The sequence below is a fragment of the Agrobacterium sp. MCAB5 genome (genome assembly GCF_052114365.1).
GTDB lineage: Bacteria > Pseudomonadota > Alphaproteobacteria > Rhizobiales > Rhizobiaceae > Agrobacterium > Agrobacterium tumefaciens.
Genome location: NZ_JBFREP010000012.1, coordinates 1 through 57,671, shown reverse-complemented (window position 1 = coordinate 57,671; position 57,671 = coordinate 1). Strand labels below are relative to the sequence as shown.

52 protein-coding genes (1 of these 52 running past the window's edge) are annotated in these 57,671 nt (G+C 57.4%); 16 read left to right on the top strand and 36 right to left on the bottom strand.

What is annotated here, in order from left to right; all coding sequences use genetic code 11:
• The 5 genes in view from AB4Z23_RS22785 to AB4Z23_RS22765 are tightly spaced (at most 35 nt apart) and all read right to left on the bottom strand, a layout consistent with a single transcriptional unit that may run on beyond the window.
• Nucleotides 1–884, bottom strand: partial view of a phosphotriesterase family protein gene (locus tag AB4Z23_RS22785; RefSeq protein ID WP_013762214.1) — the 5' portion only. Its footprint begins 184 nt before the window's first position; 884 of the gene's 1,068 nt are visible here — the first part of the coding sequence; the start codon lies at nt 882–884; the stop codon falls past the left edge of the window.
• Between the two features lie 4 nt (nt 885–888).
• The gene (locus AB4Z23_RS22780; RefSeq protein ID WP_003518264.1) at nt 889–1,893 is read right to left on the bottom strand and encodes an ABC transporter permease; all 1,005 of its coding nucleotides are present in this window, start codon (nt 1,891–1,893) and stop codon (nt 889–891) included.
• On the bottom strand, nt 1,890–2,699 hold the full coding sequence (locus AB4Z23_RS22775; RefSeq protein ID WP_013762213.1) for an ATP-binding cassette domain-containing protein: 810 nt from the start codon (nt 2,697–2,699) through the stop codon (nt 1,890–1,892). The genes AB4Z23_RS22780 and AB4Z23_RS22775 overlap by 4 nt, the downstream gene beginning before the upstream one ends.
• Nucleotides 2,696–3,649, bottom strand: a complete 954-nt coding sequence (locus tag AB4Z23_RS22770; protein WP_025595134.1) for an ABC transporter substrate-binding protein — start codon at nt 3,647–3,649, stop codon at nt 2,696–2,698. Before AB4Z23_RS22770 ends, AB4Z23_RS22775 begins: the two co-directional genes overlap by 4 nt.
• Before the next feature lie 35 nt (nt 3,650–3,684).
• Nucleotides 3,685–4,710, bottom strand: a complete 1,026-nt coding sequence (locus AB4Z23_RS22765) for a LacI family DNA-binding transcriptional regulator (protein WP_013762211.1) — start codon at nt 4,708–4,710, stop codon at nt 3,685–3,687.
• Between the two features lie 528 nt (nt 4,711–5,238).
• On the opposite strand from AB4Z23_RS22765, the gene AB4Z23_RS22760 reads away from it, so the two are divergent.
• Nucleotides 5,239–5,526, top strand: a complete 288-nt coding sequence (locus AB4Z23_RS22760; RefSeq protein ID WP_013762209.1) for a hypothetical protein — start codon at nt 5,239–5,241, stop codon at nt 5,524–5,526.
• Nucleotides 5,527–5,637: 111 nt separating this feature from the next.
• Here the strand turns inward: AB4Z23_RS22760 and AB4Z23_RS22755 are convergent, their stop codons facing one another.
• From AB4Z23_RS22755 to AB4Z23_RS22705, 11 genes are all read right to left on the bottom strand, one after another.
• Nucleotides 5,638–5,907, bottom strand: coding sequence for a DUF1488 domain-containing protein (locus AB4Z23_RS22755; protein WP_013762208.1), 270 nt, complete (start codon nt 5,905–5,907; stop codon nt 5,638–5,640).
• The gene (locus AB4Z23_RS22750) at nt 5,904–6,197 is read right to left on the bottom strand and encodes a hypothetical protein (RefSeq protein WP_025595135.1); all 294 of its coding nucleotides are present in this window, start codon (nt 6,195–6,197) and stop codon (nt 5,904–5,906) included. The genes AB4Z23_RS22755 and AB4Z23_RS22750 overlap by 4 nt, the downstream gene beginning before the upstream one ends.
• A gap of 607 nt (nt 6,198–6,804) precedes the next feature.
• Nucleotides 6,805–8,757: a putative bifunctional diguanylate cyclase/phosphodiesterase gene (locus AB4Z23_RS22745; protein WP_013762205.1), complete on the bottom strand. Its 1,953-nt coding sequence runs from the start codon at nt 8,755–8,757 to the stop codon at nt 6,805–6,807.
• Between the two features lie 74 nt (nt 8,758–8,831).
• Nucleotides 8,832–10,529 (bottom strand): acyltransferase, encoded by a 1,698-nt coding sequence (locus tag AB4Z23_RS22740; RefSeq protein ID WP_441360804.1) that lies wholly within the window; start codon nt 10,527–10,529, stop codon nt 8,832–8,834.
• Nucleotides 10,526–12,400, bottom strand: coding sequence for a DUF2264 domain-containing protein (locus AB4Z23_RS22735; RefSeq protein WP_441360803.1), 1,875 nt, complete (start codon nt 12,398–12,400; stop codon nt 10,526–10,528). The genes AB4Z23_RS22740 and AB4Z23_RS22735 overlap by 4 nt, the downstream gene beginning before the upstream one ends.
• Nucleotides 12,401–12,469: 69 nt before the next feature.
• Entirely contained in the window at nt 12,470–13,750 is a 1,281-nt protein-coding gene (locus AB4Z23_RS22730) for an ABC transporter substrate-binding protein (protein ID WP_013762202.1), read from the bottom strand.
• A 47-nt stretch (nt 13,751–13,797) separates the two neighbouring features.
• Entirely contained in the window at nt 13,798–14,502 is a 705-nt protein-coding gene (locus AB4Z23_RS22725) for a DUF624 domain-containing protein (protein WP_003518282.1), read from the bottom strand.
• A 19-nt stretch (nt 14,503–14,521) separates the two neighbouring features.
• A complete protein-coding gene (locus tag AB4Z23_RS22720; protein ID WP_013762201.1) occupies nt 14,522–15,631 on the bottom strand; it encodes an ABC transporter ATP-binding protein in 1,110 nt (369 codons plus the stop codon).
• A 13-nt stretch (nt 15,632–15,644) separates the two neighbouring features.
• Nucleotides 15,645–16,817, bottom strand: coding sequence for a glycoside hydrolase family 88 protein (locus tag AB4Z23_RS22715; RefSeq protein WP_003518286.1), 1,173 nt, complete (start codon nt 16,815–16,817; stop codon nt 15,645–15,647).
• 4 nt (nt 16,818–16,821) lie between these two features.
• Nucleotides 16,822–17,658: a carbohydrate ABC transporter permease gene (locus tag AB4Z23_RS22710; RefSeq protein ID WP_003518288.1), complete on the bottom strand. Its 837-nt coding sequence runs from the start codon at nt 17,656–17,658 to the stop codon at nt 16,822–16,824.
• 3 nt (nt 17,659–17,661) lie between these two features.
• Nucleotides 17,662–18,591, bottom strand: coding sequence for a carbohydrate ABC transporter permease (locus AB4Z23_RS22705; RefSeq protein WP_236775905.1), 930 nt, complete (start codon nt 18,589–18,591; stop codon nt 17,662–17,664).
• Between the two features lie 246 nt (nt 18,592–18,837).
• On the opposite strand from AB4Z23_RS22705, the gene AB4Z23_RS22700 reads away from it, so the two are divergent.
• Nucleotides 18,838–20,625 (top strand): heparinase II/III domain-containing protein, encoded by a 1,788-nt coding sequence (locus AB4Z23_RS22700; protein ID WP_080850188.1) that lies wholly within the window; start codon nt 18,838–18,840, stop codon nt 20,623–20,625.
• Between the two features lie 10 nt (nt 20,626–20,635).
• Entirely contained in the window at nt 20,636–21,433 is a 798-nt protein-coding gene (locus tag AB4Z23_RS22695) for a DUF7402 domain-containing protein (RefSeq protein ID WP_080849816.1), read from the top strand.
• On the opposite strand, the gene AB4Z23_RS22690 is transcribed toward AB4Z23_RS22695, so the two are convergent.
• Nucleotides 21,430–22,182: a FadR/GntR family transcriptional regulator gene (locus AB4Z23_RS22690; RefSeq protein WP_025595140.1), complete on the bottom strand. Its 753-nt coding sequence runs from the start codon at nt 22,180–22,182 to the stop codon at nt 21,430–21,432. The two genes, AB4Z23_RS22695 and AB4Z23_RS22690, sit on opposite strands and share 4 nt — an antisense overlap.
• Nucleotides 22,183–22,684: 502 nt before the next feature.
• On the opposite strand from AB4Z23_RS22690, the gene AB4Z23_RS22685 reads away from it, so the two are divergent.
• The 6 genes from AB4Z23_RS22685 to AB4Z23_RS22660 all read left to right on the top strand — a co-directional run bounded on the left by AB4Z23_RS22685 (nt 22,685) and on the right by AB4Z23_RS22660 (nt 28,801).
• Entirely contained in the window at nt 22,685–23,518 is an 834-nt protein-coding gene (locus AB4Z23_RS22685) for a DUF3100 domain-containing protein (RefSeq protein ID WP_013762197.1), read from the top strand.
• A complete protein-coding gene (locus tag AB4Z23_RS22680; protein ID WP_003518302.1) occupies nt 23,515–24,033 on the top strand; it encodes a hypothetical protein in 519 nt (172 codons plus the stop codon). Before AB4Z23_RS22685 ends, AB4Z23_RS22680 begins: the two co-directional genes overlap by 4 nt.
• Before the next feature lie 61 nt (nt 24,034–24,094).
• On the top strand, nt 24,095–25,252 hold the full coding sequence (locus tag AB4Z23_RS22675; protein ID WP_013762196.1) for a M20 aminoacylase family protein: 1,158 nt from the start codon (nt 24,095–24,097) through the stop codon (nt 25,250–25,252).
• 62 nt (nt 25,253–25,314) lie between these two features.
• Nucleotides 25,315–26,226, top strand: a complete 912-nt coding sequence (locus tag AB4Z23_RS22670; protein WP_003518306.1) for a LysR family transcriptional regulator — start codon at nt 25,315–25,317, stop codon at nt 26,224–26,226.
• A 134-nt stretch (nt 26,227–26,360) separates the two neighbouring features.
• Nucleotides 26,361–27,248, top strand: coding sequence for an NAD(P)-dependent oxidoreductase (locus AB4Z23_RS22665; protein ID WP_013762195.1), 888 nt, complete (start codon nt 26,361–26,363; stop codon nt 27,246–27,248).
• 11 nt (nt 27,249–27,259) lie between these two features.
• Nucleotides 27,260–28,801, top strand: a complete 1,542-nt coding sequence (locus tag AB4Z23_RS22660; protein ID WP_025595141.1) for an aldehyde dehydrogenase family protein — start codon at nt 27,260–27,262, stop codon at nt 28,799–28,801.
• Nucleotides 28,802–28,981: 180 nt separating this feature from the next.
• Here the strand turns inward: AB4Z23_RS22660 and AB4Z23_RS22655 are convergent, their stop codons facing one another.
• Together AB4Z23_RS22655 and AB4Z23_RS22650 are read right to left on the bottom strand one after the other, a co-directional pair.
• Nucleotides 28,982–29,680 (bottom strand): DUF2161 domain-containing phosphodiesterase, encoded by a 699-nt coding sequence (locus AB4Z23_RS22655; protein WP_441360828.1) that lies wholly within the window; start codon nt 29,678–29,680, stop codon nt 28,982–28,984.
• Between the two features lie 314 nt (nt 29,681–29,994).
• Nucleotides 29,995–31,938, bottom strand: coding sequence for a methyl-accepting chemotaxis protein (locus AB4Z23_RS22650; protein WP_025595143.1), 1,944 nt, complete (start codon nt 31,936–31,938; stop codon nt 29,995–29,997).
• 598 nt (nt 31,939–32,536) lie between these two features.
• Here AB4Z23_RS22650 and AB4Z23_RS22645 point away from each other — a divergent pair.
• Genes AB4Z23_RS22645 through AB4Z23_RS22630 form a run of 4 tightly spaced genes read left to right on the top strand, consistent with a single transcriptional unit; the run spans nt 32,537 to nt 37,844 of the window.
• On the top strand, nt 32,537–34,132 hold the full coding sequence (locus AB4Z23_RS22645; protein WP_441360802.1) for a peptide ABC transporter substrate-binding protein: 1,596 nt from the start codon (nt 32,537–32,539) through the stop codon (nt 34,130–34,132).
• A gap of 53 nt (nt 34,133–34,185) precedes the next feature.
• The gene (gene oppB, locus AB4Z23_RS22640) at nt 34,186–35,109 is read left to right on the top strand and encodes an oligopeptide ABC transporter permease OppB (RefSeq protein ID WP_013762192.1); all 924 of its coding nucleotides are present in this window, start codon (nt 34,186–34,188) and stop codon (nt 35,107–35,109) included.
• On the top strand, nt 35,102–36,232 hold the full coding sequence (locus AB4Z23_RS22635) for an ABC transporter permease (protein ID WP_003518322.1): 1,131 nt from the start codon (nt 35,102–35,104) through the stop codon (nt 36,230–36,232). Before oppB ends, AB4Z23_RS22635 begins: the two co-directional genes overlap by 8 nt.
• Before the next feature lies 1 nt (nt 36,233).
• Nucleotides 36,234–37,844 carry an ABC transporter ATP-binding protein gene (locus AB4Z23_RS22630; RefSeq protein ID WP_025595145.1) on the top strand — a complete coding sequence of 537 codons (1,611 nt, stop codon included), beginning with the start codon at nt 36,234–36,236 and terminating at the stop codon, nt 37,842–37,844.
• A gap of 172 nt (nt 37,845–38,016) precedes the next feature.
• Here AB4Z23_RS22630 and AB4Z23_RS22625 read toward each other — a convergent pair whose 3' ends face one another.
• Nucleotides 38,017–38,853, bottom strand: coding sequence for a helix-turn-helix domain-containing protein (locus AB4Z23_RS22625; RefSeq protein WP_025595146.1), 837 nt, complete (start codon nt 38,851–38,853; stop codon nt 38,017–38,019).
• Nucleotides 38,854–39,000: 147 nt separating this feature from the next.
• On the opposite strand from AB4Z23_RS22625, the gene AB4Z23_RS22620 reads away from it, so the two are divergent.
• Nucleotides 39,001–40,032: a fatty acid desaturase gene (locus AB4Z23_RS22620; RefSeq protein WP_333711309.1), complete on the top strand. Its 1,032-nt coding sequence runs from the start codon at nt 39,001–39,003 to the stop codon at nt 40,030–40,032.
• Nucleotides 40,033–40,052: 20 nt separating this feature from the next.
• Complete coding sequence (locus AB4Z23_RS22615; protein ID WP_029658842.1) at nt 40,053–40,799, top strand: phosphate/phosphite/phosphonate ABC transporter substrate-binding protein; 747 nt, start codon at nt 40,053–40,055, stop codon at nt 40,797–40,799.
• A 23-nt stretch (nt 40,800–40,822) separates the two neighbouring features.
• Here AB4Z23_RS22615 and AB4Z23_RS22610 read toward each other — a convergent pair whose 3' ends face one another.
• The 6 genes from AB4Z23_RS22610 to AB4Z23_RS22585 all read right to left on the bottom strand — a co-directional run bounded on the left by AB4Z23_RS22610 (nt 40,823) and on the right by AB4Z23_RS22585 (nt 46,650).
• Nucleotides 40,823–42,313, bottom strand: coding sequence for an HAL/PAL/TAL family ammonia-lyase (locus AB4Z23_RS22610; RefSeq protein WP_025595149.1), 1,491 nt, complete (start codon nt 42,311–42,313; stop codon nt 40,823–40,825).
• A gap of 79 nt (nt 42,314–42,392) precedes the next feature.
• Complete coding sequence (gene hutC / locus AB4Z23_RS22605) at nt 42,393–43,136, bottom strand: histidine utilization repressor (protein ID WP_025595150.1); 744 nt, start codon at nt 43,134–43,136, stop codon at nt 42,393–42,395.
• 104 nt (nt 43,137–43,240) lie between these two features.
• Nucleotides 43,241–44,155, bottom strand: a complete 915-nt coding sequence (locus tag AB4Z23_RS22600; RefSeq protein WP_003518329.1) for an ABC transporter substrate-binding protein — start codon at nt 44,153–44,155, stop codon at nt 43,241–43,243.
• 61 nt (nt 44,156–44,216) lie between these two features.
• Nucleotides 44,217–44,894 (bottom strand): ABC transporter permease, encoded by a 678-nt coding sequence (locus AB4Z23_RS22595; protein ID WP_003518330.1) that lies wholly within the window; start codon nt 44,892–44,894, stop codon nt 44,217–44,219.
• Nucleotides 44,891–45,541 carry an ABC transporter permease gene (locus AB4Z23_RS22590; protein ID WP_019566836.1) on the bottom strand — a complete coding sequence of 217 codons (651 nt, stop codon included), beginning with the start codon at nt 45,539–45,541 and terminating at the stop codon, nt 44,891–44,893. The genes AB4Z23_RS22595 and AB4Z23_RS22590 overlap by 4 nt, the downstream gene beginning before the upstream one ends.
• Nucleotides 45,538–46,650, bottom strand: a complete 1,113-nt coding sequence (locus AB4Z23_RS22585) for an ABC transporter ATP-binding protein (protein ID WP_019566835.1) — start codon at nt 46,648–46,650, stop codon at nt 45,538–45,540. The genes AB4Z23_RS22590 and AB4Z23_RS22585 overlap by 4 nt, the downstream gene beginning before the upstream one ends.
• 503 nt (nt 46,651–47,153) lie before the next feature.
• On the opposite strand from AB4Z23_RS22585, the gene AB4Z23_RS22580 reads away from it, so the two are divergent.
• Nucleotides 47,154–47,357, top strand: coding sequence for a cold-shock protein (locus AB4Z23_RS22580; RefSeq protein ID WP_003518333.1), 204 nt, complete (start codon nt 47,154–47,156; stop codon nt 47,355–47,357).
• 61 nt (nt 47,358–47,418) lie between these two features.
• Here the strand turns inward: AB4Z23_RS22580 and AB4Z23_RS22575 are convergent, their stop codons facing one another.
• The 10 genes from AB4Z23_RS22575 to AB4Z23_RS22530 all read right to left on the bottom strand — a co-directional run.
• Nucleotides 47,419–49,176 (bottom strand): putative bifunctional diguanylate cyclase/phosphodiesterase, encoded by a 1,758-nt coding sequence (locus AB4Z23_RS22575; protein ID WP_441360801.1) that lies wholly within the window; start codon nt 49,174–49,176, stop codon nt 47,419–47,421.
• A 66-nt stretch (nt 49,177–49,242) separates the two neighbouring features.
• Complete coding sequence (locus AB4Z23_RS22570; RefSeq protein ID WP_441360800.1) at nt 49,243–50,229, bottom strand: GlxA family transcriptional regulator; 987 nt, start codon at nt 50,227–50,229, stop codon at nt 49,243–49,245.
• A 299-nt stretch (nt 50,230–50,528) separates the two neighbouring features.
• Nucleotides 50,529–50,834 (bottom strand): putative quinol monooxygenase, encoded by a 306-nt coding sequence (locus tag AB4Z23_RS22565; RefSeq protein ID WP_441360799.1) that lies wholly within the window; start codon nt 50,832–50,834, stop codon nt 50,529–50,531.
• A gap of 139 nt (nt 50,835–50,973) precedes the next feature.
• Nucleotides 50,974–51,567, bottom strand: a complete 594-nt coding sequence (locus AB4Z23_RS22560) for a nucleotidyltransferase family protein (protein ID WP_441360827.1) — start codon at nt 51,565–51,567, stop codon at nt 50,974–50,976.
• Between the two features lie 44 nt (nt 51,568–51,611).
• The gene (locus AB4Z23_RS22555; RefSeq protein ID WP_025595155.1) at nt 51,612–52,571 is read right to left on the bottom strand and encodes an XdhC family protein; all 960 of its coding nucleotides are present in this window, start codon (nt 52,569–52,571) and stop codon (nt 51,612–51,614) included.
• Nucleotides 52,561–54,759, bottom strand: coding sequence for an aldehyde oxidoreductase molybdenum-binding subunit PaoC (gene paoC, locus AB4Z23_RS22550; RefSeq protein WP_025595156.1), 2,199 nt, complete (start codon nt 54,757–54,759; stop codon nt 52,561–52,563). Before paoC ends, AB4Z23_RS22555 begins: the two co-directional genes overlap by 11 nt.
• A 5-nt stretch (nt 54,760–54,764) precedes the next feature.
• A complete protein-coding gene (locus AB4Z23_RS22545; RefSeq protein WP_013762176.1) occupies nt 54,765–55,715 on the bottom strand; it encodes an FAD binding domain-containing protein in 951 nt (316 codons plus the stop codon).
• The gene (paoA, locus tag AB4Z23_RS22540) at nt 55,712–56,350 is read right to left on the bottom strand and encodes an aldehyde dehydrogenase iron-sulfur subunit PaoA (RefSeq protein ID WP_003518348.1); all 639 of its coding nucleotides are present in this window, start codon (nt 56,348–56,350) and stop codon (nt 55,712–55,714) included. Before paoA ends, AB4Z23_RS22545 begins: the two co-directional genes overlap by 4 nt.
• 590 nt (nt 56,351–56,940) lie before the next feature.
• Nucleotides 56,941–57,249: a hypothetical protein gene (locus AB4Z23_RS22535; RefSeq protein WP_162632985.1), complete on the bottom strand. Its 309-nt coding sequence runs from the start codon at nt 57,247–57,249 to the stop codon at nt 56,941–56,943.
• 110 nt (nt 57,250–57,359) lie between these two features.
• Nucleotides 57,360–57,671: MFS transporter (locus tag AB4Z23_RS22530; protein WP_441360798.1), on the bottom strand; the 312-nt coding region annotated here is incomplete at its 5' end.

Here is a 57,671-nt window from a genome sequence, read left to right as displayed (position 1 = left end):
AGATATCCCCGCTCCACCAGCTGGACGATGGCTTTGGCCGCTTCGTCGTCACTCGGGCATTGGACCTGCTGATCGGCATAGAAGAAATCCATGCCGATCATGTCGTATTCGATGAAGGCACCGCGGCCGGCAAGTTCTCCCTGATAGCCAAGGTCATCATGCGACGGGTTCATGTGACACAGAACGGTGTGACTGACATCCGCGCCTTCCTGCTCGACTACATCGAGAACCCTGTGACCCAGCCTTAACCAGCCCGGAAGATGCACCATGAGGGGCAAACCTGTACGGGCCTGCGCCCTCGCCGCACCCCGCAGCGATTTTTGCTCCTCGGGGGTGAAGTCCGAGGACACACCGATCTCTCCGATCAGACCGATTTTCACGCCGGTTCCGTCGACGCCCTGAAGCGCCTCGTGAACGATTTCATTGGCGATGTCGTCGATGCTGAGCGCTGCCACTTTCTCAGGATGGGAGGAGGCCAGATAATAACCCGCCCCCATCACGATGTTGAGCCCGGTCGCCTCGGATATCCGCCTGAGGGCAAGCGGATTTCTGCCGATACCCTGGCAGGTCGGCTCCACCACTGTATGGCCGCCCTGAGCGGCGAATTCATGCAGTTCTTTAATCGCAAGCGGCTCATCATCCAGCGTGATGTTGTGCTTGTTGACGAAGGGATCCTGGCGAAGTTCGCCGAGGATTTCCTGGCAGACCAAGCCCTCTGCCAGATATTGCCGCTCCGGCGTTTTCGGTGCGTGCCACCAGCAGCGGCAATCGTTGAGAATATGCTCGTGCATCAGCGTCACGCCGAGCTTTTCCACCGGGACGGGACCGGCAACCGTCATGAAATTGCCGGAGCGAATATGGCCTTTCGAGAGTTCATCCACCATGGCCTCAACCCTTTTTTCTGGAACCCAAGCGGAAGTTGGTGGTGAAGATGCGCGTGTTCAGCCAGATGGCGGCAAGAATGATCGCGCCCGTGACGATCTGTGTGAAAAAGGGCGAAATATGCATCAGGATCAGCCCGTTGCCGATCACGGCAATGGTCATGGTGCCAAGCACGGAGCCGAGAATGGTTCCGCGTCCGCCCATCAAAGATGTGCCGCCAAGCACAACCGCTGCCACGACCTGCAGCTCAAAGCCGACAGCAGCATTGGAGGAACCCGAGCCAAGGCGTGACGCGATCAGCAGCCCAGCGATTGCGGATGCCACGCCTGCGACCAGATAGACCGATGCAAGGATCCATTTTGCCGGCATACCCACACGACGGGCAGCCTCCAGATTGGAGCCTACCGCCACGACCCGGCGTCCGTAGCGGGTGGACGAAATGACCACATAGGCCACGACAGTGATGAGGATACCGATCAGCGCCGGCACCGGGAAACCGAACAGGTCTCCGCGACCGAGAAAAAAGAAGCCGGGCGCATCCGGAATCGGCACCGAATACCCTTGGGTGATATAGAGTGCGACCCCTCGAAGGATGGACAAGCCTGCGAGCGTAACGATGAAGGCCGGAATGCCCTGATAGGCAATGAACCAGCCCTGCAAGAGACCAAGCACGGCTCCGAGCATGAGCATGGCGACCAGCACCAGAGGCCACGGATAGCCCGCCGCCATGAGGATGGCACCGACGGCGTTGATCAGCGCAACCATGGAGCCGACCGACAGGTCGATGCCGCCGGTGATGATGACAAGCGTCATGGCGACGGAAACGATGAGGATGGGAGCGGCCTGACGCACGACGTTCAGCAGGTTGCCTGCCGTCAGGAACGTATCCGTGCTTACGGCAAAGAACAGCATGCAGGCGATGAAAAAGGCCGTTATGGACAAGACCTGCGCGTTTTCGGCGATGAAATCGGCGACGGGTGAGCCCTTGGCGCGTTCAGTGTAGACGGTCAATGGCGACCTCCCACGATCAGTTTGACGAGGTCTTCGAGGCTGGTTTCGTTGATCTGCCGTTCGGCGACCTTCGTTCCCTCGTACATGACGGCGATGCGATCACACACGCGGAACAGATCCTGAAGACGATGAGTGATGAGGATGACGGACACGCCCTTGGCCTTGACCCGGTTGATCAACGCCAGAACGGCCTCCACCTCTGCTACGGCAAGCGCCGAAGTGGGTTCGTCCATGATCAGGACCTTGGGATTGAAGGACGCCGCACGGGCGATTGCGATTGCCTGCCGCTGTCCGCCGGAGAGTTTTTCCACCTTGGCCGTCAACCTTGGAATACGGATTTCCAGCGCGTCGAGCATCTTGCGGGCCTCGGCCAACATCGTCTGCCGGTCGAGGAACGGACCCTTGGTGATCTCGCGCCCAAGAAACAGGTTGCCGATCACGTCTATATGGTCACAGAGGCTCAAATCCTGAAAGACCATCTCGATATTGCGATTGCGCGCATCGGCGGGACCGGAGAAACGGACCTCTTCCCCTTCGAGCGTAATGGATCCTTCATCCGGAATGTAGGTTCCGGAAATAACCTTCGTCAGCGTCGATTTTCCAGCCGCGTTGTCACCGACAAGGCCCAGGCATTCACCGGGATAGATGTCGAGATCGACGCCGCGCAGCGCCTGATGTGAACCGAAGGTTTTTACGATACCGCGAAGCGAGACGCGCGGTTCTTGCGCCGCACCGGAGAGATGCTGGGGGAGAATATCTCCCCCAGCGCCGGTGACAGCGGTTGGGTGCTGTCCGCCGGCGATCATTTGAAGACCGCCCGGTAGGGCTCGACATTGGCCTTGGTGACGATGGTCACGGGCACGGCAATCGTCTTTTCGACACTGCCACCATCAGAAACAGTCTTCAGCGCCTTGACGGCCGCAGCACCCATGGCCGCCGGGTCCTGCTGAATGACACCCGCGACATAACCAGCGTCGATGCCAGCGATCGCCTGCTTGGTCAGATCCCAGCCGAAGACCTTGATGTCCTTCTGCTTGCTCTGGCTTTCGACGGCAGCGACGGCGCCGAGAAGGGCCGGTTCACCCGTTGCGTAGATTGCGGTCATATCCGGATTGCCGGTTATGAGGTTTTCCGCTGCGGAAAGAGCCGTATCCTGCACGTTCTGTCCGTCAACGACGCCAGCCGCCGTGATGCCGGGCTGATCCTTGAGCGTGTCCTCAAAGCCCTTCTGGCGGATATTCTGTATGAATGAGTTGAGGGCCCCGACGACGCCGATCTTGGCCTTGCCGCCCATGTCTGACTTCACATAGTCGACGAAGAACTTGCCCATGTCGGCACCAGCCTTGGCATTGTCGACGCCAATCTGTGCCTTCTGAGGCCCTTCCGGCAATATTGCGTCGATAGCGACCACTGGGATGTTCGCTTCGGCGGCCTGCTTTACCGCAGGCATGATGCCGTTGACATCAATGGCAACGACCGCGATCCCATCGACCTTCTGCTGGATATAGGTCTCGATGGCGCTGTTTTGCGCTGCCGGATCGTTATTGGCATTGAAGATGACGAGCTTGACGCCCGCTTCCTTCGCCGCCTTTTCCGCACCCTTGTTCATGTCGTTGAAAAAGATGGCCTGCTGGTTGATCTGCACCAGGGCTATCGTCTTTTCCGCGGCACCGGCAATGCCGGCGGAAAGCGTCGCCCCGGCCAGAAAGGTGGCGGCAAGGGCTGCGGAGAAATATCTGCGTTTGATTATTGTCATTTGCGTTCTTCCTCTGTTGGTTTTGTCCGTCGCAATTATTGTTTCGACGGCGGCGCAACGGAGCTCCGCACGACGATTTCTACGGGAAGCAGCTCTTCCGGATGGGCCGGAGTTTCCTGTTCCCAATTGGTTTCGGCGAGCAACGACAGGGCGCGCTGGCCAATGGCCCTGACCGGCTGGCGAATGGCGGTAAGCGGCGGATCGAACAGATGCAGCGGGCCGACATCGTCGAAGCCGATCATCGATACGTCCTGCGGAATGCGCACACCCTGCGCCCGCAAGACTTCAATCATCCCGATGGCGATTTCGTCGGAGCTGGCGAAAATTGCCGTGGCGGGACGGCCTTCGGAAAGAAAACGCAAGGCCGCCTCGCGACCGAACTCCGCGGTATAGTCGCCGCAATAGCGCATGATCGACGGCTCGGAGCCGCAATGTGTCCGCAACGCCGCCTCCAACCCAAGGAAACGCCGCTGCGTGCTGAGCATCTCTGCCGGGCCGCCGACATAAAGTACGCGTTCGTGGCCATATCCGGCAAGGTGTTCACCAGCCAAGCGGCCGCCCTGTTCATTGTCACAGAACAGCTTCGGCACGGATGCCCCACTGACGTCTTCATCGACCACAACGACTTTGCCGGTGGCGCTGATAAGCTCGGCAAGCTCGTCCGTATCGGGGTGGTTGGTAACGAAGACCAGCCCGTCGACATGGTTGCGGGCAAGAAGCCGCAGATAGGACAGTTCGCGTCCCGGCCGGTTCAACGTTGCGAAAAGCGATACGGCAAGACCGCGCCTGTCTGCCTCCTCTTCCACTGCTGCAACCAGCATGCCGAAGAACGGGTTGCCGATATCGGGAACGACGAGACCGATCGTATCGGAGCGCCCACGGCTCAGACGCCGGGCATGCGGGTTAGGAACATAGTTGAGCTGGCGAATGGCGTCTTCGATGCGGGCCTTCGTGTCCGCAGGCAATTCCAGTGAGCCGTTGAGCAGCCGCGACACCGTAGCGACGGAAACACCCGCCGTGCGGGCAACATCCTTCAGACTGGTCGCGCGATTTGGCGCCATCATTCTTCCCGTTCCTGTTCCCGTGGGCCTTTGGCCTCTTGATAGAGCTTGTAAAGCGATTTACTAAACCGGTTTACAAGGAAATCCAAAACTTGCCCCCTGTCAAGATCATTTGGTGAGGCATTCGAATTTTGGCATATCGGAGACTTTTGCGGCCTTCCGACGGAGAAGGGCAATCGCGAGACGAGTGACGGCGCTCCTCGCCTTCACATAGAGGTGTCTTCGATCAGCACCTCGGATTATCAGGATTGTTTCATTGCTAAACGAATGAAACGGGTCCACTGTGTTTGTTCCAGCAGCTATAGTACGGGCGCTGCTGTTTAAGGGTTGAATACCCTGGCCCCGACAAAGGAGGACGCCATGTCTTCCATATTCCACCAACCGACAAAACAGAATCTCGCAACGCTGGCTGGCTACGTCTTGTCTGCGGCAAGTGTGGCGTTGATCGTTTACATCCTGATCGGCGCATAGTTGCGATAACCGGCTGTAACTGTGCGGGTTTTAACGCAACCGAAAGCGGTGTTGGACATGATCGAAAGAACCACAGAGACCGAAATCACATTCACGCATCCGTTCCGTCTGGAGGCCCTTTCGGAACCCTTGGGAGCGGGCACTTATCGCCTGGTCATAGACGAGGAATTGATAGAGGGCCTCAGCTTCACGGCGTATCGCCGCGTGGGAACCCATCTAGAGATTCCCGCGGTCGCTGTCGCCATGAACCGCCGCCAGTTCCTTCAGGTGTCACCAACTGAAATCGATGATGCATTGGCTCGCGACGTCGCAACCGTAGCCGCCGGCCCGCGCGCCATTCCATGATCCCGCAATGGTCGCGCATTTCCTAAAGTGCGTAGCAGTTTTACGCCCGGAAAATGCGTAAAAACAAATAGCTAGAGCACGTCAGAAAATTTTGTTTAAACAGGATGTGCTCTAGCCGAAGTCGGAAGTCGTCAGGACGTTCAAATTGCGCCGGTACTTGGCATACACCTTCTTGGCAGCCTCGTAGATCGGCGTGCGCATTGCGTCAAAAGACGAAAGGCATTGGGCTTCCGACATGCCTGTTGCATGCACGCCGCCCTTAGCGAGTGCAGCGGCTTCGACAAAAAACCGGATTTCGAACATGCCGTCATGGCCGAAAAACCGCACAGCTTTACGCACATCGTCAAAACTGCGGGCCGAGTTGGGGAAAGCCAGTGTCATGCTTCACACCTGCTGCGTTCTTCCCTTCGCAAAACGTTACGACGATTGAGTGAAAGCATGCCATCGGTTGCTTCCGATATGCTGAGTTCAGTCAGCCTGCGGCCACCCACCCGTACCGGCACACCGGTGAATACATGATATATGGTCCAGGTTTGGTCCCTCTCGATCCTTCTTCCATATTGGGAGTCAACCGTATCGGCGACGGAAGTCCCGCCTTCGTTCTCCCAAACTTCGATCCTGAGCGCCTGGCGTCTTTGGTCGTTATAACTATTCATGGTCTTGCCTTTCATCCGAGGCTTCAGCGCGGCTTTGATCCGCGTGGAGCCGGTTTTATTCTACATTGCGACTGCTGCGTTCCTGTCTCTCGGTCGAAAGTCCCTATCGATCGGAGTGGTGCTTGAGCCAGACATCCCTAAGGACTAAATGCGGTGTCGTGTCCGGGTGGTACCAAGAAAATCCAGGAGCGAAACGACCAGATGCCATGAAATGGCACTGGAGAAATGCAGATGGTCTGCGTTGTGCAACTGGTGGCAGCGTAATCGCCCGTCAACCAGCATGCTCGTGCCGCAATAGGTGACATCTCGGTGATTACCGCAAAGAAATACGGCACCGTCAGCGCAAACATTCACTAAAGGACAACGAAGAAGAGGCGGTGCCTCTCTGACACCGGGGAGCCGTGCTGCCAGCACAACGAAGCCTATACTGCGCCTGGATTGCGCGGAAAACAAGGCGGACGCTAAAAACCTGCCGGGCAGAAAAAGCAAACATGTCTATTCAAAGCAGACATTTCTACGCCATGATAGAAGTAGCCGAGCCCTGTTTCCTGTCCTTCCCCGGATCAACATCAGCAGGCAGGCATCGCAGCCGGAAAATCGGGGCCGAAAAACCCAGGCCACTTCAGGCTGACAGGATCATGTGCTTTTTTGCCTGTCCGGAAAGAAACTCACGGACATCCTGTTCTCGTAGTGGTGCCGCATAGATATAACCCTGCACCAGCGTAGCACCGAGACCTTCAAGGGCCGCGAGTTCCTCCAGTGTTTCGACCCCTTCCACCACGCATTCCAACCCCATGTCGCGGCTGAGCGTGAGCAGCGATTTAACGATTTTGTAGCTGGCTGGCTTTTCGTGCAGATCCGTGACGAAGCTGCGGTCAATCTTGATCTTGGTGAGGGGGAGAGCGTGCAGCCGTGTCAGGCTGGAATAACCGGTGCCGAAATCGTCCAGCGAAATGCCGCAACCGAGCCGCCGCAGCATTTCGACCGACTGCCTGACCTGTTCGAAATCATGCGCAAAGGCCGTTTCGGTAATTTCAAGGTCAATACGTGTTGCGTCGAAGCCGCTGTTTTCGATGATGCCGATCAATGACAGCACGCCTTCGCAGGAATTGAGGTCATGGGCCGAGAGGTTGAAGGACAGTCTAAGGGATGGCTCCCATACCGATGCGGAAGCGAGAGCGGTTCGAAGAAGAGGCCGCGTCAGCGAGCTGACGATACCGGCCCGCTCGGCAATGGCGAAGAACTGGGCAGGCGGGACATGCCCAAGGACCGGGCTGTGCCAGCGCGCCAGTGCTTCAAAGCCCGCAGCTCTTCCATCGCGTATGTCGACGATCGGTTGGAACACGACTGAAAGCTCGTTTTCTATCTCTTTCTGCTTGAGCAGATGTTCGATACGAGCTTCGATATTGATCTGCTTTTCGTGCTCCGCATCGAAGAGGACGGCATCGCCGCGCCGGGTTTTCTTGGCGTGATACAACGCATAGTCCGCACGGTCGAAAAGTTGCTCAAGCGTCAGAGCAAGGCACGGAAATACGGCGATGCCCATGGAAGCAGCGACATGCACAGTCCCCTCGGGAAGATGATAGGCCTCCCTCAACCGTTCCGAGATCACGTTCGCATTTGCAACGAGTTGTGCATCGTCAGGTATGATGGGGGCAACGATCGCAAATTCGTCTCCGCCAAGTCTAAATGCCCTGCTGGTCGTCAGAGTATCTGTGAGACGTTTGCTGACGCTGACGAGCAACCTGTCGCCCACGGAATGGCCGTAAAGGTCGTTAACCGGCTTGAACCCATCGAGATCGATAACGCCCAGCGCCAGCCGCGTTCCCGCCACCCTTGCTTTCTCGATCTCGGCTTCCAGATGGGCGAAAAAGGCGCGGCGGTTAGGCAGTTCCGTCAGGCTGTCAATATTGGCAAGCAGCAGGTTCTCATTGTTCAGCGCTTCCGTGCGCTGCTGCGAAACAATCATGCGCTCGAAATTGCGGTAGTTGGTCAACAGGATGGACATCATGCCCGCACAGACCAACAGAACATTGATGGCAATGGCGATGAATGTCGGTTGCTGTGAGGCCAAAAAAAAGATGACGAAGGCGCCGTTGACGATGGCCGTGACCATGAACGCCGCCGAACGCACATACATCAGACAGAAGATGCAGGATATGACGGTAATCGCCATGTAGAAGGCGACGTGGGATTGCGTATAGGCGTCCCCATACGGCACCAGCAGAAAAGACCAGAGCGTAAATACCACGGCAATGCCGGCCGCCAGGCGATTTGTGCGCTGAAGCGCTGCATGAGCCACCTTCGGCGCGGGATCGATACCGCGGGTCCTCCACCAGAACGCGATCCTGACGGTGCAGCCGAGTGTAAAAAAAGCCGGAATTCCAATGGTGAGCCAAAACGGCGCCAGTTGCAGATGTGTAGTCGCCAGCGCCCATGTACTTGAAATCAGTATGAAATACATCATCGGCATCTGCCGGGTGAAGGCGCGATATTGCGCTTTCACCAAGTCCGGATTGTCGGACCGGACAGACATAAAATCAAGCAATTTCTGTTTGGCGTTTGTTATGTTCATTTGCACGACTCATCGAGTACAGAGTCGGTTGTTTAGCAAGTCCGTCTTACATCATCGGAAATACACAAGGTAAATCAAGAGGAAATGAAATCAACTCCAAGATGTGCATTCATATTTGTACATAATCTGCGGCAGCCGCCGAGGATTTCCACTGGTTCAAAGCGATGAATGCCTCTCGGTTGGAATGGCAGAAGCTGTTGTTCACCGAGGAGCCTCGCCGAAAGCCAGAGAACAGACATCCACATTTCTGTGCCCTGTAGTCCGGCAGGATGCCCTTCCGCGAAGGCAAATCCGCTGCCTTTCTGCCAGCGCCCCCTATTGCGTCTCAGAACTTCACGGGCGATCTCTTTTGCCTCGTCCCGCCTGTGATCCGTCTGTTCCAGGCAGAGAAGCAGGGGATGGACCGTATCGAGCAGGTTGCAGGCGTTAAACTCCGTACCCTGAAAACCGCCATAGGCGCGATAATTGGCGATGACCGAGTCGACTGCCGCTTCCGGATAGGGAACGGGCAGGCCGAACTGGGCGTAAGAGCCGCGGGTGAGGCGGTAAAAGCCGTTGACCGGTTGCAGCAGGCCCTGCTCGGTCGTCGCGTCACCCCAGAGACCGGTAGTTCTGTCCGCATTCACCATCAGCCAGCCAAATAGTACGGCGAGATTGTCGCCGGATACGAAGTAGCGCCGGTTGAAATAAAGCGCGGTGGAGATGGCGTCGATAGTAGCGCCGCAATGCCATGCCCGGTTTTGCCAGGGGAGTTCTTCCAGAAGAAGAATGAGGGCGTCGGCACGCATCTCCTCCACGAAAGCAATCTGCTGTTTCGGGCCGGCGCCAAGACATTCGAGCGCATATCCGACAGCCAGAATATTGTAGAGGACCGTTGGGTCCTGTTGCGGCGGCGATGAAGGGCGGCGGTTGGCAGAGAAAAACAGTCCTGTTTGGGTATCCTGCATAGCATGAAGGCCAGCCACGGTTCTTTCGACGTCGAAGGCGGTCTCTTGCTGCCCGAAGGCTGCGGCGATCTCGATAGCATCACACAGATGCCTGGCGTTTTCGACCTCATGTCCGGATGCATCGGCTGAACGATAGGAGCCCCCCTCCTCATAGGAGCGAATGGCGGCAAGCCAGTCGCCGGCAATTTCCTCGCCGAGTTCTCGCAACAGGCGATCGGTTTCAGGCACCTTGGGCGTATCTGCCTTTTCCCCGCGATATTTCAGAACCCGGGCGGGAACACCACCGGCAACAGCCAAGGCGGGAACGTCTTTCGCCACCACCGCGCCCGCGGCAATAATCGCTCCGCGCCCTATCTTCACGCCGTCCAGCACGACTGCGTTGGCGCCGATCCAGACATCGTCGCCGATATCTATGCCGAGCGAGGTCAACGGCTGGCGATAGATGGGGGTGTCGGTATCGTCAAAACCGTGATTGAAGCCGACGATGCTGACATGCGAGGCGATGCGCGCACCATTACCGATCTTCACCCTGCCGGAAAGGCAGGCATAGGGGTTGATCGAGACGTTTTCTCCAAGTTCGATATCACCGCGCACGATTGCGTAACCGGCAATCCAGGACTGCGCGCCCATCACCAGCCTGTCCGTATGCAACTCGGCTTTTGCGGCGATGTAGACGCCCTGCCCGAAACTGGCATTGGCCGAGCGCTCAAGACCGCGCAACAGCGCCTGATGGTCGGGACGGTCGATATCTTCCTGTTTTCGTTCCCAGGTCAGGATATTCAGCCGATCCAGCCGTTGGAAAACAGTCTGGGTTTCGTCTGTCATAATGGCAAGCCTGCACGGCTTTCATCGAGTGCAAAGGCGGAAACGCGACGTCCCTCAAGCCTGAACATCTCTTCCAGCGCGGTGAGATCGGGAGCATCCGGTAAGGTCACCAATGCCGCTTCTGCCGCCTTGCCGGCGGGTAGCGCCATGCAGGCCGTAACAAGCAGCGTTTCGCCTGATGGAACGGTGCCACGCAATTGCGGCACGAGGGTTCTGGCGTGGATGAGATTGGTGTTGGCAATGGCCTGATGGCACAGTCCTTCACGACGAGCCCCGAGCGAAAGATCGACAATGACGCTTGTGTCGCTTTGGCCGTAGCATACAGCGCGGCATTCTCCCGCTTCTGTTCGGTCACGGTTGAAATCGGCGCGCTCTATGGCAAATCCGCCTTCCGATGTTTGCAGCGCGCGTGGGGTCCGGATGCGGTGCAGCCTAATATGCCACGGATTATGCGGCACGAGCCAGGTCTCTATCTCCACACCCGCCCATGGCCTCCAGCGGGAATAGAGGCAGTCTCCGGCAATCAATGCCTCTTCCATCGTCTCGCGCGTACGGAAGTGTACACCATCGTCGGAAAGACCGAGCATGCCGTCAAAAGCTGCGGCGGCAAAATGCCGGTCATCCGCCTCGACATTGAAGGCATAACGGGTGGAATAGACGAATTTCGAATATTTTTCCTGCGCGCCGCGCATCCTGTCGTGCTGCTGCCCCGAGGATAGAACAACGACGTTGCCGGGCGTATGGAAAGCAACCATGCCCGGTTCCGGCAATGAAACGGGTTCGGCGAATTCTTCTGATCTGGTCTCTTCCGCCGTCCAGAAGGGATGATCGGCGGGCAGCGCCAGCGGCAGGAAGAATTTGAGCGCCCAGTAGGGCGAGCAGGGAGAATTGTAGCTCTCGCTCATTAAAAGGTTCGGATAGCCGTATCCCACGGAAAGTACGCCATCGCGATCCGCGATCGGCCGCTTCGACCACCAGCGGATATGCCGCATGTAATAACCTTTGATCTCTGGCCATGGCAGCGCCTGCAAGCCGGAAAAGGCGAGTGCACCCCAGAAACCACCCGCCGCAAACCGGTATGTCTGGCTGCGCCCGAAGGCGAGCGAGGCCCCGTCCGGCCCGAACCAATGGCGCATGTCGCGGGCGAAAACTCTCGAGCGTTCGATGAGCCGTTTTTTTCTCGCCTCATCGTCTTTCGCAAGCACGGTATAGATCAGCCCATAAAAATGCATGGCGAAGGGAATATAGTGGTCGACACGCCGTGCCGGCCCGTCACGATACCAGCCATTGCCGATATCAAATGCCTCTATTTCGTCGAGATATGCATGGGTCTTGGCCGTGTCGAATTCGACACCCACCCGCTCCAGCCCGAGATCGATCAGAACGCGGAAAAACTTCCAGTTATTATCGACGAATTCCCGCTCGCGCGCCGCCAGAAGGTAGACCGTGACGGTCTTTCTATCCGTTTCCGCAAGCGGCTCCCAGATGTGTTCGGGAACCATGGCGAGTGCAAAGCCTATTGCCGCCAGCTCCACCAATCGTTGGTGCCGGTCTGCGGTGTCACCCCAATATTCGGGGTGGGCCGGGTTGGTGCCATTGGCCAATCCGCGCCGGTAGAGATCCCAGTGCGGAAAGTCATAGCCGCCGGCGGCAAGGGGTACGATGCCCCATAACGGTCGGGCAAAGCCTTCCAGTTCGGCAGCCGGGTAATCAAATATCGCGCCTGTCGCGCCCAACTGCACGCGCGCGCCGCCCGCCGAAAAACAGGCAAGCAGCGGATTGAAGAGATCAATCACAGCCTTTGCGAGATCGTCCCTGCTTGAAAGCGGATTGTGAAAGAGCGGATTGGCTGCGGCGGTTTCATGGGGCACGGTGACGAATGTCCGGAATTCTTGGGTCAGGAAAAAGGCCGCAGGCTTTCCGCCTGCGGCCCATGGCAATTATTTGATGGCCTTGACGCCGTCATTCATGTCCTTGATGCCGTCATCGATTGAAATATTGTCGGTCATCAGTGCGTCATGGACACGGTTCAGAACGACTTCGATCTTGGCTGCATTCGGGTTGACCGCCATTTCCAGATAGGCCTTGCCCGCCTGCAACGCGTCCTTGCTGCCCTGATCCTGCGGGAAGCCCGGCAGCGATGCGATCTTCTCAGCCACATCGTCGGTTCGGAGTGCAGGGAAAGTGCCGGTGGAGGCAATGATGGCCGCTCCCTCAGGCCCGGTCACGAACTGAATGAAATCCAGCGCCGCTTCCTTATGGCCGGAATTAGTGTTGACCGACAGTCCGGCAATCTGCGCGGCCGTCGCACCTGCCGCCACGCCATCGGGATGGGGGAATTTCACGATACCCCAGTTGGCGCTTTTCGACTCGCCCGATTTCACCTTGGCGATCTGGGTTCCGACGAACCAGGTGCCCATCGGCAGCATGCCGATCGTTCCGTTGAAGAACAGCGCGGAGTAATGGGTATTGGATGTCTTCAGCGAGGCGTAGGACGGTATCGCGCCGGTCTTTTGCAGGGCAAGCGCACGCTCATACCAGGGTTTCAGGAACTCATAGTTTCCATCAACCATCGTGTGTTTTCCATCCTGAATGCCGGGCAGTTGCACCGTCGAACGCCAAGTGTGCAACAGAGCGCCGTAAATGCGGTTCGCGCCCATGCCGCCCTTCAGCTTGCCGGCTGTTTCATCGAACTGCGCCCAGGTCATGTCATTGGTTGGATAAGGCACGCCTGCCTTGTCGAAAATATCCTTGTTGTAATAGACCACCCAGAAATCGGAGCGGAACGGCAGGGCGTATACCTTGCCGTCAATGGTCAGTTCCTCGATCAGGCCGCCATAGGGTGCCGTCTCGATCTTCTGATCCTTGATGAAGTCGCTGAGATCGGTGATGTTGCCGGCGCGGACCAGATTGGCGTATCCGGGAACGTCCTTGATGGTAACGACGTCAATGTCCTTCGAGCCGCCAGTCAACTGCGTGGATATCATCTGCGTATAGTCCTGCGAGCCGAGGTCCACCACCTCGAACGTGACATTCGGATGCTTCTGCTTATAGGCCTCCATCAAGGGCTTGAAGTAAGCGCCCTTATCCAGATCCCATAGGGCCCATTTCAAGGTGACGGGGGCATCGCCCGCGGCGAATGCTGTTCCTCCCATACCCATGGCAATGCCGAGACCGGCGGTTGCCAGAGCAAATGCACGTCTGGTTGTTTTAAACTCCATAGCCCGTTTCTCCTTCCCTGACTGATGTCGTTTGATTTTGGTATGTCTTAAACGCCGCTCCCCGCCCGTTCTGATATCCGCAGGCGCGTTTGCGCGGCGACGTTTCTCGCCGCGAAACACAGGGCGAACATGCCGAGCGAAAAATTGATGGTTGCCGGCATAAACACGGACACCGGATAGAAGAGGATATGCGCGATCCAGAGCGCCGCGACGAAGCTGAGCGCCGCCAGCATCGGCCATGGTCTGGTGAGCGCCAGAAACGCCGCACGCCGCAGGGTCTGTAAAAGCGGCAAATCCTCCTTCGCCAGGACAACGGTGGCATAGGCGCAGAGAAGGGTGAGGAACAGTGTGACTGCGAGGCTGATCGCAAAAGGCACACTGTAGGCGAGTTGCGACCGGGCAGCATCGGCATAGCTGACAGTTGCGTAACCACCGCCACCGACCACCAGCGCTGCGAGAAGCACAAGCGCGGTGCCGCGCAGGGCGAATGTCCGCAAGGCTTCAAGGAAATCGCGCAGCAGATAGGTATTTTCGTCGTTCGAGAAAGAAACGCAGACGCGGCCCATGGCCAACATTGCTGCGGGCATCGTTACGACCGGCAGGCTGGCGATGATAAAGAGGAGGTTTAGCTTCACCATCTCCCACCATTCGCGTCTGATAATATCGAGGAACAGGGCGAGACCGGTAGGCGGCGGGGCGTTCTTGTCGATCCCGGCTCCTTCCTTCGTCCATAATCCTTCCAGCCATTGCATCGCTTTTCTCCCGGCCCGTTCAATAAAGGATCGATCGCTCGGTGGCGGGATCAAAGAGCTGCGCATTCGTCAGATCGGCCACCAGCTCAACGGGATCGCCGATCTTCGCCCGGAAGCGCGGTGAAACACGTGCGACGAGGTTTTGACCGCCCGAGATGAGATTGAGATGCACTTCCGATCCCATCGGCTCCGCCAATTCCACTGTCGCCTTGAAGGGAGAGACATTGGCGGCATCGATATCCGCCGGAGCAAATTCGTGGAAATTTTCAGGGCGAATGCCCAGAACGAGCTGTTTTCCTTCGTAGGGAAGTACACGCCCAGGATCGATACCTGCCGGCAGCGGCAATGGGTTGCCGTCGAATATGGCGATAAAGCCGTCGCCCTGGCGGTGCAGCGTCACCGGAAGCATGTTCATCTGCGGTGCGCCGATGAAACCTGCAACGAACATGTTAATCGGCCGGTCATATAGATTTTGGGGCGTATCCACCTGCTGGATATGGCCATCCTTCATCACCACGATGCGATCCGCCATGGTCATGGCCTCAACCTGATCGTGGGTCACATAAATGAAGGTGGCGTCCAGCCGCTTGTGAAGCTTGGAAATTTCCGACCGCATGGTGCCGCGCAGCTTGGCATCCAGATTGGAAAGCGGCTCATCGAGAAGAAAAACTTCCGGATTGCGCACCATCGCCCGGCCGAGCGCGACACGCTGGCGCTGGCCACCGGATAGCGCCTTGGGTTTGCGGTTCAGCAGGTGGGTGATGTCTAGAATTTTCGCCGCGTCCTTCACCTTCGTATCGATGAGGTCGCGCGGCGCTTTTCTAAGCTCGAGACCGAAGGCCATGTTCTTGTAGACGGTCATGTGCGGATAAAGCGCATAGTTCTGGAACACCATGGCGATGTCGCGGTCCTTGGAGGGCACATCGTTCATCACGTCTTCGCCGATGCGCAATTCGCCGCCGGAAATTTCCTCCAGCCCGGCAATCATCCGCAGGGTGGTGGATTTGCCGCATCCGGAAGGGCCAACCAGAATGATGAATTCCTTGTCGGCAATATCCAGATCGATATCGTGAACGACCTTGAGCGCGCCGTAGCTTTTATTGAGTTTTTTCAGGGAAATGCTTGCCATCTGTTCCTCGCGCTCACCAATAGGAAGACCAGTTGCGCGAAAGCCGGATCAGCGCTTCCAGATAATAATAATCACCCCAGGAGACGCACTCATCGACCCCTTCGCCCCGGCAGGTATTGTGGGCGGTTTTCTTGGAATAGGTGCCGTGCAGAAGCTGGCCGTTGGAGATCGCCGGGTCGCGGACCGAATAGTTGTCCATCAGGCTCTTCACCATGCGTCTCGCCAGCTCGCGATACTCCTTGGCCTTTTCCCGCGTTTCCAGCTCCGCCATTTCCAGCAGACCGCAGGCGACGATGGCCGCTGCCGAACTGTCGCGCGGCTCGTCATCGCCATCCGCAAAGACCAGGTCCCAATAGGGCACGAGATCATCAGGCAGGCGCTTCAGATAGAAGGCAAGAAGCCGCTCGAACGTTTCGCGATAGGCGGGAAGTCGCTCGTAGCGGTACGAAATGGCCATGCCGGCAATGCCCCAGGCCTGTCCGCGCGCCCAGTAGCTCTCGTCGCTGTAGCCTTGCTTCGTCACGCCGCGCACCGGTGCGCCGGTCTCGGGGTCCATATAGAATGTATGATAGGTGGAATCGTCCGGCCGCACAGAGTGAGCGAGCGTGGTGCGGGCATGGGCAAGGGCGACGGTGCGATAATCTTCCCGGCCCGTTTCCCGGCTTGCCCAATAAAGCAGCGGCAGGTTCAGCAGGCAGTCGATGATGTAACGAAATTCGTTGGGATTATCCCGGCGACCCCAGGCCTGAATGAATTGACCAATCGGCTGGAACCGCTCCATCAGCTGATCGGCGGCCATCAGCGCCGCTCGTCTGCCATCCTCGTCACCCACCAGTTTCCATGCGGCGATGCAGGAGGGCGAATAGAGGAAACCCATATCATGATGGTCGGTCTCTATGCGGTTTTCGATCCGATGAAGAAAGCTCTGCACCTGAATTTGCGCCGCGTGCTGAAAGGTCCTGTCGCCGGTATGTTCGAAGGCGAGCCACATCTGTCCCGGCCAGAAACCGGCGGTCCATTGATCGTTGGCGACTGCGGGGTAAAAATTCTTCACGCTCGAGTGGTTCTGCGCCGCGTAGGTGAACTGCGGCAGATTGCGCCGGACCTGTGCGACGGCGGCTACGAGCGCGGCGTCGATTTCCGCAGCGGTGATCGGGTTCGGAACGGTCGTGGTCAAGTCGAACATGAAATCAACCCTTGAGGCCAGTGGAAGCGACGCCTTCGACGAAGAAGCGCTGCAATGCTAGGAAAACGATGAGAACCGGGATAAGCGCCACAACCGAGGCGGCCATGATCAACCCGTATTCCGCCGAATATTGCGAAATGAACATGCGCAGGCCGATCTGGATGGTCTTCAGCTCGGTCTTGGTGAGATAGATCATCGGCCCGAGGAAGTCGTTCCACGTCGTGACGAAGGTGAAGATCGTCAATGTGGAGAGCGCCGGCTTCGAGAGCGGCAGCATGATCTTTGCCCAGATCTGGTATTCGTTCATGCCATCGATACGGGCCGCTTCGCAAAGCTCGTTCGGAACCGACATGTAGAACTGCCGCATCAGGAAAACGCCGAAGGCGGTGAAGGCCTGCAGGAAAATCAGCGCGAGATGGGTGTTGTTGAGCCCGAATTCGCGCATCAGCAGAAACTGCGGCACCATATAGACCTGCCAGGGCATGGCGATGGTGGCGATATAGCCTAGAAACAGCGTGTTCTTGTAGGGAAAGTGCAGCTTGGCGAAGGCATAGGCGGCAAAGCTGGATGTCAGCAATTGCAGCAGCGTGACGATGATTGTCAGCTTCGATGTATTGTAGATGAACAGCGCCAGTGGGATTTTCGTCCAGATATCGACATAGTTCTCCCAGCGCGGCTGAGAAGGGATCCATTCGATCGGGAAGGCGAAGACATCGCGGCTGAGCTTCAGCGACGCCGACAGCATCCATGCGAACGGCAGGAGCATGACGATGGTGACGATAATCACCGTGAAATAGATGCCGATCGTGGTGGCGGGGATTTTCCGGCCCATGATACGCATGGCTCAATCCTCCCGCTGCCGTTTGAACTGGACGATAGTGACGATGAGAACGAGGAAGAACAGGACGAGGGCGATCATGCTGGAGTAACCGAGGTCCCAAGAAATGAAGGCTTCGTTGTAGATGTGATAGACCAGAACCAGCGTCGAGGTTCCCGGTCCGCCCTGCGTGATCATGTAGACCTGATCGAAAACCTTGAAGGACTGGATCGTCAGCATGACGGTGACGAAAAAAGTCGTCGGTGCGAGCTGCGGCAGGGTGACGTGGATGAATTTCTGCCAGGAATTGGCGCCATCAAGACCGGCCGCTTCATAAAGCTCGGAATTGATGCCCTGTAGCCCGGCGAGATAGATGACCATGTAGTAGCCCATGCTCTTCCACACGCCAAAGAGGATGACGGTAACCATTGCCCAATGCCGGTCCGCCGCCCATCCCGGCATATCGGCGGGATCGAGACCGAGCGTATAGAGCAACATGTTGACCGGACCCATCTCCGGATTGAAAATCATGTTCCAGACGACGGCCACGGCAACCAGTGACGCCACATAGGGAAAGAACATCGCCGTGCGGAAGAAGTTGCGACCTAAGATTTTCTGGTTGAGCAGTATCGCGAGCCCCAGGGCGCAGGCAAGCGTGGCCGGCACCGATGCGACAGTGTAAATGACCGTGTTCCATAAGGCCGCGATGAAGGCCTTGTCCTCGAACAGCCGCCAGAAATTATCCAGGCCTGCAAAACGCATTGGATTGGAGCCGTCCCAATGCATGAAGGCGAGCACGAAGGCAAAAAGGATCGGTCCGAGCGTGAAAATCGCGAAACCGAGAAAATTGGGCGCAATAAAAGAATAGGCCACCAGCGCATTCTCGATCCGGCGTCGCCGGCTGGAGACGATGCGGACTTTTTTCCTGCGATACGGGGCCGCCTGCTTGTCGGACATGGTCGCGGTTGCGATTGCCACAGCCTACCTCCCATTGCTGCCGTTTCACCGCATCTCAGGTGTCGGCTGCTGCGTTTTCCATAACGGCGCGGGATCCTCACCCTGCCGCCTCCCGCGCTCTGGATAACACAATATCGATATTGGTCAAACAACTTTACATTAAGTCAGACAAATTTTCTAGTTTTTCAAAAATACGTATGATAGGAGCCAATCATCGGATTGCGGAACGCGCGGGAGGTTCAGGGCGTGTTTGTCGAAATGATGCGGCTTATGCCCGATCGGTTCGCCGATTTCGGGGCAGAACTCACAGCGAAAAAAATTCACTCCTCAGCGTCGGCTGCGGTTCGCGGCAGCCTTATCGAGGCGGCGGTGCAGGCTCTTGGCGAGTCCTGGTCCACCATTCTGGCGGGCGACTACCGGGAATATAGCGGGAGTGGCAATCGTGATCGTTTCGAGTGGCTTTATTTTTCCCGCCGGCTGAAGCTGAACGCACTGGTTCTTGGTGAATGCGCGGAGGGGCAAGGCCGTTTTCTCGATGCCACCATCGATGGCCTGTGGCTGATATGCGAGGAAAGCGGCTGGCAATTGCCCGCTCATAATTCCCATATTCGCGGCGGCCCGCGTGACCCTCTGCCTGACCCGGAAAACCCAGTGATTGACCTGTTCGCTGCGGAAACGGGTGCCAATCTGGCGTTGTGCCTGCATCTGCTTGGACCGGAGCTGGAGCGGGCAAATACGAATCTCGTTTCGAGAATTCACGCAGAGATAGACCGGCGTATAACGACACCATATCTGAACAGACATTTCTGGTGGATGGGGAACGGCGCAGAACGGATGAACAATTGGACGGCCTGGATCACCCAGAATGTCCTGCTCTCGACGCTGCTCTTGCCGACAGACCAGCCGACGCGACGTTCGGTGGTTGAAAAGGCACTTGAGAGTCTCGACGCGTTTCAGAAGGATTATGCCGAAGACGGGGCCTGCGAAGAGGGCGTTCTTTATTACGGCCATGCAGCACTTTGCATGTTCGGGGCGATGACTATTGTCGAAAGCTGCGCGCCCGGCTCGATTGCCCCGCTCTTCAATGCGCCGAAGCTGCGAAACATGGCCGAATTCGTCCTCAATATGCATGTGGCAGAAGACCGTTTTTTCAACTTCGCCGATGCGCCGGCGAAGGTCGAGACATCAGGGGTGCGGGAATATCTCTTGGGCAAAGCCGTTTCCTCGCCCCCGCTTCAGGCCTTCGCTGCCGCCTGCTGGAACCGCTCACCGGACCGGCTTATGTCGAAGGAATGGAACCTTTGGTATCGCGTTCAGGCGGTTCTCACCACACCGGAATTGTCAGCGCTTACGCCCGTGGCACCCACAAAGACCGACATAGTTTATTCAGGCATCGGACTGGTGATTGCCCGTGACAGTGTTTTCGATCTTGCCGTCAAGGCAGGCAATAACGGCGAAAGCCATAACCATAACGATGTCGGCAGTTTCACGCTTTACAAACACGGCCGGCCATTCATCATCGATGTGGGGGTGGAAGCCTACACCGCCAAAACCTTTTCCCCGCAGCGCTATGACATCTGGACGATGCAATCGGCCTTTCACAACCTGCCGACCTTCGGCGGCGTCATGCAATCCGCCGGACCTGAGTTTGCAGCACGCGATTTTGTGGCCGAATTCTCGGAGGGAAAGGCGGAAATTTCCTTTGATATAGCCGGTGCATATCCAGCCGCAGCAACTGTCGCGCATTATCGTCGCCGTGTCCGGTTGCTGCGCGGCAGCCATGTGGAAATCATCGATGACCATCGGGGCGAAATTGACGCGGTCCTGTCGCTGATGGTTGCAGAAAAACCGCAAATCACACCGGGTGGCTTTAATTTTGCAGACCTAGGAAAGGTGGACTGCGACGGCGAGGGCGACCCGGCCATTGAGACGATATCGATCGACGATACCCGCCTTCGCCAGTCCTGGCCGCCGGTGATCTATCGCATTCTCATCCCTGTTAAAGCCAACCGTCTTTGCCTGAAAATCACTTAAGGAAGTGCCGATGAAGCTTACACTCAAGGTCGTTAATGCGGCTGGCGCGATTTTGGCGCAGACCGGTGCGGAAGACGAGGTTTTTCTCGTCTACAGGGCCGAGTATTGCGAGGGTGATCGGCTTGTCGTCGAGGTTTCACAGCCCGGACACATCTGGCTTGCCCTGGATGCCGGAATGCCGGCGACACTGGTTTTTTTACGAACGACAGAATTCGTCCTGCCCGTTCCTTCCGCCTCAAGGCGAAAATCCTATCCGCCGCAGGCGTTCAGCGGCGCCATTCACCGGATCGCGGCGCGCCGTGCGCTCGCCGGGGATGTTGGGGTCCGTAGAAACCTGGCCTTGAACCCGTTTGATGACCATGAAAACACCGCCCTGTTTCCACACGTCTATGCGAGTACCGAGACGCGCGGAGAGGCCGCCTTTGCGGCACGCAATGTGATTGATGGTGAAAAAGCCAGCGCAGGTCACGGTTTTTGGCCCTATACCAGCTGGGGCATCAATCGCGATCCTGACGCTTCATTGACGCTTGTTTTTGGCCGTGCGGTGATGATCGACCAACTGACATTCTATCTGCGGGCGGATTTCCCCCACGATGCATGGTGGAAACAAGCGAGTGTCACCTTTTCCGACGGTGAGTGCGTAAGCTTCGCCTTGCAAAAAACCGGAGCCGCCCAGACTTTTTCAGTCTCGCCGCGCCAGGTGGAATGGATTCGTCTGCACGATCTTAAAAAAGCGGATGACCCATCGCCATTTCCCGCACTGACGCAAATCGAGGTCTGGGGCGCCGATCTTCCGGAAAGTCTTTAGCTGTGCGCGATGCCCCGCAGGTCGCGCATCATGTCACGGTAGCGGTTCTGGCTGCCGCGTAGATGCGCCTGCATCGCCAGTTTGGCATCCTGTTCATTTCTGTCCGATATGGCGATGACGATCGCCTCATGTTCCTTGTGGATCAGCCGTCTGTAGGCCGTCTGGTCGTTTTCCGCGGCTTCGGAAACCACGCGGGATTGCGGGATGACGGCCTGGCCGTGCAACTCGAGAAATTGTGTGAAGAGCGGATTGTTGGTCGCGGTCGCCACGGCGATGTGAAGAGCCAGATCCGCCTCGCGAATGGAGCGGTTCTGCTCAATACATTCGAGAAGCCGGGCGTGACAGTCGAAAATCGCCTCTTCCTGCGATGGTGAACGGCGAAGAGCGGCAAGGCCTGCCGCCTCGATTTCAAGCGGCGTTCTGATTTCCAACACTTCAAGGTCGGAAGACAGTCGGGCGCGATCGACGCCGGGAGCGGACGAGACTTCCTTTCCGCGCTTCAGCACGAAGATGCCAGCCCCCTGGCGAACCTCCACCAGCCCGTCGCATCGCAACGCCGTAACCGCCTCACGCACGACAGTGCGGCTGACACCGTGCGCCTCCGTCATTTCGATCTCGCTGGGCAGGCGGTCGCCGGGTCCATATTGGCCGGACGCAATAGCGTTTCTAAGGCTCAAGCTGACCTTGGTCACCAGAGACCCGGAAGACTTGCTGCGCTGTTTTTGTTGTTCTGGCACGTCGGTCACCATGCATGGAAAATAGAGAATGATAAATATGTATGATGAATTTCATTCAAACTCAATGATCATACCAATTATACCAGTTTTTGCACAAATGCCTCATATCGTTCAAAATTGGCGATGAGCAGCTTGATAATCGAACGTGTTACCGGATCGCGTGCATTTCCCATCATCGGCAACAGGGAAATCCGCCAGAAATTCGCCGCGTCGTAGGCTCGGCATGGTCTCCTTACCGCTGAGTAAACGGAGGCTTCCTGGCGTCTTCGTCCGGCACGTATGTATTGCACGCGGCAGGCCTGTTGCATTTTTCACGTGTTTCCCGAGCCTGGCTGTCTATCGGACCCGAGAAATACTGTTCCAAAATTCTCTCACGGACTGCCCGTCTGTTGCCGCACGCGCAACGCATTGTTCCCGCTTCCGGGACTACAAAGTGTCATAGCTCACTTCATATTCGTCGATGGTGCACATAAAGAAAAACAATCGGTGCGCGACCGACCAGAGGAAGAAAAATATGAGCAGAGCCCCAACATCAGCAGGAAGCTGGTGGCTTCACGGTATCGTCCTGGCCATCGTCATCATTGCGGAAATAATCGGCATCCGAAAAGTTCCGATCGGCATAGGAACCGTCGTGTTCCTGCCGATCCTGTATGCGTTTGCCATCGGCATCGCGCTTAACCCGCATATTCTAAAGAAGACGGCAAAGCTCATTCCGCCGAGCGCCGTGAAACTTTCCGGCACTATGATCACCATCGCGATCATGCCGTTCATTGCGAAGTTCGGAACAACAGTTGGGCCTCAGATCGAGAAAATCATCGAGGCAGGCCCGGCGCTTGTCTTGCAGGAAATAGGCAATCTCGGAACGATCCTGATCGCTTTCCCGGTCGCCGTGTTTCTCCTGCGTATGGGCCGTGAGGCGATCGGAGCCACCTACTCGATCGACCGCGAACCGAACATCGCATTGATTGCCGATCGCTACGGCCTGAACAGCCCCGAGGGAGCTGGCGCAATGGGCGTCTATGCCACCGGGACGCTGATCGGTACATTCGTCTTCGCAATCATGCCTCCTCTGATCCATGCGCTTGGATGGTTCGATTATCGCGCACTGGCAATGTCCTGTGGCGTCGGCTCGGGCAGCATGCTGGCAGCCTGCACGGGTAGCCTTGCTACCGTCATGCCGGAAAACAAGGACATCATTCTGGCTCTGGCAGCGGCGAGCAACATCCTCACCTATGCGACCGGTCTTTATGTCGGCCTGTTCGTGGCACTTCCGTTGACAGAGTGGCTTTATAAGAAATCACGGCCTCACGACCCCGCCAACAAGGTTCAGACAGGAGCGAAGATATGAGCATGAACTCAACCCACACTGCGTCCGCTGAACACACATTGCCATCCGAGGGTGAAGACGAACGCAAAATCAACGTCGTCCGATACTCCGGACTTCTGTTGGTCGCGTCTCTCATCGGCCTCGTTTCGAACTGGGTAGGCACCGGCACAGACCCGCTCACCGCCTTGCCGGGCATGAGTATATTGTACCTCGTTTCGGTCGGTGGTCTTCTGTTTGCCCGTTTCATGCCGTTCTACTTGCCGGGCGTGGCATGGACGTCGCTGCTTGCGATCCTCGTGACAATTCCGGGCATTCCCGGTTCGGCATGGGTGATTTCGCAGGTAGAGGCTCTTAACTTCCTCGCTCTTGCGACGCCCGCACTGGCTTATGGCGGCCTCGCCCTCACCAAGGGCGAATTCGACATCGCACGAAAATCGGGATGGAAGATCGTCATCATCGCCGTCTGCGTGATGTTCGGCACATATATTGGCTCGGTCTTTATCGCAGACATTGCGCTTCGGATCGGTGGGCAATAATACCGGAACCAGATGCGGCCGTCCTGCAAAGACGGCTGCATCCTTCAGGAGCAAGACCTAGATGCAGCAATTCTTTCCAAGCACGGAAATCGATGAAGCCGTTCAATGGCGGCACTATCTCCACCAAAACCCTGAATTGGGATTTCAGGAGCAGGAAACGTCAGCTTTCATCGCGGCACGCCTTTCCGAATGGGGTTACTCAGTTCGCACGGGTTACGGTAAGACCGGAGTGGTCGGAACGCTCAGCCGCGGGACGTCTTCAAAGGTGATTGGCATCCGCGCAGACATCGATGCACTTCCGATCCTGGAGCAAACAGGGCTTGCCTATGCCTCCCGCACACCCGGCAAGATGCATGCCTGCGGCCACGACGGTCACGTGTCGATGGCGCTTGCCGCCGCCCGCGCCTGCAGCCGGTTGAACTTCGACGGCACGGTGCATTTCATTTTCCAACCCGCAGAAGAAAACGAGGGCGGAGGCCGGGCGATGGTCGAGGACGGCCTGTTCCGCGATTTCCCCATGGACGCAATCTACGGTCTGCACAACTGGCCGGCGCTGGAGCTTGGCAAATGCGTTGCCAGGGACGACCAGATGATGGCGGCGTTTGGAACATTCGAGATCACGATAACCGGCCGTGGCGCTCACGGAGCCATGCCCCATGAAGGTGCTGACCCGATCGTGGCCGCATCTCAAATCGTCTCCGGACTTCAAACCATTGCCAGCCGCAACGTCTCCCCTCTGGAATCCGCCGTCATTTCGGTGACACAGATACACGGAGGTGACGCCTGGAACGTCATCCCGGAGAATGTCGTCATCCGCGGCACCACGCGCTGGTTCGAGGAGGATGTCGGCGCAAAGATAGAGAAACGCATTCACGCCTTGGCAACCTCTATTGCAACCGGATTCGACTGCACTGCGACAGTCGATCATCTCTTCCGATATCCGGCGACGATAAACGATCCAGGATGCGCCGCAATCATCAGGGATATTGCCTCCACCATGCCGGGGATCGAGGTAGTCGACGCCATGCCGAGCATGGCTGCTGAAGACTTTTCCTTCATGCTCCGCGAAAAGGCAGGATGTTATTTCTGGCTTGGCGCGCAAAAGGCCGGTAAAAATCCAGGGCTCCACTCAGCCTATTTCGACTTCAACGACGCGCTTCTCCCCTTGGGGGTTCAGATGTGGATATCCCTCGTCGACAACCAGCTGAAGGCAGCGTAAGGGCGTTGCTTCAAAAGCAACGCGCATTGACCTGATAATCGTTCCGGCACAGGATGGCTTTGATGGAGACCATGGATGCCAAAGCACTGCGGATGTTTATGGCCGTCGTTCGCTTCGGCTCGATCCGCAGTGCGGCCGAACATCTCAATGTCGCCCCTTCAGTCGTCAGCCGCCAGATCGCCGATACAGAGAAGAAGATCGGTCTTCCGCTTTTCGACAGAACAAGCCGGGGCGTTGGACTGACCGAGGCCGGGGAACTGGTGTTTGAACATGGCAAACGTATCCTCGAAGACAATGGTCTGCTTTCGGAACAACTCGACCAGCTGAGAGGCGTGCAACGGGGACGCATCCGGCTTTGTTGTGGTGAGGGTTTTCTAGGGGACCTCATCGAACACGGGCTAAAGCCCTTCGTCACCGTCTATCCGGCGATCCGTTACGACGTCCAGTTGGGAAGTACCGAAGGCGTTCTCGATAGTGTCGCCAACGGCGATACGGATATTGGCATTGCCTACAATCCGGTCATCGATATTCGTGTCCGGTCCCTCGCCATTTCCCGGCAACCGCTTTGTCTTGTCGCCCCACTCGGACATCGGCTGTTGAGCAACCCGCGGGTGGCGCTCGAAGACTGCCTGGCTGACACGCAATACGCCTTGCTCAGCAAAGGACACGGCGTCACCCAGCTTGTCAGCCGTGTCGCGGCCAATTGTGGTGCAGCGGTTACACCGCTGATCGAGACGCCGTCCATCGATGCTCTGCGCCGCTTCGTGGCCGCCGGCCTTGGCGTGACCTTCCTCCCCAGATTCGCCGTGTCAACCGAACTTATGAGGTCGGCGTTCGGCGTCGTCGAACTGAGCGATCCGCTTCTGTCCGAGGCCAGCGCCCACCTGATGGTCAAAGCACGGCGCCGGCTGCCCAGGTCGGTGGACAGTCTCGCAGGATATCTCGCCGCCGAAATGACGGCGTTCAAAGCCTGATGCGCGTTGCTGAACCCGCAACGCTCTGTACCCGGACACCTCACTATCGAGTGTCCCCTTTTGATGAGAACGTCCCACCTGAATGATCGTCAGCCGATGCCACGCGGCGGCGCAGATAAAGGGAGTTCGATCAAATGTCGGATGCAAAGCAGACAATTGTTGGAATAATTGGCCTTGGAAGCATGGGCCTTGGCATGGCTCAAACGCTGGCTGGCAAGGGTTTCCGGACATTGGGTTTCGATCTGTCGGAAGAGAGGAAAGAGCTGGCGCAGCAGTCCGGCGTCGTTGCCGTAGACACCATCGCGCATGCCTTTGAAGAGAGCACTTTCCTGGTCTTCTCGCTGCCAACGGCCAAGGACGTTGCCAGCGTGGTCAACGACCAGATCGAAATCCTGAAAAGCCGGAGCGCTCAGCGGGTGATCATCATCGACACCTCGACGTCGGAACCAGACGTGAGCCGCGAGCTTGCCGCAAAGCTTGCCTTGCTTGGTCACGGCTTTCTGGATGCACCGGTCAGCGGCGGCCCCGCCGGTGCTGCCTCTGGCAAGTTGACGATGATGATTGGTGGCACTGACGAAGACGTCGCTCTTGCAAGGCCCGCCATCGAAGCCATGTCGGCCAAAGCCCTGCATGTGGGGCCTAGCGGCGCGGGCAATGTCGCCAAGCTGGTGAACAACCTTCTTGCCGCAGCACACATGGTAACGACCAGTGAGGGTCTGAAGCTTGCTCTCGCCGCAGGGATCGATCCCGAAGCAGCGCTACGTGTTCTCAACGCAGCGTCGGGTCGATCTATGATCAGCGAAGTGCATTTCCCAACGTGGATCATGTCGGACAAGTTCGACAGCGGTTTCTCGATGGGACTGATGCGAAAGGACGTTCGGCTTGCGCATGAGCTTGCAGCAAGGACCGGTGCAGACCTGCCTATGGCAGAGATCGTTGCAAAACTTTGGTCCGGCTCCAGCGACCTGAAAGATTCCGACGACTTTACCCGCATGGGCGCTTTCCAGCCCGCTTCAAACTAAGGACGAGCATTATGGGCAACGTAGATATCATCCGCGATCCGGGTCCGCGCATTCGCGAAATCCTCAAGGCCTTCATCGGCACCGAAGAGATCGGCAGTTTCGTTAATGGTGAGATTGTCTTCGGTTCGGGCGAAGAGCTCACCCTTACCGATCCCTCCAGCGGCAAATCCTTCGCGACATACAAAGACGCCGACAGTTCGGTGGTGGACAGCGCAATGGATGCCGCCGCCAGAGCGCAACGCGCATGGATGCAACTCACCGCCTCCGGCCGCGGACGGGTCATGAACGAGATCGCACGCACGATCCGCGAACATTCGGCCGACATCGCTGAAATCGAAAGCCGCTCGGCTGGCCGTCCGATCCGCGATATCCGTGGCGAAGTCGTCAAAGTCGCAGAGATGTTCGAATATTACGCCGGATGGTGCGACAAGCTGCATGGCGACGTCATTCCCGTTCCGACTTCCCATCTCAACTACACACGCCAGGAACCGATCGGCGTGGTTGTACAGATCACGCCGTGGAACGCACCGCTGAACACCGGCGGATGGCAGATCGCGCCCGCCATCTGTGCTGGCAACGCGGTCGTCATCAAGCCCTCCGAACTGACGCCGCTCAGCACCATCATTCTGGGTCTTCTCTGCGAGCAGGGTGGAGCGCCCCGCGGCCTGGTGAACGTCATCGCGGGCCAGGGCGTGACCGCCGGGCAAGCAGCCGTGGCCCACGCCAAGACGGGTCTTGTCGTGTTCGTCGGATCGGCGCATGCGGGATCTCTGATTGCAGCGGCGGCAGCCAAAAATGTGGTCCCCTGTATTCTTGAACTTGGCGGCAAATCTGCCAACGTCGTTTTCGACGACGCCGATATCGACCGCGCAATCCTCGGCGCCCAATCGGCGATCTTTGGCGGCGCGGGACAAAGTTGTGTTGCCGGTTCAAGACTGCTGATTCATCGTTCTGTTCATAAGCAGTTCATCGAGCGCTATGCGGCGGCAACGGCGAAAATTCCTGTCGGCGACCCCTATCTCGACACAACCCAGATCGGTCCGATCAACAATCTACGCCAGTGGAACAAGATCAGCGAGATGGTCCAGCAGGGCATCAGCGAAGGCGCGCATCTGGCTACAGGCGGACGCAAGCCAGAGCACCTCGAGGAGACAGGCGGCTTTTATTTTGCGCCAACCATCCTCGATAATGTCGCTTCGGATGCGACGATCTCGAAAGAAGAGGTTTTCGGCCCGGTCGTCGGCGTTACGCCATTCGATACGGAGGAGGAGGCAATCTCGCTCGCCAATGACAATCCTTACGGACTTGCCGGAGCTGTCTGGACGCAAAACGTCGCACGGGCACACCGGGTCGCCTCGCAGGTCCGGGCGGGAACATTCTGGATCAACGGCTACAAGACCATCAGCGTGATGTCGCCTTTTGGTGGTTTCGGCAAAAGCGGTTACGGCCGTTCCAGCGGCAGGGACGCGCTTCTCGCTTATACCCAGACAAAAAGCATCTGGGTCGAAACCGCCGCGGAACCGGTCATCACCTTCGGTTATTTCTCGGGCTGATCAAGGCAGGACCGGGCAACAGTCCGGTCCTCATCTCGCTGGAGGCCGTGGCGCTATTGCTCCTCGGGAGGGGCGACGGCACAGGCTATTCATCGCGGTTGCCATCGGTATTGGCGTAGGTTGCGCAGCGGGTTGGGACGCGATCAACGTCCCATAGAGATCGAGCCGAATTTCAAAAGATCAAGGGGCCTTCGGCGGCTCTCCATCAACGACGGTCTTTGCCGTCATCTCCTGCTGCGGCCATCGGCGCAGTGCCTCCCGTCCGGTATCGGTCAAGCCGTAGACGCCTCTATCCAGACGGTCAAACCAGCCATAGACGTTTGCAAGCAAAATCTTCCCGGCATCCGGTACGCTGGATCTGACTTGACGCACGCGCAGCGGCCCCGATGTCAACGCCAAAGCGCAGCCGAGTGCCTGCTGCCGGTACGCGGTCATGATTGGTGCGCGGGTGCTTCCACCCACCGCCGGATCTCCGCGTCGCCTCTCGTGTTCACGTATCAATCGCGAACGCCGTTTCGGGTTGGTTCGCGGCATCGGTGATATGGAACTGACAATAACGCTGACGTCCCCAACATCGGAAATGCCGAGCATGCCGATCCCGAGCCTGCGGCAGAGGTCGCGATAACGTTTATCAGCCTCGCGGCCCTTGCCCTTGGCTGAGACCCGTGCCGCAATCCAGACCTCGTCTGCGATAGCCGCGCGATCAACCGCCTGCAAAATAAGCTCCAGATTGAAGCTCAGTTTTAGCTCGCAGATGACGACAACAGGCGGATCGGCGTCGCTCAATCCGACGAGGTCACAACTGCCAACCTCACCTTTGACAGTGTAACCCGCTTGCTCAAGGAAAGATTTGACGGGCAGATAAAGTGAAGTTTCCATGTACCCGCAGATTAAAGTGACGATCCAGGCGCTAGATATATCGATCCGCCTGCGTAGAACAACCATTATAACCACCCATGCGGTTGCAAGTTGTCGGTGGTGCGGGCAGTCGCCAATAATCCCTAAGACGATCAATTGACACTTTTCCCCAAAAGTGGACGACTTTTTGGTGGAAAAATACGATCAAAAATCGTCGAGGATTCGATTTGCGATCGGCAAGGCACCGGCAATCAGAGTCCAATCACCGGTGCAAGTGTTTACGAAAAAGCCTTCAATCTCTCATCTGACCTCAGGCGCGAAAGACCTCGCATTTCTCAAAACTCTTCCCAATTGTCTGGCGATGTGCTCAGGGCGGCATTGCCGGAGAACGCAGCTTTAATCTTTCCGCCGAGTGCACGCGCAGGAGAAACAGCAGGCCTGTCGGCGGACGAGGCTGCGCGAACCGGTGCGGAGATGTCGCTGTAACCACCTTCTGACAATTTGAACCGAGCGAGCAGTTGGTTGAGCGACGAAGCCTCGCGTGCAAGCCCGTGGCTTGCCGCCGTGCTTTCTTCCACCATGGCAGCGTTCTTCTGGGTGTCCTGGTCCATCTGGTTCACAGCCGTATTGATCTGCTGGAGACCAGAGGATTGCTCCTGTGCCGATTCCGCGATCGCCATCACGTGACGGTTGATTTCCTGTACTTCCGTGACGATGAGTTCGAGTGCTTTGCCCGTTTCGCCAACCAGTTGCACACCCTGCTGAACCTGACTGTTCGATGTCGTAATGAGATTCTTGATCTCCTTGGCGGCACCTGCGGAACGCTGTGCCAGTTCGCGAACCTCTTGGGCAACAACCGCAAATCCCTTGCCCGCCTCACCGGCACGGGCAGCTTCCACGCCTGCATTCAGCGCCAGAAGGTTGGTCTGGAAAGCAATCTCGTCGATCACGCCGATAATGTTGGAAATCTCATCAGCGGATGCAGCAATTTGCTCCATAGCCGTGACAGCTTTCTGCACCACTTCTCCCGACTGTTCCGCGCCAACTTTTGCACGACTGACAAAGTGGCCCGCTTCTTGCGCCCGTTTGGTCGAGTCTTTCACCGTCGTGGTGATCTCTTCCAGTGCAGCAGCAGTCTCCTCGACGGCCGCTGCCTGCTGTTCCGTACGCTTGGCCAGATCGTCAGCTGCGGCCCTGATCTCGTTCGCGCCGGAGTCGATGCCGCGCGCGTTCTGCGCCACCTGGTTCAGAGTCGATTGCAGCTGTTCCGCTGCCCTGTTGAAGTCGCCGCGAATACCGTCAAGGCTGGACACGAACGGCTGAGCGATCCGGTAAGTAACGTCGCCCTGAGCGATCTTCGAAAGGGCAGCAGCAAGGTTGTCGACGGCGAATTGCACGTCGGCAGCTTCTTTCGCCTTCTGTTTCTCGCGCTCTATCCGGTCCTGCTCTGAAGATGACCGATGGTTTTCCGTTTCATTCTCAAGCCGGAGGCGCTCGATGGCGTTCTCGCGAAATGCCTGAACAGCAGCGGCCATCTGGCCGACTTCATCCTTGCGGTCCATACCTTCGATTTCGCTGGCTGTATCGCCTGCCGCCAACGACCCCATCCGCTCGCGAAGCCGCGCAATCGGAGTGGTAATGCCACGCGAAGAAATAAGCAGGCCGAGCGCGATCAATGCCAGGGAAACAAGTGCTATGCTGACCAGAGCTGTCCAGATTGTCGTGTTGGTGCTGGCCGTGAGGCGCTCTCTCCCATCGTTCATCACCTGGATCAGTTGCTCGTTCCCCGCGCTGATTTTCGGTGAGACTTCAGTTATTTTTCGAAGGACGTTAAGCGCCATCTGCTGAGCTTCAGCATTTTTTCCCGCCTGCATGAGAGCGATGACCTGATTGCCGATTTCCTCAACCTCGGCAACGCCCTTGAGGATATCACGAGCGGCATCCGTCCGGGCCGGCACCAGCTGCATGATTTTATTCTGCCGTTCTTCCAGTTGCTTCCGGTCGGCCTTGAATGTTTTGACAGCGGCCTCGAAATCACTGCTGGTCGAGTCATTGAGGCTGGCGCGAAGCATCTGCATGCCGAGTGCATTGAGATTGCCGCTGGTTCGGGCGTTCAGCACCGCAGCAAGCGCCTCATTGGCGATGAAATCACTGTAGACATTGTCGGTATTTTTATATTGCAAGCTGACGTAGCTGATTCCGGAAAGCGACATCAAACTCATCACCGATATGACGAATAAGACCTTTGTTTTTATTTTGGTATTCTTCAGGAAAGACATGAATAGCCTCAGGGCAAGCGCTCCTCCAGCTGTCCGCGCAGGAAGCCAGGGAAACAAACAATGGAACATCGCGGGTAGCTGTGCCCCTCCTCATAGGGCGACAAGCGGATATCCGCTCCGGGCCGCCAAAGGCTGGGCGCGTTGGATCCACTCGTTCTACCAGCCCCGCCGATGAAACTTTGGAACCTGCGTATTTTAGATTTCACAAAATTACTAAATGAAGTGTTACCCGGCATATGCAAACGATGACATGTGTGATGCCGTAAACTTACTCGGGCTTTGATTTTCGACGGGCTGCGCGCTTTCGCGAGCCGGACTCGAAAGAGAAGATTATCCTCACCGTTTCAGCACCTGCTTGATGCTGGCGGCATCGGTATTTTCACGAGGATATCGATGGGGCCGACGGCTTGCCGCATCGATTTAACCGTCCCGGAGGTCGCGTCACGCGAGGCAATGTCCAGCGTGCGGGCCATGGCTTTGCCCTTATTCTTTTCGATCAGCAGTCACGGTGTATGCATAAACTCACAATTTATTGTGGTTGCCCTTCGGAGCAATTTGGCCTTGTTTGTAGACTTACACTCTTCACGGGAGGGAAATTATGTCGATAAAAACAACAACTCGCGCCACGCTGCTGGTAGGATCGCTTCTGATTGGCGCAAGTTCCGCACTTGCAGAAACAGTTCTTCACCGCGGCAATTCCGGGGAGCCTCAGACGCTCGATCAGGCACAGACCTCGATCAATATCGAAGCCTTTATCCTTAAAGACCTTTATGAAGGTCTCACCATTTACGATGCTGCCGGCAAGATCGTTCCCGGTACGGCGGAAAGCTGGACGCTGTCTGAGGATGGTACCGTCTACACGTTCAAACTGCGTGCAGATGCGAAGTGGTCGGATGGCACTCCGGTAACGGCTGGAGATTTTGTTTTCTCCTATCAGCGCGTCGAAGACCCGAAGACCGCAGCAAAATATGCGAGTATTCTTTATCCGATCAAGAACGCCGAGAAGATAAACAAGGGCGAAACTTCGGTTGACCAGCTTGGCGTCAAGGCCGTGGATGACAAGACCCTTGAGATCACACTCGAGCGCTCAACACCGTTCTTCCTTGAACTCCTTGCCCACCAGACAGCTCTGCCGATCTCGAAGGCAAGCTTTGACAAGAACGGAACCAACTTCGTAAAGCCGGGCGTCATGGTCTCGAACGGTGCTTACAAGCTTGAAGCGCATGTTCCCAATGACAGCTTGACGGTGGTCAAGAACACCAACTTCTGGGACGCATCGAACACCAAGATCGACAAGGTCATCTTCTACCCGATCGACGACCAGGCCGCATCCGTTCGTCGTTTCGAAGCCAAGGAAATGGACCTCGCCTACAACTTTTCCGCGGACCAGATCGACCGTCTGCGCAAGGCCTATGGCGAACAGGTTCACGTTTCGCCGACGCTTGCGACCTATTACTATACCTTCGACACGCGTGAAGCGCCGTATAACGATGTCCGCGTCCGTCAAGCCCTGTCCATGGCAGTCGACCGCGATTTTCTCGCCAAGGAAATCTACAGCGGTTCGCAGGTTCCCGCCTACTCCATGGTTCCTCCGGGCATGGACTCCTACGGTGAGCCTGCGAAAGCAGAGTTTGCGACGCTGTCGCAACTCGATCGTGAAGACGAAGCCGTCAAACTCATGAAGGAAGCCGGTTACGGCGAGGGCGGCAAGCCGCTTTCCGTCGAAATTCGCTACAACACCAACCCGAACCATGAGCGCGTTGCCACCGCTATTGCGGACATGTGGAAAAATACCTTTGGCGCGAAAGTGTCACTGGTGAACCTCGACGTCGCCTCGCATTACGGCTACCTGCAGGAAGGCGGCAAGTACAACGTTGCGCGTGCAGGCTGGGTTGCCGACTATGCGGATGCGGAAAACTTCCTCGCCCTTTCGGTATCCTCCAACAAGACCTTCAACTACTCGAAGTTCAATAATGCCGAATATGATGCGCTGATGCAGAAGTCATATGACGAAAAGGATCCTGCTGCTCGCTCCAAACTGTTGCACGAGGCAGAAACCATCCTCATGAAGGAACAGCCGGTTGCTCCGCTTCTCACACAGGCGGACCTGTGGCTGGTTTCCAATCGCGTGAAGGGTTGGGAAGACAATGCTGCTAACGAACACCTCAGCCGCTTCCTGAGCGTTTCCGAATAAGCAGTGCTGGCACGGTGGCCGAAACCACCGTGCCATGTCGGAGCCTGAAAATCATGATTTCATTTATCCTGCGCCGTTTGGCGAGCGCCGTGCCGACATTGTTCATCGTCGTCACGATTTCGTTTTTCCTGATGCGTTTCGCACCGGGCGGTCCGTTCAACCTCGAGCGGCCCCTGCCCCCGCAAACCATGGAAAACCTGATGAGAACCTATCATCTGGATGAACCATTGTGGCGCCAGTATCTCATCTATCTCGGCAACGCCGCCACCGGCGATTTCGGTCCGAGCTACATCTACAAGGACAACACCGTCGCCCAGTTGATCGGCAAAGGCCTGCCCTATTCGCTGGAGCTCGGTTGCTATGCTCTTTTGCTGGCGTTGGTCGGCGGCATTCTTGCCGGCACCTTTGCCGCACTCAGACAGAATAGCACCTTCGATTTCTCCATCATGTCCATCTCGACCATCGGCATCACCGTGCCGAACTTCGTCGTCGCACCTGTCCTCACGCTTATCTTCGCCGTCTTGCTGGGGCTTCTGCCCGCAGGTAGCTGGGGTGATGGGTCGCTACGCTATCTCATTCTTCCGATGATCGCGCTCGCCTTGCCGCAGCTTGCGGTCATCGCGCGTCTGACGCGCGGTGCAATGATCGAGGCTCTGCGCATGGACCATATCCGCACCGCCAGAGCCTATGGCCTCCCGGCTCGCAGCGTCGTGGTGGTTCACGCCATGCGCGCGGCGATGCTGCCGGTCGTTTCATATCTTGCGCCTTGCGCCGCAGCGCTGCTGACGGGCTCGGCGGTCATCGAGACGATCTTCACCATTCCCGGTGTCGGCCGCTACTTCGTTCTTGGCGCCATCAATCGTGACTACACGCTGGTCATGGGAACGGTCGTTCTCATCGCCATTTTCGTCATCCTGTTCAATCTCGTGGTCGATATTCTCTACGGCCTGCTCGATCCGAGGGTCAGACATGACTGATATCTCCGGCAATATCGCCCCTCAGCCATCGGTGAAAAGCCGAAGCCTGTTCCAGCTTGCAGCCCTGCGTTTCAGACGAAACAAGGCCGCCATGGCTGGCTCCATCATGCTTGTGCTGATCACACTTTTCTCGTTTATCGGCCCGCATTTCCTTTCACACACCTATGATCAGGTGTTTTCGTCCTACGTCTCCGTCGCGCCAAGCCTCGAGCCGCGCCCGGACGTGAACAACCTCCAGAGCGTCATGGAAGGTGTGGCAGGCCGTGCGCGCGTCGAACTGAAGGAGTTTGCCGTCGAAGGGCAGACCTTCACGGCAACGGTTACCTCCAGCAGCCCGATTGACCCGCGCACGACACGTTATTTCGACCGCGCCAACGAATTCGAAAACACGAAAGTCGTTGCTACGGAAGATGATGGTCGAACGCTGAAGTTGGAAGGCGATGTCAATCGCGAATACTTCTTCTTCGGTACAGATTCAAACGGTCGCGACATGCTGGCTCGCGTAATGCTGGGCGGCCAGATCTCCATTGCCGTCGGCGTTCTCGCCAGCCTCGTTTCGCTCGGCATCGGCGTGCTTTACGGCGCTACGGCGGGTTACATCGGCGGGCGCGTCGACAATGTAATGATGCGTTTCGTCGAGATCCTCTATTCGCTGCCCTTCGTCTTCCTGGTCGTGGTTCTCGTGGTTTTCTTCGGGCGTAGCTTCATCCTGATCTTCCTTGTCATTGGCGCAGTGGAGTGGCTGGATATGGCGCGTATCGTGCGTGGCCAGACGCTTGCCTTGAAACGGCGGGAATTTGTGGCAGCAGCTCAGGCCTTGGGTTTGAGCGACTGGCAGATCATCCGCCGTCACATCATCCCCAACACCATCGGTCCCGTGGTCGTGTTCGTGACGGTCGTTGTCCCGAAAGTCATACTTCTTGAAAGCTTCCTCTCCTTTCTCGGCCTTGGCGTTCAGGCGCCACTCACGAGCTGGGGTGCGCTCATTTCCGAAGGCGCCAACAATATTCAGTCGGCCCCGTGGCTGCTGATATTCCCGGCAATCTTCTTCGTGCTGACGCTTTTTTCGCTGAACTTCGTAGGCGACGGATTGCGTGATGCACTCGATCCCAAGGATCGTTGACATGAATACGACATCTGAAAACATTCTCACCGTCCGCAATCTCAAGGTCGATTTTGCCACGCCAGACGGCACGGTCAACGCCGTCAAAGGTGTCGATCTCCACGTAAAGCAGGGTGAAACGCTCGCTGTCGTCGGGGAATCCGGCTCCGGCAAAAGCCAGACCATGATGGGCATCATGGGCCTCTTGGCTTCCAACGGCGTCATTCAAGGCTCGGCGCAATATCGTGGACGCGAGTTGGTAGGCTTGCCGGTCAACGAGCTGAACAAAATCCGTGGCGCGAAAATCACCATGATTTTCCAGGAGCCGATGACCTCGCTCGATCCGCTTTACAGGATCGGCGCGCAGATCGCCGAGCCAATCGTCCATCACCGGGGCGGCAGCAAGAAGGAAGCGAGGGCACGCGTTCTCGAGCTTCTGAAACTTGTCGGTATTCCAGACCCGGAGCGGCGCATCGACAGTTACCCGCATGAACTTTCAGGCGGCCAGCGCCAACGCGTCATGATCGCCATGGCGCTGGCAAACGAGCCGGATATTCTGATCGCGGATGAGCCAACCACCGCGCTCGACGTGACAATCCAGGCGCAGATCCTTGATCTTCTGAAGTCGTTGCAGCAGCGCTTCGGCATGGCCGTGGTGTTGATAACGCACGATCTCGGTGTCGTCAGGCATTTTGCCGATCGTGTTGCGGTTATGCGCCGAGGCGAGATCGTTGAAACCGGTCCGACGGAAGAGGTCTTCGAGCGCCCGCAGGCGGACTATACGAGGATGCTTCTCGATGCCGAACCCAGCGGCCACAAGCCGCCGGTCGGCAAAGAAGCGCCGGTCGTTCTCTCTGGCCAGAACGTCACGATCGATTATGTGATCCCGGGCGGCTTCCTGTCGAAGTCACGGGCTTTCAGGGCCGTGGACAGCGTTAATGTCAGCCTTCATCAAGGGCAGACCATCGGCATCGTCGGTGAATCCGGATCAGGCAAGTCCACGCTCGGTCGCGCGCTTCTGCGCCTTGTCACTGCAGAAGGCCGCATTTTCTTCGGCAAGACGGAAATCACCGGACTTGGCCGAACGGCAATGAGGCCATTGCGGCGGCAGCTGCAGCTCGTGTTCCAGGATCCGTATGGATCTCTTTCGCCAAGGCAGACTGTTGGAGAGATCATCACTGAGGGTCTCTTTGTGCACGACCCACAGCTCAGCCGCGCGCAGCGCGACGAGCGAGCGATAGAAGCGCTGAAAGAAGTCGGCCTCGATCCCGCCGCCCGCAACCGCTACCCGCACGAGTTTTCAGGCGGGCAACGTCAGCGTATCGCAATTGCCCGCGCGATCATCCTCAAGCCAGATGTCGTCATTCTCGATGAACCTACATCGGCGCTGGACCGATCCATTCAAGGACAAGTTATCGACCTCTTGCGTAATTTGCAGAAAACGCACAACCTTTCCTACATCTTCATCAGCCACGACCTCTCAGTCATAAAGGCCATTTCGGATTATGTCATCGTGATGAGAAACGGGAAGATTGTCGAAGAGGGAGAAACGGACGCGATATTCGAGCGGCCGGCGGCTGAATATACCAAAACACTGATCAAATCCGCGTTTTCGGCCGAAGTAACATCATAGATTACAGCCCGGCACTGCCGGGCCTTTTCTGGCCCCGTTACAAAAGATCCGGTTTGTGGAGGAGGTCGTTATTTCGCGGCCATGGCGGCCTTCCTCTCCTGTTCAATCCCGACCATATCGTCACGTAGCAAACAGGTTCGATGATGTGCGAAAGCTGGTACCCGCCACAGGACTAAGCGACGTCCAAATTCATAACAAAATCCGCGGTTTCATGGGCATGAATGCGGGTAAAACGTATCAGCTCGTCGAAGTGACGTTGCATCTTACGGATGGCTTCAGCGTTATTGAGCACAAGATACATGGCGCCGACGAAAAGTGCTGCCCGTTGCGAACCGAAGATCGTATAGGGCACGGAAAAGCGTTCTTTTTCATTGAACAGAAACAGCCGGAATGATGGGTATAGCTCGCTGATAAGTCCCGACATATGTTTGAGTTGTTCGGCACGTGTCTCGCGGTCCAAACCGCTCCACATACCGCGCCCCTGCGCAAAAGCTTCCAGCGTTTCGAGCGGCATGCAAACTTCCATGTCGGTACCAGGTTGGCGATTATAATCGAGTCGAAACGCCGTTTCGCTGGCCTGCGCCATCACACTCTGATGCGCGCCCATGGCCTCGAAAGCGATGATCTCGGGTGTGCGAAGCAGATCGGGAATGCGTGCCGGAACATAACGGATTTTGGTGCCTGCCGCTTCCGCATGCCACTTCATCAACAGCGTATCCGTATAGTCCGCACCGCCCTCCTCGATCTCGAAACTTGGCCGCAATTCCCCCATCAACCCCTGATCATGGGAAAGACCGAGTAGCCAGTCGAGCGAGACGGAATGTCGCTCGGCGATATTCAGCAGCGTCTCCACACGCGGAAGCCGCGCCGAATCACCGGAAAGCAATTGCGAAAGTGCTGATCGATCGATGCCAATGGCGGCGGCAAAAGACGCCTGGCTGTCTTCTGACCTGTTCACCAGCTGGATCAGGCGGGCACGAAACAATTCTGCGAGCGTGCGTTTGTCCACAATTCACCCGTTTGTTTATAATTATCATCATAATGCTTAAACTGTTATCAAAATCAACAGTTGGTCACCATAAACCCGTTGTGGCTGACTGAGACTGGTGCGACCCTGCGATGACAGGGGCATCAAGAGTATGAAATGACAGACATATTGGCAAAGAAGACGGCGCGGCTGACTGGCATGCGCCGCAGAAGAACGCGTGACCGAATTGAATGGCCAACAGTCTCGCTGTTGGCGGTCTGTTACGGTCTATGGATTTTGGCGGGATATTTTCTGTATCCGATGTTTCCAATCGTTTCTCTGGTGCTCATGGGCATTGCAGTTGCCCTGCACTCCTCGCTCCAGCACGAGGTTCTGCATGGGCACCCCACGCGCAATGCACGACTGAACGAAGCTTTGGTCTTTCTGCCGCTCGGGATTTTCTACCCCTATCGCAGTTACAAGCGCACGCATCTGCAACACCATGCAGACGAGCGTCTGACCGACCCATTCGACGATCCGGAAAGCTATTACCGGGCTATGGGCGACTGGCAAAAGATGCCGTCGTTCCTCAAGGTCCTGCTGGGATGGAACAATACGTTCATCGGGCGTCTGGTCATCGGCCCTCCGCTGATGGTTGTTGGTTTCACGATATCCGAATGGCGCAAGATCGCGCAGGGTGATCGGCGGGTGATCTATGCCTGGACCTTGCATCTGGCCGGACTTGTTCCGACACTGCTGGTCATATCCCTGATTTTCGGCGTTCCAATCTGGCTCTATGTCAGTGTGGCGGCCTATCTGGGCATATCCATCATTGCCATTCGCTCCTACTGCGAACATCAATGGTCCGAACAGCCGGATGGGAGAACGATCATTGTTGAAAACTCCATCCTGGCTCCACTGTTTCTCTATAACAACCTGCATTTCGTGCATCACAAAATGCCGACAGCCGCCTGGTATAAATTGCCCTCCCTCTACAGCGAGAGGCGGGCGGAGTGGCAGAAGATGAATGAAGGATATGTGTTCAGCAATTATTTCGAGGTGTTCCGTGCTTTCGCCTTCAAGGCCAAGGAACCGGTAGCGCATCCTGTCTTGAGACGGGACGAGCAAGTTTTAATCGCGTCACCCGTCGTGCCTGCCGCTCTGATTTTTTCTGACCATGCGATGCAGGAACAAGACGTGAGACTGGAAATTCCATCGTGACATGGATCGCGGCACTGCCAATGTATGACTGGCCCGAACTGCGCAATGAGACGGACAGGCTGTGGGCCGATATGCGCAACCGTTTTTTAGCAGAGGGTATCGACGCTCCCAAAGGCCTCACCAGACGCAACGGCGATATGCCGGCGGTTCCGGGAGGTATTCGTGGAAAGGACGGCGCCATCATTGCCGCAGACCCTGCCACGCTCGATCCCGATGCATTGGATCTTGCGGTGCTCTGGCGGCATCCGGCTCTGCTGATATCCGGCACCTGCTGGGGCCCAATGGAGTTTGGCCTGCAGGATCATGTGCAGGTGATTGGACAGAGCGATTATAATGGCATCAAGGGTGGTGCAGGCGAGTTCTATTCCAGCGCCATCATTGCCCGCATAGCAGACGGTGGAGAGGGTGCTGAACCTTCGAAAACCGGTGAGGCCGCTTTGCCGAAAGGATTTCTTAGCGGGAAAATACTGGCATTCAACGAGCACAAGTCATTATCCGGCTATCTCAGCTTGAAACGCGATCTGGAAGCAGAAGGCGCGGGCCTCGATCTGTTTGAAAATTGTCTCGAAACCGGTGCGCACCGCGCTTCCGTCATCGCAGTGGCCGAGGGCCGGGCGGACATTGCCGCGATCGACTGCAAATCCTGGATGCTTGCGCAACGGCATGAACCGGCCGCCCGGAGCCTTCACGTTATCGGCTGGACTGCACGGCGCAAAGGCCTGCCCTTCATCCGCGCCAAGGGTATCGACCTGCCTTTCACCACGTAAGGCACGAGCCTTACGGCTTTCAATCACATATCCGGTGGCGAGAAATCACGCAGGAGCAGCCTTGCCTTTTCCATGTCCGCAGACAGAGGCCGGTCATCCGAATAGGGCTGGAGGTGCTCGCGAAGCAGATTGTAGACCGCATTTGTTCCGGCTGCCCGCCCGGCAACACTTTCCAGGAAATCATGGGCCTGCACCCCGGCCATCCATTCGATGGCCAGAATATATTCGGCATTGTCGAGAACCGCGAGCAGCTTGTTGGCGGCAGCCGTGGGATGAGAGAGGAAATCCTCCTGTAATCCCGATGTCAGCCCTCCATCTGTGGAGGCAGGCGCGGAAAGACGTCTGCTATCGCCGACAAGAGCTGCGGCCGTATATTGCGCGATCATGAAACCTGAATGGCTTCCGGCATCGGTCGCCAGAAATGGCGGCAGACCACTCACCAGAGGATTGACCAGCCTGTCGATACGGCGCTCGCTCATGGAGGCAATCTGTGCAATGGCGATGGCGAGACTGTCTGCCGCCTGCCCCAATGCCGGGGCAACGGCATGGGCCTCCGACGAGACGATGGGCTGCTTGGGCGTGCCAAGGATCGCGGGATTGTCGGTGACGGAGGCGAGCTCTCGGTCAACTATGGAGGCGCAGGCATCGAAGATGTCGCGTGCAGCACCATGCGCATGCGGCACGGCACGCAGGCTTAGCGCGTCCTGTGTCCGCCTGCCATGAGCGGCGGCAACCAGCCCACTGCCTTCAAGCCGGGATCGCAGAGCAGCCCCGACGGCCGCGATTCCCGTCGAGGGACGCAGCGCGAGAACCGTCTCGTCAAAAGCGTCGATCTGGCAGCCTGCTGCTTCAAGCGTCAGCGCCGCTATGGCATCGGCCCAATCTAGCAGGTGATTGGCCCGCGCGAGTGCCATGCAGGAAAGACCGGTCGCACAGGCTGTACCATTGACGAGGCTCAGCCCTTCCTTGGCACCCAGCACGATGGGTTGAAGTCCCATTGCCGCCAGGGCATCCCGTCCACTCATAACGCGCCCGCCGAGCCGGGCCTGGCCTTCTCCGATCAGAACAAGCGCAACATGCGCGTTGTGCACCAGATAGCCCGCCGATCCGCGGGACGGCACGTCGGGAATACAATCCTGTTCCAGAAACGTCGACAGATGCGAGACGATCTCGCGTCGGACACCGGAGTGCCCATGGGCGAAATTGGCGATCTGCGCCGCCATGATTGCCCGAACTTCGCGAGGATCCAACAACGGGCCGACACCGCAGGCATGGCTGAGAATAATGGAGCGCGAAAGCCGACCCTGCGCGGTGCGATCCACCACAGTGTCCGACAGTGCACCGACCCCGGTATTGATGCCATAGGCACGCACACCGCTTTCGACGATGCTGTCAACGATCTGGCTCGCCCGGTCAATCCGCAGATAGGCCGCGTCTGACACACGCAGTGCCTCGCCCTTGCCGATATGGGCCACATCGCGCCAACTCAATCCATCATCCAGTAGAACAGTCATGACGTTTTCCTATGATGCAGAAACGGCTACGAGGAGCGGGAATTTTCCATCTTGAATACTGCCGGCGTTGGCCCGTGTCTCAATTACTGCTGTAAAGACGATAGCGGCTGCCGGGATAAAGGAGGCGGACAGAAGACACGATCCCCTTTGTCGACCATGTGCGACGACGCACGAGCAGGCATGGTTCCGTCTTGGAAATCGCCAGCAGCTTGCATTCCCAGGGCTGTGCGCTGACCGCCTCGATATGCTGCTCGGCCTTCACGATCGGTGCCACTCGCGTGAGATAACCGTTGGGTGTTACGAGGTTGAAATCCTGTTTGATGTAATCGGGCGCGCATTCCGAATTGACGAAACGATCCTCGATTTGCATCGGCACGCCGTCTTCCGCATGCACAATGATCGAGTGCGCAGCAAGGCTGCCAGCCGGAACAGAGAGAGCTTCGGCAAGATCTGGATCGCAGGTTTCGATTTGAAGAAGTATGACCCGCGCGCTGTGAACACCGCCGTTGCGTGTTATTTCTTCGGCAATGTTGGGTACGCTCTGGAACTGCGATGTGCGCTTCTTGGACGCAACGAACGAACCTTTGCCGCGTACACGCACCACAAGCCCTTCGTCGGCCAGCTCACGCAAAGCGCGGTTGGCCGTCATACGGCTGACACCGAGAATATCGACCAGTTCGTTTTCCGATGGAACACGTTGACCGATCTTCCACTCACCCGCCTCGACGCGACTGCGGACATAGTCCTTGAGCTTTACATAGAGCGGTGAACTCTGGTCTTCGGTGCCCTGCGCGTCACGAGCGTCCTCAGATATCGGCGGCATCACTTCCCGGAAAATCTTTCTGTCGTGATCCATAGCTATGACGTCACCAATACGCAGGGTTGTCGGCAAAGGGCGGGGCAATGCCACGCCCTTTGCCGATGGATTCAGTTCAATTTGTGTTCGGCCAGCCAGTCGCCCGCCACGACATCGAAACTGTCGTGATTGGCCAGACGACCGTTCATAACGACGAGATCTTTCGTCGTCAGGGCGGCAGAAACAGCATCGAGAGTGCTTGTCACAACGTCGCTAACTTTCGGTGTGGCAATCACTGGTACGATGTTCTGGGCGGGAAAGAGGTTCTTGACGTCTTCAAGCACGATGAGATCGTTTGCAGCGATGGCCGGATCGGTCGAGAACAGGTTTGCAGCATGGACCTGACCGTTGATGAGTGCCGAAAGGGTCAGCGGGCCACCGACGTCAAGCGATTTGAACGACTGGAACTCGAGGCCATAAAGTTCCTTCAGACCGATAATGCCTTCCTTGCGCGTTTTCCATTCCGGTGGACCGCCAAGTACGAGCTGCGAGGCTACGGGTGCGAGATCGGCAATCGTCTTCAGCTTGTATTTGTCAGCGGTCGCGCGCGTCACAGCCACGCTATCGGAATCCTGTGCTGCGGAGGGTGTCAGCATCGAGACGCCTTTCGGCAGAGCCGCCTTGAGCGCTGCGGCCACATCGCTTGGCGAATGGGCCGTGGCGTTCTTGTCGAGATAGCTCAGCGTCGCACCAGCATACTCCGGCAACAGATCGATTGATCCGTCGAGCAACGCAGGGATATAGACTTCGCGGCTACCGATGCTCAACTTCGTTTCGACGGCAACACCCTTGGCGGCAAGGGCCTTGGCGTAGATCGTCGCCAGAAGCTGGCTTTCGGGGAAGTCGGCGGAACCGACGATGATTGTCGTCGTATCGGTTCGCGGAGTGGCTGGCGCGGCCAGCGGATTGCTTTGCGCCAATGCCGAAGCAGCGGAAAGTGCCATGAGCGCAAATGCGCTGGCGGCAGTGATGATCCTGAATGCCATGCGAGCTTCTCCTTTATGTTGAAACAGTCGTGGAATAGAAAACCCGGTTATTTTAGAACCTCTAACGCTTCGCTCGACGCGTCAGCCCTGGTGATACGGTGACCCTCGATATGACGCCGATGATCAGATCCACGGTCAGGGCCAACGCACCGACGAGAACGGCACCTGCGGCCATCTGATAATAATCGTTCTGCGCCCGCCCATCGATGATCAGGCGACCGAGACCACCAAGAGAAACATAAGCGGCGATGGTTGCGGTCGAGATGATCTGAAGCGTGGCGCTGCGCAGACCGGAAAAGATCAATGGCAGAGCGCAGGGCAGTTCCACATCGAACAGAATATCGAGCGGACGTTTCCCCATGCCTCTTGCAGCGTCCACCGCAGCGGGATCCACCGCCGCGATACCGGCGTAACTGCCAGTCATGATCGGCGGCACGGCCAGAAGCACGAGCACGATAAGGCTGGGTACGATAAAAGCCATATCGGATGCGAAAACGGGGCCAAAAACAATCACAAGAAGTGCGATCAGGCCGAGGCTTGGAAGGGAGCGCAGCGCATTTGCAAGACCCGCGATGAAGACGACACCGCGTCCCGTGTGTCCCACATAAAGCCCAACCGGCAAGCCAATCAGACAGGCGAGGAAAAGGGCCGCAAAGCTATAAGCCAGATGCTGACCGACGAGAACGATGACACCATCACTCCCTGTCCAGTGAGCTGGATCGCTAAACCATTCGATCATCGCGCCGCACTCCCAGGCTGCCACGGCGTCAGGCGGCGTGAAATGAACAGAACAAGCCCGTCCAGCAAGGCTGCGAGCAGCACGCAGAGTACGATGCCTGCTATGATCGGCGTCAGGAACCGCAGCTGAAGCCCCTGCGTGAAGAGCAGACCAAGTTGCGGCGTTCCAACCAGTGCCGCTACGGAAACGATGCTGACATTGGAAACCACGGCCACACGCAATCCGGCGGCAATCACAGGAACGGCGAGCGGTAGCTCCACCATCACCAGACGCGCAACCTGTCTGTAGCCCATGGCATTCGCCGCCTGGAGGACGTCTGGCGAAACCGATTCCAAACCATCGTTCACTGTTCGCACCAGAAGCGCCAACGCGTAGATCGTCAGCGCGACGACGACGTTTAGCGGATCGAGTATACGGGTGCCGAGCACCAGCGGCAGCAGGACGAACAGCGCAAGCGACGGAATTGTGTAAAGAAGTCCGGCAACCCCCAGCAGGGTCGACCGGAATAAACCGGCCCGCTGCGCAATCCAACCGAGCGGCAGGGCAAGAAGCAGGCCGATCACCACCGGGATGACCGAAAGGCCGAGATGCCAGATGAAAAGCTCGAAAATCCGCCCGGATTCCCGGTAGAGCCAATCAAACCTCATGGCTGACCTCCGAAGCGACCGACCCGCGCGGCTTCGATGGCTTTGGCGACATCAGAGAGTGTGACGGTGCCGACAAGCTGGCCCGTTGACCCTACGATGACCCCGCGGCCGGAGGGCGAACTCAACGCTGCATCGAGCACATGGCGCAAACTGCTGCCTTCCGGCGCCAGCGTACCGCTGAGATTGAGATCTCCCTCACGCAGTGGCTGCCTGAGACCCTGCGCATCGGCCCATCCGATGGGACGATGTTCGGCGTCAGTCACCAGAACCCAGCGATCCGTTGCAACGCCACGAAGGCTGTCCGGTGTTGCGCCGAGCAAGGCTGTCGGCTCCGCACCGAGAGGGACTGCTCCGTCAAATTCGGCAAAACTCAGGAAGCGATACCCTCTGTCCCGGCCGATAAAGTCCGCCACGAAGGCATCTGCCGGGCGCGCCAGCAATTCCTCTGGAGTGGCGATCTGCGCAAGCGTTCCGCCAGCACGCAAAACAGCAACCTGATCGCCAAGCTTCAACGCTTCGTCAATATCATGCGTCACCATGATGATGGTCTTGCCAATCTCACGCTGCAAGCGAAGAAATTCGTCCTGCAACTGTGTACGAACGACGGGATCGACAGCACTGAAGGGTTCGTCCATCAGCATGAATTTGGGATCGGAAGCGAGTGCACGTGCAACACCGACGCGTTGCTGCTGGCCACCCGAAAGCTGCCACGGATAGCGATCGGCAAAGGCGGCGGTCAGCCCTACACGCTCAAGCAACTCATGCGCCGTGCGCAGTGCTTTTTCCTTCGGCGCTCCGTTTAGCCGCGCAGTGGTCGCTATGTTCTGAACAACGGTGCGATGGGGGAAAAGCCCGGCATGCTGGATGACATAACCGATACGACGACGCAGCAGTGCCACGTCCATGCCATCTGTCGGTTCGCCGTCAAGAAGGATCGACCCGGACGATTGTACGATCAACCTGTTGATCATCCGCAAGGATGTGGTTTTGCCGCAACCCGAAGGGCCGACGAACACGGTCAGTTTGCCGTTTGGCGCCGTCAGGGACAAACCGTTTACGGCAGTAGCCGCGCCCGCATATTGCTTGGTGACGTTGTCGAAGACGATCATGCAAATCTCTCCTGCGCTCTGTCTGCGCCTTCAGGCTCGGCAACTGTGATGACTGCCTAGGTTGTCTATACAAGCACGCAAATAGCGTATCCGCAAGATAGATCGATGAAAATATCCGCAACCCTGCAAATGACTAAACTTTAAGCATTTTGACCGCTATAGAGACGCTATATGCACATAGAGCAAGCGATCTCGGCGGCCGCAACTCTCTGCGCCTTCAAACTGCGCTGCTTTGCCGATCAAGATCAGGCCCGCTCAACGCGACAAATTTGTCCATAAGCAACTCGTTGCTTCAATTTTTGTGCGCGGGAGCAGAATGGAAATACGAATTAATTCGTGCTGAAATTCAACAGATCGCGTGCTGATCGTGACTGAGACCGCAAAACAGGCGTTTTTGAAAGCCACTCATCCACGGCGACTTGTCTCGAGAAGGCCATAAAGCCTTGTGGCCACCGCCATCGAACAATAGTATTACCGCGTCGTATTCAATTAACGAGGATAACATGGCAACAGGTACCGTCAAATTTTTCGCACAGGACAAGGGCTTCGGCTTCATCACACCGGACAACGGCGGCCCGGACGTCTTCGTCCACATCTCCGCCGTAGGGTTTGGTGGTTCTCTTCAGGATGGCCAGAAGGTCAGCTACGATGTGGGACAGGACCGCAAGACTGGAAAGTCCAAGGCCGAGAACGTCAGCCTCATCTGATCAGCGTCTCTTGGCTCCGCGATTACTCGCGGGGCCAAATCGGTCCTTACTCCCGCTGACGTTAGGCTGTCTCCATCCCGTCGCTCCCAATCCGTGCCAAGTCGGCTGCAAAAACTTCGGCGTCGATGGGACGGCCGAAAAGGTAGCCTTGGCCGACCGGACAGCCCATTTCGCGAAGCATTTTGCGCTGGGCCTCGGTCTCCACGCCTTCTGCAACCACAGTTAACCCAAGGGCGCGTCCAAGATCGATAACGGCCTGGACGATCACCCTTCTGGACGGCCTCGTTGCGAGTTCGCTGATAAAGGTGCGGTCTATCTTGATCTCGGTAACCGGAAAGGTTTCGAGCGATCGCAGGTTCGAATAGCCCGTGCCGAAGTCATCGACGGAAAGGCCGACGCCGCTCTGTCGCAGCCGCTGAAAGGCGTCCATCACGCCGGGTGTATCGCTGAGGAACATACTTTCGGTGATCTCAAGCGTCAACCATGCCGGGTCGGCCTTGGTCAGACACAGGACCCGATACAGCATTTCGGCCATGTCATGCTGCAGGAACTCCCCGGCGGATACATTCACCGCAAAGCGCAAAGCCTTGCCGCGATGCGCGTTAATGCCCCGTGCATAAGCCGCGACGGTCGTCAGACTTCGTTCGGTCAGATCAAGCAGCAGACCTGATCGCTCGGCAGTCTCAACGAAACTTCCGGGGAGCTGGCTGCCAAACAGAGGATGATTCCAGCGTATCAGAGCTTCCGCACCCACCCACTCGCCGGTTGCAAGGTCTACCTGGGGTTGGAAGTGATACACAAATTCGTCATTCGCGACCGCGACCTTCAATTCGCGAGTCATTCGCACGCGTCGGCTTGCCTGTTCGTGATCCGAGTCTCGAAACCGTCGCGGACCACCCAGAGGGGCGGACTTGGCGGCCCACAGGGCGATGCCGGCATTGCGGATCAGCGAAATGGGTCTCGCCCGAGGCTGGCCCACCGCATAGCCGATGGCGAAACGCAGTGAGACACTTGCACCTGGCACGACGAAGTCTGCGGCAAGCGAAGCGGATACCGCTGCCACGATAGTATCCGCACTTGATCCATCCGTGAGCTCAAAAGCCAAAGCGAACTCATTGGCGCCCATGCGTCCCACCTGGGCAGCTCCCACGTCCCGCAGCCGCCGCCCGGTTCCATAAAGCAGGGCATCCCCGACTTCGAAACCGTATCCCGTGTTGAAATCGTGAAAACCGATCACATCCAGCTTCACGACCAAGGGCGTCGCTTTGGCATTGGTTGCGAAACGCTCCTCGGTAGCCAGGATAAATGCTTGACGGTTCAGGCAACCCGTGGTCGCGTCGAGGTTCGCGACACGATCCAGCGCGGTGTGCGCCTGGCGAATCGCCGAGACGTCGCGCAGTATGCCGACGTAAAATAGTTCTTCGCCCACCCAGGCAGGCCGGAGACTGAGACTGTTCCAGAACGCCGACCCGTCCTTTCGATAGTTACGCAGCGTTGAGTCCAGAGGCTCCGCCGCCTCGATCGCAGCGCGAATGTGGACGACCTCTTGTTGGTCGCGCTCGTTGCCCTGCAAATAGCGGCAATCTTTCCCGACGACCTCGTTCCGAGCGTAGCCAGTCAGATGCTCGAAGGCCTTATTGACATAGAGCAAAGGCGAATTGGCGCCCAAACGCTGTGCGATCGCGATCCCATCGGTTAGTTCTTCGACCAGCGTCGCAATAATTGGCCTGATAGCGTCGGAGCTGAGAAGCGCGTTGTTCGACATGACCGGCGCGGGCTGCATGGGGTGCGACTGCATGCGTTTTTCGAATTCTTCCATGACACGAACCATGGACGGCGAACACAGACGGGGCAACCCGCAGCAGAGGCGGTTCCAGGACAAGCGTCAGCCGTTTTCGGACAAACTGATTCTCGCGCCATCGCCAGACGTCCGAAAGCGATCACGGTAGTCGGACGGCGTCACTCCAGCGCGCGAAACAAAGGCACGGCGCATCGCGCGTGTCGATCCAAAACCACTTCTCGCTGCCACCAATGCGATTGGCAGGCGGCTCCCCTCCAAAAGGAAGCGCGCAACGTCGATACGGGTCCGGTCGACATAGTCTGATGGCGATATACCGACCTCCTGCGAAAAAACACGCGTAAAGTTCCGCACACTCATGGCCGCGATCTTCGCCAAGGCGCTGACAGAGAGGTCCGCCGCCGGATGGTTCAGAACATATTGCTGGACGTTGTGTAGACGGCTGCGGTCGATAGCCTGTGCCGCCAGATGCACGCTGAACTGCGACTGATCGCCTGGTCGCTTCAGAAACACGACGAGCCGGCGAGCAACGTAGAGCGCAATCTCCCGGCCCAAGTCCTCCTCGACGAGGGAAAGGCCGAGATCTATAGCCGCGCTGGAACCGGCCGACGTGATCATCGCGCCATCACGCACAAAAACCCGGTCGCTTTCCACCCGCGTCTCGGGGAAGCGCTCGGCCAACAGTGACGCGAACTGCCAGTGCGTCGTGACACGCCGGTCTTTTAGTAGACCTGCCTCGCCAAGCACGAATGCCCCTGTGCAGACGGAGCCATAGCGTCGCGCCTGAGCCGCGATTTTAACAATCCAGTCGACAACACGCCCGCCCGGACTTTGCGGAACTCCGACGCTCCCGGCCACAAGCAATGTATCGGGGCTCCCAAGGTACGCATCGAAAGCGAAGTCGGTCAGGATTTTTAGCCCCGATGCACAGCGGATCGTACCCTCGTGCCCTGCCAAGACAGCAACTTCGTAGAATAACTTTTCAACACGGGCATTTGCTTCGGCAAACACGTCCATTAGCCCTGCAAGCTCGAGAGAATGCACGTCCTTTGGAACGAAGATCACGATCCGCATGAGAGTATCTTTCCCTGCACAAAGGACTCAAAGCTCTCAACGAGGATCTAAGCGCCGACGCCGGTCTATGTGGCGACGGTTGCAAAATGCTGAAGGTCCGTCAAAGTCAAAGGTATTAGCTCGAAGCGGCGGAAGAACTCTGCACGCGCTGACTTTGTTCGAACTGCCGACCACTAACGGAGGCTTTTATGATTGCTACCGCAACCCCAGCCGCCCGCTATTGGTCAACGAGATATTATCTCATTTTGTTGCCGATCTGAGCCCATCTGTTCGACATTGTGAGGGCCGAATAGTCTGGGCTATGAACGCTTTTCGGCGAGGATAGACAGCATGTGTATCTGCGGCGGCTTGGCGAACAGGTCCCCTGCCTCTGCCTTCGCCATCAAGGCTGCAGCGACTTGGCCATTTAAGTGCGCATACCTACCGTCCTCATCGTCGAACGTATCGAAGATTGCAAACGAACTTGGGCCTCCCTGTATCGCGTACCAGGAAATCGTGCCGGGCTCTGCATTGACCAGCGGTATGGCTGATCGCAGAAACTCGGCGACCTCCTGTTCCTTGCCGGGCATTGCCTCGAGCGGAACGTAAAGCGCGAATTTGGTCATGACCACCTCCATGGGCACATCATTGTGCCGCAACTGAAGTAACGCGTTAAGCACGACAAATGTTCGGTGATGGACAATAAAAAGGGGTGTCGATGTAAAAAAAGCGATCCACGCCTCTGCACACATGAGGTTTCGATGATCAGTCGATTTCTGGATGGCCACCTAAAGCAACGAGCTGCTCTGTGTTGTCTATGTCCACCTTGGCGCTTTCGCCGATCTCTATGTCGATGACGTCGAGACCAGATTGGGTGATTATCTTGCGCGCGCCGCTGTCGCCTATAAGCTCCATGAGCTGCGGGAATGCGGCGCGAGGAAAGACAACCGGGTTTCCCGGATTTCCTTCGCACACCGCGCGGATAATCGCCTTTCCGTTTCTCTCCGCAAAAGCGCCGATTAGTGCGTCAATATCCGCAGGTTCAAGCAACGGCATATCCGCAAGCATGATCATAATCCCGTCGGGAGCTTGCAACGCGGCGCGCTGGACGCCGAGCACGATCGAGCTTGCCATTCCGTCACTGAAGTTGGAGTTTCTCGCGATGATCAGGTCGAGCCCTGCAATTTCGGCCTCGACGTCCGAGCTTCGGTATCCGGTCACAACAACCACAGAACGACTGCCGGCCCCAAGCGCTGCCAATGCGGCCCGACGAACGAGGCTGGTTTCCCGAAAACGCGCAAGAAGCTTGTGCCCGGCACCCGCCATCCTGCTCGATCGTCCAGCGGCCAGGACAACCACGGCAACTGAAACTCGTCTATCTCCTGCCGCTTCCACACCGAACCTCACGCATAGAGGGACAAGCGGCTCGCCGCGATGTCGGCAAGGATGGACAGGGCAAGGGAGTTCGCATCGCGGGTTGGCCCGAAAAGCCCGATCGGTGCCCTTATCCGATCAGTATCTGCCCGGGAGAAACCGGAGCTGACAAGGAAATCGACCCGTCTACGGTGTGTACGGGTGCTCCCCAAGGCGCCGATGTAGAATGCGGGTGACCGTAACGCGGCTTGCAGAACGGCCTGCTCCGCATCAAGGTCGTGGTGGAGAAGAACAACAGCGGTGTACTGATCGATATCGGGCACAACTTTTTCGTTCGCTGTGCAGGCCACCACGTCGTAGCCGGAGGATTGGGCTATATCAGCGGCCCTCTCGGCCTCTATACTTTGACCGGAAATCACGATACGCGTGCGCGGCCGATAGACCGTGAAAAAGCGGTCGTCGGCGTAACCGGCCCGCGATGGCGGCTCGACGATCTCGAGCTGTTGGGTCTGCCTCGTGTAGCACAGGCCCGTGGTCCGGCGCTGATGAAGCTGTTCAAGAACGCCGCTCAACATCTCGGTATTTTGCAGCACGTGGATCGACACGGTAATCCCACCGCCGCACGGCAGGGCAATATCGAAAAAGGGGGAGCCTAATCCGAACTTCACCTCCCTATCTCTGTTCTCGCCCATTGCGTCGAGCGCCTCGGAAGCGACCGCTGCCTCGATGCAGCCCCCAGACACATAACCACAAAAACGACCATCGGCCGCAATGGCGACATGGGAGCCAAGCGCGCGCGCCGCTCCCCCGCGAATTTCGACAAGGGTGGCAAGTGCCACCCTGCCCTTTGCAAGCTCCCTTATCGCAAAGCCAAATATTTCTTCCGTATCATCGGTGAGCAACGACCTGACCGGCGTCGGCTTTGTCGCAGCTTGGATATCCTCCTGAGGACAGATATCCGTGAGGGCGGCGATGTCGTCATGCAACATCCGGCAGCCCGCCTATGATCTTGTCGAGCGTCACAGGATAGTGACGCACCCTCACCCCGGTGGCATTGTAGATTGCGTTGGCGACAGCTGCAGAAACCCCGCAGAGACCAAGCTCGCCAACGCCCTTGGCCTTCATCGGCGACGACATGGGGTCTGCTTCGTCCATGAAAATCACTTCCTGATGAGGAATGTCGGCATGCACCGGAACTTCGTAGCCAGCCAGATCGTGGTTGACGAAGAAGCCTTGCTTCGTATCGACCGCCAACTCCTCTGATAGCGCTCCACCCACACCCATTGTCATGGCACCAATGACCTGGCTGCGCGCTGTTATCGGGTTCAGGATCCGTCCGGCCGCACAGACGGCCAGCATGCGTCGAATGCGCGTTTCACCAGTTGCCACGTCAACGCCGACTTCCACGAAGTGGGCACCGAACGTTGACTGTTGATGGGCTTCGGAAAGATCGCCCCATTCCATTCCATCCTCGCCAACAAGGCCGTTTGGCGCAGCCGCGTCCGTAAGCGCTACCGAACGGTTTCCAGATCGAACCTGTCCGTTCTCGAACACGACGTCATCAGTGTTAAAGCCGAGTTTCTGCGCCACCGCCTCACGAAGCTTCACGCAGGCTGCGTAGACGCCGGAGGTAGAACAGTTCGCGCCGAACTGCCCGCCCGACCCCGCCGAAACCGGAAAGCGGGAATCGCCCAGCTGGACGGCTACTCGATCGACCGGCAGGCCCAGCATCTCAGCTGCTGTTTGTGCGATGATGGTATAGCTGCCGGTCCCGATATCGGTCATATCTGTTTCAACCGTTGCAATGCCGTCCACGCCGAGCCGAACCCTTGCTGCGGATGGGAGGAGAAGATTGTTGCGCAAAGCGGCTGCGACACCAGATCCGATCAGCCAGTTTCCTTCTCGTCGGGAACCCGGCTTGCCGCGCTGGTTCCAGCCAAACCGTTCCGCGCCGAGTTTGAGACAGCCGACCAGGTTCCTTTGGGTAAAAGCGCGCTCGGGCTTCTCAGGGTCGACCTGAGTGTCGTTGAGTATCCGAAACTCGACCGGATCGACGCCCACCTTTTCGGCTATCTCGTCTATGGCGATCTCGAGGGCCATCAACCCCGGCGCTTCGCCGGGCGCCCGCATCGCATTGCCTTCTGGCAAGTGAAGCGTGGCCAGTCTCATGGCAGTCATCCGGTTCTCACCCGCGTAGAGCAGTCGTGTCTGATTGACAGCCGTTTCCAGCTGGCCCCCAGGCTGGTCACCCGACCAGCTTTCGTGAGCAATCGCGGTGATTTTGCCGTCCTGTGTCGCTCCAATGCGAATACGCTGGATCGTCGCCGGCCGATGCGTCGTGTTGTTGGCTATGAACGGACGGGGAAGCGCGACCTTGACCGGACGTCCAGTAGCCTTTGCTGCAAAGGCAGCGAGCACCGCGTCGGCCCGCAAGAAAAGCTTACCCCCGAAACCCCCACCTATGAATGGCGACATCAAATGGATATTGTCCTTGTCGATACCAAGTGTAGTCGCCAGATCGGATCGCCACCAATCAATCATCTGGCTGGACGTCCAAACGGTCAGTTTATCGCCATGCCACGCAGCGATGGACGCATGGGGCTCCATCATGGAATGTGACTGATCTGGAGTGGTATAACTTTCGTCGAGAGTGACCGGTGCGCTCTTGAAGGCTCCCTCGAAGTCACCGACTGCCGTGTCGGGCTGCTGCTTCTCGTCGGGCTTGACCGCACTGTCCTTGGCCTTCTTGAGATCGAAGCTCCCGAGCGCGGTTTCATATTCTACTGTCACAAGCGAAGCTGCGGCGCGCGCCTGCTCGAAGGTTTCTGCGACGACCACTGCCACCGCCTGGTGATAGTGCTGGACTTCATCGCCACCAAAAAGATTGGCTGTGTTGAATTTACCCTTCTCGCGCTTGCCGACGTCCAAGGTGGTGACAACCGTCAAAACGCCGGGGGACCGCTTTGCGGCGTCGGTCGATATCGACCGGATACGGCCCTTCGCAATCGCGGCACCGACCGGATACCCGTAGGCGTAAGGAATATTCGGATCATGCCATTCGTAGGCATACATTGCTCGGCCCGTCGTTTTCTCTTGGCCGTCAATGCGGGGGATAGGCTGACCGACGACTTTCATCCGGTCGATGGGATTGTTGATTGCAGGTGTGTCGAATTTCATGGTCGTTATCCCCTTGCCTCTGCGATCACCGCACCGATCGTTCGTTCCACGAGGGTTATCTTGAAGCGATTTTGCTCCGTCGGGCGAGCGTCGCCGAGAAGTGCCGCACTTGCGGCTTTTGCACCGCTCTTCAGCTCCTGGTCACCTGAGCCTGTTCGCCAGGGCTTGTGAGCGACGCCACCTACAGCCACGCGGCCGGTGCCATCCGGCTGGATCACCGCAGCGACGGATACGAGCGCAAACGCGTAGGAGGCCCGATCGCGCACCTTGCGATAGATATGCTTGCCCCCAATTGGCTTCGGCAGCGTGACCGCAGTTATGAACTCGCCCGGCTCCAGGACCGTCTCGATGTGTGGGGTATCGCCGGGAAGCCTGTGAAAGTCTGCGATCGGGATTGCGCGGCTACGACCGTCGCCATTGACCGTTTCGACGGTTGCGTCGAGCGCCCTCATCGCAACAGCCATGTCGCTGGGATGGGTGGCGATACAGGATTCGCTGCTTCCGACGACTGCATGCTGTCGCGAAAAACCGCCAAGGGCCGAACATCCGCTTCCCGGCTGCCGCTTGTTGCACGGTTGGTTGGTGTCATAGAAATACGGACAGCGCGTGCGCTGGAGGAGATTGCCCGCGGTGGTGGCCTTGTTTCGCAGTTGACCAGACGCCCCGGCGACCAGGGCGCGGGTAAGCAAACCATAGTCGCGACGGACAGTCTCGTCGCTTGCCAGATCGGTATTGCGTACCAGAGCCCCTATGCGCAGACCGCCATCAGGGGTGGTTTCGATCTTGTCGAGACCAACTCCGTTGATGTCGATGAGATGCGCCGGGTGCTCGATCTCCAGCTTCATCAAGTCCAGGATATTTGTCCCGCCGGCGATGAATTTGGATTCCGGATTGGCTGCTGCCGCTTTCGCTGCCGCCTGAGCCGTTGTGGCTCGCTCGTATGTGAAGGCTCTCATGCTTCGATCCCCCCGACTTCGGCAATTGCATCGAGAATGTTCGAGTAGGCGCCGCATCGACAGATGTTTCCGCTCATTCGTTCCCGAACTTCTGCCGCGGTGACTTCCACCTTTGCGGAAATGTCTGCAGTGGCGTGGCTTGGGATATTCGACTTGATTTCCTCCAAGACCGCCACGGAGGAACAGATTTGTCCGGGAGTACAGTAACCACACTGAAAACCGTCGTGTTTGATGAATGCGGCTTGCATGGGATGCAGGTTTCCAGGCTGTCCGAGGCCCTCGATGGTGGTGACCTCGTCACCGTCGTGCATCACAGCCAACGTCAGGCACGAATTGATCCGGCGTCCATCCACCATCACGGTACAAGCGCCGCACTGGCCGTGATCGCAGCCTTTCTTTGTGCCGGTTAGATGAAGGTGCTCGCGCAAGGCGTCGAGCAAGCTCGTGCGATTGTCGAGTTCGAGATCATGCATCTCGCCGTTCACTTTGAAGGAAACACTTGTCTTGAAATTCATTTCTTCCCCCGAGGACTGTGCTGCGGCTCCTTTTGCCGCAACTCCCGTGACAGCAATTGCCGCCGCCGAGGAAACAAGTAAGTCCCGCCGCGAAAGTTCCAAATGTGAGTGATCTCTCATCTCCAGCTCCATTCGTTGTTGATGGCCTGGCGCATTCGGAGAAACGCCATATCTCAACATAGGGAAGCAAAAGAAGATGATTAGATGCGCCTTTTCGCTAACACTTATTAGCGAGGCTCATAAATCGGCATGCGCGATCCATGGGGCAGCCACCGTCAGCAGCCAACTGTCACCCAAGCTCTCTCTCGAGAGAGAGAGAGTAGACCACGCGCTCATAAAACTAACGCATCTGGCAAAGTTGCGACAATTGCGACCCCGTCCAGCGCCTCGCGAGTTCGCTGGCATCCACCGTGCCGGGCAGGAGGCTTCCCAGCTCACCGCCGATCTGAATTTGAGCATAGGTGATTTTGCATGCTCTTTCGTTGACTGAAACGATCACCGCAATCTCCGACTGCATCGGTGGCATCTCGAAAAGCGCGTCGGGAGGGCTTTCGCAAGTAACTATGGCCGTAGCTCTGAGAGTGGAGTTTTGATCCACGCCACGGCAAAGTTCTGCGGATTGCACGCGGAAACTACGAGTTTGGTTGGGCCCAGCTGGGAGCTGCTCACAAACCTGTGCTGAGGAAACTGCCCCTGCAATGAGCGGCCATTCAGGCCGCCCAACCAGAGAAAAGCAATTTGCGAAAACGGGGGCGGTCGAGGCGACGAGCGACGCCATACATACAAACAGCGCTGGGATAGGATGTTTCACGGCGCCACGCTCCTCCACGTCTTTCAGACAGTTGTAAAGCTGGATTGCGGCTTTTTCGCTTCGAACGCAGCAGGAGCCGGTTAATCGATCCGTATATGCGCCGTTTGGTCAGGCTTTTCTGGCGGGGAGGATGGGCGAGAAAACCAAAACGATTGGCGCGATAGCGCTCGTGTTTTGAGATGTAGCTTGCATGATGGCCGACATCCATCTGGTACCTTTTCACGACAACGGATGAATGAGAAAAGTTTAGTCGGCTCCAAGTTTCCTGCGTCAAATGGCATAAAAAGGGCGGCCAGAGCCGCCCTTTTTATGGAATATTTACGCCGCCCCTGGCCGATTGATCGTCAGGAAGTGACGAACGACGGGTTTGTCCGGACCAACATGGTAGGTCAGAACCTTTCCCTGCACGTCTGCATCGGCGTTGGAAACCCGCTTGTGCTGGCGGAGGTGCTCAGCCCAGGATTCCACCATGAACCACTCTACGATCTTTTCCGGATCGGCGGAATCTTCCGTCACACCCCACCCATAGGCACCATCGCGGCGGCGTTCTTGAGACAGGTGGTCGAGAGCACGCAGGAAGGCTGAACGATGCTGTTTCTCGACCTTGTACTCGATGAGGATCAGGACAGG

Excerpts from the sequence above, each read along its gene's own strand:
- AB4Z23_RS22775 (WP_013762213.1), bottom strand. The coding sequence starts at position 2,699 with ATGATCGCCGGCGGACAGCACCCAACCGCTGTCACCGGCGCTGGGGGA.
- AB4Z23_RS22770 (WP_025595134.1), bottom strand. The coding sequence starts at position 3,649 with ATGACAATAATCAAACGCAGATATTTCTCCGCAGCCCTTGCCGCCACC.
- AB4Z23_RS22765 (WP_013762211.1), bottom strand. The coding sequence starts at position 4,710 with ATGGCGCCAAATCGCGCGACCAGTCTGAAGGATGTTGCCCGCACGGCG.
- AB4Z23_RS22760 (WP_013762209.1), top strand. The coding sequence starts at position 5,239 with ATGATCGAAAGAACCACAGAGACCGAAATCACATTCACGCATCCGTTC.
- AB4Z23_RS22755 (WP_013762208.1), bottom strand. The coding sequence starts at position 5,907 with ATGACACTGGCTTTCCCCAACTCGGCCCGCAGTTTTGACGATGTGCGT.
- AB4Z23_RS22750 (WP_025595135.1), bottom strand. The coding sequence starts at position 6,197 with ATGAAAGGCAAGACCATGAATAGTTATAACGACCAAAGACGCCAGGCG.
- AB4Z23_RS22745 (WP_013762205.1), bottom strand. The coding sequence starts at position 8,757 with ATGAACATAACAAACGCCAAACAGAAATTGCTTGATTTTATGTCTGTC.
- AB4Z23_RS22740 (WP_441360804.1), bottom strand. The coding sequence starts at position 10,529 with ATGACAGACGAAACCCAGACTGTTTTCCAACGGCTGGATCGGCTGAAT.
- AB4Z23_RS22730 (WP_013762202.1), bottom strand. The coding sequence starts at position 13,750 with ATGGAGTTTAAAACAACCAGACGTGCATTTGCTCTGGCAACCGCCGGT.
- AB4Z23_RS22725 (WP_003518282.1), bottom strand. The coding sequence starts at position 14,502 with ATGCAATGGCTGGAAGGATTATGGACGAAGGAAGGAGCCGGGATCGAC.
- AB4Z23_RS22720 (WP_013762201.1), bottom strand. The coding sequence starts at position 15,631 with ATGGCAAGCATTTCCCTGAAAAAACTCAATAAAAGCTACGGCGCGCTC.
- AB4Z23_RS22715 (WP_003518286.1), bottom strand. The coding sequence starts at position 16,817 with ATGTTCGACTTGACCACGACCGTTCCGAACCCGATCACCGCTGCGGAA.
- AB4Z23_RS22710 (WP_003518288.1), bottom strand. The coding sequence starts at position 17,658 with ATGCGTATCATGGGCCGGAAAATCCCCGCCACCACGATCGGCATCTAT.
- AB4Z23_RS22705 (WP_236775905.1), bottom strand. The coding sequence starts at position 18,591 with ATGTCCGACAAGCAGGCGGCCCCGTATCGCAGGAAAAAAGTCCGCATC.
- AB4Z23_RS22695 (WP_080849816.1), top strand. The coding sequence starts at position 20,636 with ATGAAGCTTACACTCAAGGTCGTTAATGCGGCTGGCGCGATTTTGGCG.
- AB4Z23_RS22690 (WP_025595140.1), bottom strand. The coding sequence starts at position 22,182 with ATGGTGACCGACGTGCCAGAACAACAAAAACAGCGCAGCAAGTCTTCC.
- AB4Z23_RS22685 (WP_013762197.1), top strand. The coding sequence starts at position 22,685 with ATGAGCAGAGCCCCAACATCAGCAGGAAGCTGGTGGCTTCACGGTATC.
- AB4Z23_RS22680 (WP_003518302.1), top strand. The coding sequence starts at position 23,515 with ATGAGCATGAACTCAACCCACACTGCGTCCGCTGAACACACATTGCCA.
- AB4Z23_RS22675 (WP_013762196.1), top strand. The coding sequence starts at position 24,095 with ATGCAGCAATTCTTTCCAAGCACGGAAATCGATGAAGCCGTTCAATGG.
- AB4Z23_RS22670 (WP_003518306.1), top strand. The coding sequence starts at position 25,315 with ATGGAGACCATGGATGCCAAAGCACTGCGGATGTTTATGGCCGTCGTT.
- AB4Z23_RS22665 (WP_013762195.1), top strand. The coding sequence starts at position 26,361 with ATGTCGGATGCAAAGCAGACAATTGTTGGAATAATTGGCCTTGGAAGC.
- AB4Z23_RS22660 (WP_025595141.1), top strand. The coding sequence starts at position 27,260 with ATGGGCAACGTAGATATCATCCGCGATCCGGGTCCGCGCATTCGCGAA.
- AB4Z23_RS22655 (WP_441360828.1), bottom strand. The coding sequence starts at position 29,680 with ATGGAAACTTCACTTTATCTGCCCGTCAAATCTTTCCTTGAGCAAGCG.
- AB4Z23_RS22650 (WP_025595143.1), bottom strand. The coding sequence starts at position 31,938 with ATGTCTTTCCTGAAGAATACCAAAATAAAAACAAAGGTCTTATTCGTC.
- AB4Z23_RS22645 (WP_441360802.1), top strand. The coding sequence starts at position 32,537 with ATGTCGATAAAAACAACAACTCGCGCCACGCTGCTGGTAGGATCGCTT.
- oppB (WP_013762192.1), top strand. The coding sequence starts at position 34,186 with ATGATTTCATTTATCCTGCGCCGTTTGGCGAGCGCCGTGCCGACATTG.
- AB4Z23_RS22635 (WP_003518322.1), top strand. The coding sequence starts at position 35,102 with ATGACTGATATCTCCGGCAATATCGCCCCTCAGCCATCGGTGAAAAGC.
- AB4Z23_RS22630 (WP_025595145.1), top strand. The coding sequence starts at position 36,234 with ATGAATACGACATCTGAAAACATTCTCACCGTCCGCAATCTCAAGGTC.
- AB4Z23_RS22615 (WP_029658842.1), top strand. The coding sequence starts at position 40,053 with ATGTATGACTGGCCCGAACTGCGCAATGAGACGGACAGGCTGTGGGCC.
- AB4Z23_RS22610 (WP_025595149.1), bottom strand. The coding sequence starts at position 42,313 with ATGACTGTTCTACTGGATGATGGATTGAGTTGGCGCGATGTGGCCCAT.
- hutC (WP_025595150.1), bottom strand. The coding sequence starts at position 43,136 with ATGCCGCCGATATCTGAGGACGCTCGTGACGCGCAGGGCACCGAAGAC.
- AB4Z23_RS22600 (WP_003518329.1), bottom strand. The coding sequence starts at position 44,155 with ATGGCATTCAGGATCATCACTGCCGCCAGCGCATTTGCGCTCATGGCA.
- AB4Z23_RS22595 (WP_003518330.1), bottom strand. The coding sequence starts at position 44,894 with ATGATCGAATGGTTTAGCGATCCAGCTCACTGGACAGGGAGTGATGGT.
- AB4Z23_RS22590 (WP_019566836.1), bottom strand. The coding sequence starts at position 45,541 with ATGAGGTTTGATTGGCTCTACCGGGAATCCGGGCGGATTTTCGAGCTT.
- AB4Z23_RS22585 (WP_019566835.1), bottom strand. The coding sequence starts at position 46,650 with ATGATCGTCTTCGACAACGTCACCAAGCAATATGCGGGCGCGGCTACT.
- AB4Z23_RS22580 (WP_003518333.1), top strand. The coding sequence starts at position 47,154 with ATGGCAACAGGTACCGTCAAATTTTTCGCACAGGACAAGGGCTTCGGC.
- AB4Z23_RS22575 (WP_441360801.1), bottom strand. The coding sequence starts at position 49,176 with ATGGAAGAATTCGAAAAACGCATGCAGTCGCACCCCATGCAGCCCGCG.
- AB4Z23_RS22570 (WP_441360800.1), bottom strand. The coding sequence starts at position 50,229 with ATGCGGATCGTGATCTTCGTTCCAAAGGACGTGCATTCTCTCGAGCTT.
- AB4Z23_RS22565 (WP_441360799.1), bottom strand. The coding sequence starts at position 50,834 with ATGACCAAATTCGCGCTTTACGTTCCGCTCGAGGCAATGCCCGGCAAG.
- AB4Z23_RS22555 (WP_025595155.1), bottom strand. The coding sequence starts at position 52,571 with ATGTTGCATGACGACATCGCCGCCCTCACGGATATCTGTCCTCAGGAG.
- paoC (WP_025595156.1), bottom strand. The coding sequence starts at position 54,759 with ATGAAATTCGACACACCTGCAATCAACAATCCCATCGACCGGATGAAA.
- AB4Z23_RS22545 (WP_013762176.1), bottom strand. The coding sequence starts at position 55,715 with ATGAGAGCCTTCACATACGAGCGAGCCACAACGGCTCAGGCGGCAGCG.
- paoA (WP_003518348.1), bottom strand. The coding sequence starts at position 56,350 with ATGAGAGATCACTCACATTTGGAACTTTCGCGGCGGGACTTACTTGTT.
- AB4Z23_RS22535 (WP_162632985.1), bottom strand. The coding sequence starts at position 57,249 with ATGGATGTCGGCCATCATGCAAGCTACATCTCAAAACACGAGCGCTAT.